This window comes from Streptomyces sp. NPDC050147 (assembly GCF_040660195.1).
Lineage (GTDB): Bacteria > Actinomycetota > Actinomycetes > Streptomycetales > Streptomycetaceae > Streptomyces.
In genome coordinates this window covers 1-56,372 of record NZ_JBFALJ010000040.1, presented here as the reverse complement: position 1 = coordinate 56,372, position 56,372 = coordinate 1, and the positions used below count along the sequence as shown (strand labels likewise).

General features: G+C 71.2%; 51 protein-coding genes and 1 pseudogene. 38 read left to right on the top strand and 14 right to left on the bottom strand.

Features of this window, described 5'->3' with window-relative positions; all coding sequences use genetic code 11:
* Window positions 1-117 precede the first annotated feature (117 nt).
* From AB0I94_RS39560 to AB0I94_RS39550, 3 genes are all read right to left on the bottom strand, one after another.
* Window positions 118-1,707: an MFS transporter gene (locus AB0I94_RS39560; protein WP_363314651.1), complete on the bottom strand. Its 1,590-nt coding sequence runs from the start codon at window positions 1,705-1,707 to the stop codon at window positions 118-120.
* 212 nt (window positions 1,708-1,919) lie between these two features.
* On the bottom strand, window positions 1,920-2,399 hold the full coding sequence (locus AB0I94_RS39555; RefSeq protein ID WP_363314650.1) for a MarR family transcriptional regulator: 480 nt from the start codon (window positions 2,397-2,399) through the stop codon (window positions 1,920-1,922).
* A 49-nt stretch (window positions 2,400-2,448) separates the two neighbouring features.
* Window positions 2,449-3,468: a YihY/virulence factor BrkB family protein gene (locus AB0I94_RS39550; protein ID WP_363314649.1), complete on the bottom strand. Its 1,020-nt coding sequence runs from the start codon at window positions 3,466-3,468 to the stop codon at window positions 2,449-2,451.
* 137 nt (window positions 3,469-3,605) lie between these two features.
* On the opposite strand from AB0I94_RS39550, the gene AB0I94_RS39545 reads away from it, so the two are divergent.
* The 12 genes from AB0I94_RS39545 to AB0I94_RS39490 all read left to right on the top strand — a co-directional run bounded on the left by AB0I94_RS39545 (window position 3,606) and on the right by AB0I94_RS39490 (window position 16,297).
* Window positions 3,606-3,962: a DUF6479 family protein gene (locus tag AB0I94_RS39545; RefSeq protein WP_363314648.1), complete on the top strand. Its 357-nt coding sequence runs from the start codon at window positions 3,606-3,608 to the stop codon at window positions 3,960-3,962.
* Between the two features lie 207 nt (window positions 3,963-4,169).
* Window positions 4,170-4,586, top strand: a complete 417-nt coding sequence (locus tag AB0I94_RS39540; RefSeq protein WP_363314647.1) for a CBS domain-containing protein — start codon at window positions 4,170-4,172, stop codon at window positions 4,584-4,586.
* Window positions 4,587-4,889: 303 nt separating this feature from the next.
* Window positions 4,890-5,852 carry an NAD-dependent epimerase/dehydratase family protein gene (locus AB0I94_RS39535; protein ID WP_363314646.1) on the top strand — a complete coding sequence of 321 codons (963 nt, stop codon included), beginning with the start codon at window positions 4,890-4,892 and terminating at the stop codon, window positions 5,850-5,852.
* Between the two features lie 152 nt (window positions 5,853-6,004).
* Window positions 6,005-7,666 (top strand): carbamoyltransferase C-terminal domain-containing protein, encoded by a 1,662-nt coding sequence (locus tag AB0I94_RS39530; RefSeq protein ID WP_363314645.1) that lies wholly within the window; start codon window positions 6,005-6,007, stop codon window positions 7,664-7,666.
* Window positions 7,666-8,772 (top strand): glycosyltransferase, encoded by a 1,107-nt coding sequence (locus AB0I94_RS39525; protein WP_363314644.1) that lies wholly within the window; start codon window positions 7,666-7,668, stop codon window positions 8,770-8,772. Before AB0I94_RS39530 ends, AB0I94_RS39525 begins: the two co-directional genes overlap by 1 nt.
* Before the next feature lie 53 nt (window positions 8,773-8,825).
* On the top strand, window positions 8,826-9,461 hold the full coding sequence (locus tag AB0I94_RS39520; RefSeq protein WP_363314643.1) for an HAD family hydrolase: 636 nt from the start codon (window positions 8,826-8,828) through the stop codon (window positions 9,459-9,461).
* Window positions 9,458-10,579, top strand: a complete 1,122-nt coding sequence (locus AB0I94_RS39515; protein WP_363314642.1) for a glycosyltransferase family 9 protein — start codon at window positions 9,458-9,460, stop codon at window positions 10,577-10,579. Before AB0I94_RS39520 ends, AB0I94_RS39515 begins: the two co-directional genes overlap by 4 nt.
* Window positions 10,576-11,541, top strand: coding sequence for a glycosyltransferase (locus AB0I94_RS39510; protein ID WP_363314641.1), 966 nt, complete (start codon window positions 10,576-10,578; stop codon window positions 11,539-11,541). The genes AB0I94_RS39515 and AB0I94_RS39510 overlap by 4 nt, the downstream gene beginning before the upstream one ends.
* Window positions 11,538-12,830, top strand: coding sequence for a glycosyltransferase (locus tag AB0I94_RS39505; protein ID WP_363314640.1), 1,293 nt, complete (start codon window positions 11,538-11,540; stop codon window positions 12,828-12,830). The genes AB0I94_RS39510 and AB0I94_RS39505 overlap by 4 nt, the downstream gene beginning before the upstream one ends.
* A gap of 159 nt (window positions 12,831-12,989) precedes the next feature.
* Complete coding sequence (locus AB0I94_RS39500) at window positions 12,990-13,640, top strand: SIS domain-containing protein (protein WP_363314639.1); 651 nt, start codon at window positions 12,990-12,992, stop codon at window positions 13,638-13,640.
* On the top strand, window positions 13,637-15,031 hold the full coding sequence (gene rfaE2 / locus AB0I94_RS39495) for a D-glycero-beta-D-manno-heptose 1-phosphate adenylyltransferase (protein WP_363314638.1): 1,395 nt from the start codon (window positions 13,637-13,639) through the stop codon (window positions 15,029-15,031). The genes AB0I94_RS39500 and rfaE2 overlap by 4 nt, the downstream gene beginning before the upstream one ends.
* A gap of 246 nt (window positions 15,032-15,277) precedes the next feature.
* A complete protein-coding gene (locus AB0I94_RS39490) occupies window positions 15,278-16,297 on the top strand; it encodes a glycosyltransferase family 9 protein (protein WP_363314656.1) in 1,020 nt (339 codons plus the stop codon).
* A gap of 117 nt (window positions 16,298-16,414) precedes the next feature.
* Here the strand turns inward: AB0I94_RS39490 and AB0I94_RS39485 are convergent, their stop codons facing one another.
* Window positions 16,415-17,797 carry an MFS transporter gene (locus tag AB0I94_RS39485; RefSeq protein ID WP_363314637.1) on the bottom strand — a complete coding sequence of 461 codons (1,383 nt, stop codon included), beginning with the start codon at window positions 17,795-17,797 and terminating at the stop codon, window positions 16,415-16,417.
* A gap of 571 nt (window positions 17,798-18,368) precedes the next feature.
* Here AB0I94_RS39485 and AB0I94_RS39480 point away from each other — a divergent pair.
* The 5 genes from AB0I94_RS39480 to AB0I94_RS39460 all read left to right on the top strand — a co-directional run bounded on the left by AB0I94_RS39480 (window position 18,369) and on the right by AB0I94_RS39460 (window position 23,345).
* Window positions 18,369-19,115, top strand: a complete 747-nt coding sequence (locus AB0I94_RS39480) for an SDR family oxidoreductase (protein WP_363314636.1) — start codon at window positions 18,369-18,371, stop codon at window positions 19,113-19,115.
* A gap of 280 nt (window positions 19,116-19,395) precedes the next feature.
* Complete coding sequence (locus AB0I94_RS39475) at window positions 19,396-20,388, top strand: NAD-dependent epimerase/dehydratase family protein (RefSeq protein ID WP_363314635.1); 993 nt, start codon at window positions 19,396-19,398, stop codon at window positions 20,386-20,388.
* A gap of 40 nt (window positions 20,389-20,428) precedes the next feature.
* Complete coding sequence (locus tag AB0I94_RS39470) at window positions 20,429-21,415, top strand: glycosyltransferase family 9 protein (protein ID WP_363314655.1); 987 nt, start codon at window positions 20,429-20,431, stop codon at window positions 21,413-21,415.
* Entirely contained in the window at window positions 21,412-22,287 is an 876-nt protein-coding gene (locus AB0I94_RS39465; RefSeq protein WP_363314634.1) for a glycosyltransferase, read from the top strand. Before AB0I94_RS39470 ends, AB0I94_RS39465 begins: the two co-directional genes overlap by 4 nt.
* 125 nt (window positions 22,288-22,412) lie before the next feature.
* On the top strand, window positions 22,413-23,345 hold the full coding sequence (locus tag AB0I94_RS39460; RefSeq protein ID WP_363314654.1) for a glycosyltransferase: 933 nt from the start codon (window positions 22,413-22,415) through the stop codon (window positions 23,343-23,345).
* 122 nt (window positions 23,346-23,467) lie between these two features.
* Here the strand turns inward: AB0I94_RS39460 and AB0I94_RS39455 are convergent, their stop codons facing one another.
* The gene (locus AB0I94_RS39455; protein WP_363314633.1) at window positions 23,468-23,665 is read right to left on the bottom strand and encodes a hypothetical protein; all 198 of its coding nucleotides are present in this window, start codon (window positions 23,663-23,665) and stop codon (window positions 23,468-23,470) included.
* Between the two features lie 528 nt (window positions 23,666-24,193).
* Here AB0I94_RS39455 and AB0I94_RS39450 point away from each other — a divergent pair.
* The 9 genes from AB0I94_RS39450 (at window position 24,194) to AB0I94_RS39410 (ending at window position 30,197) form a co-directional block, all read left to right on the top strand.
* Window positions 24,194-24,646 (top strand): hypothetical protein, encoded by a 453-nt coding sequence (locus AB0I94_RS39450; protein ID WP_363314632.1) that lies wholly within the window; start codon window positions 24,194-24,196, stop codon window positions 24,644-24,646.
* Between the two features lie 703 nt (window positions 24,647-25,349).
* A complete protein-coding gene (locus AB0I94_RS39445) occupies window positions 25,350-26,105 on the top strand; it encodes an ABC transporter substrate-binding protein (RefSeq protein ID WP_363314653.1) in 756 nt (251 codons plus the stop codon).
* Between the two features lie 41 nt (window positions 26,106-26,146).
* Window positions 26,147-26,932, top strand: a complete 786-nt coding sequence (locus AB0I94_RS39440) for an amino acid ABC transporter permease (RefSeq protein WP_363314631.1) — start codon at window positions 26,147-26,149, stop codon at window positions 26,930-26,932.
* Window positions 26,933-26,937: 5 nt separating this feature from the next.
* Window positions 26,938-27,771, top strand: a complete 834-nt coding sequence (locus AB0I94_RS39435; RefSeq protein WP_363314630.1) for an amino acid ABC transporter ATP-binding protein — start codon at window positions 26,938-26,940, stop codon at window positions 27,769-27,771.
* Window positions 27,772-27,926: 155 nt separating this feature from the next.
* Entirely contained in the window at window positions 27,927-28,394 is a 468-nt protein-coding gene (gene panD, locus AB0I94_RS39430) for an aspartate 1-decarboxylase (RefSeq protein WP_363314629.1), read from the top strand.
* Window positions 28,391-28,741 carry a GNAT family N-acetyltransferase gene (locus tag AB0I94_RS39425; protein WP_363314628.1) on the top strand — a complete coding sequence of 117 codons (351 nt, stop codon included), beginning with the start codon at window positions 28,391-28,393 and terminating at the stop codon, window positions 28,739-28,741. Before panD ends, AB0I94_RS39425 begins: the two co-directional genes overlap by 4 nt.
* A complete protein-coding gene (locus tag AB0I94_RS39420) occupies window positions 28,735-29,394 on the top strand; it encodes an aspartate/glutamate racemase family protein (protein WP_363314627.1) in 660 nt (219 codons plus the stop codon). The genes AB0I94_RS39425 and AB0I94_RS39420 overlap by 7 nt, the downstream gene beginning before the upstream one ends.
* A 65-nt stretch (window positions 29,395-29,459) precedes the next feature.
* Complete coding sequence (locus tag AB0I94_RS39415) at window positions 29,460-29,906, top strand: nitroreductase family deazaflavin-dependent oxidoreductase (RefSeq protein WP_363314626.1); 447 nt, start codon at window positions 29,460-29,462, stop codon at window positions 29,904-29,906.
* Window positions 29,907-30,002: 96 nt separating this feature from the next.
* Window positions 30,003-30,197, top strand: coding sequence for a hypothetical protein (locus AB0I94_RS39410; protein ID WP_363314625.1), 195 nt, complete (start codon window positions 30,003-30,005; stop codon window positions 30,195-30,197).
* A gap of 61 nt (window positions 30,198-30,258) precedes the next feature.
* Here the strand turns inward: AB0I94_RS39410 and gndA are convergent, their stop codons facing one another.
* Window positions 30,259-31,701 (bottom strand): NADP-dependent phosphogluconate dehydrogenase, encoded by a 1,443-nt coding sequence (gene gndA, locus AB0I94_RS39405; RefSeq protein WP_363314624.1) that lies wholly within the window; start codon window positions 31,699-31,701, stop codon window positions 30,259-30,261.
* A 98-nt stretch (window positions 31,702-31,799) separates the two neighbouring features.
* On the opposite strand from gndA, the gene AB0I94_RS39400 reads away from it, so the two are divergent.
* Together AB0I94_RS39400 and AB0I94_RS39395 are read left to right on the top strand one after the other, a co-directional pair.
* A complete protein-coding gene (locus AB0I94_RS39400; protein WP_363314623.1) occupies window positions 31,800-32,771 on the top strand; it encodes an acetylxylan esterase in 972 nt (323 codons plus the stop codon).
* A gap of 115 nt (window positions 32,772-32,886) precedes the next feature.
* Entirely contained in the window at window positions 32,887-34,098 is a 1,212-nt protein-coding gene (locus AB0I94_RS39395) for a transglycosylase family protein (protein WP_363314622.1), read from the top strand.
* Between the two features lie 108 nt (window positions 34,099-34,206).
* On the opposite strand, the gene AB0I94_RS39390 is transcribed toward AB0I94_RS39395, so the two are convergent.
* Entirely contained in the window at window positions 34,207-35,223 is a 1,017-nt protein-coding gene (locus tag AB0I94_RS39390) for a DMT family transporter (RefSeq protein WP_363314621.1), read from the bottom strand.
* A gap of 424 nt (window positions 35,224-35,647) precedes the next feature.
* Between AB0I94_RS39390 and AB0I94_RS39385 the strand changes: the two genes are divergently transcribed.
* From AB0I94_RS39385 to glgC, 4 genes are read left to right on the top strand one after another with little or no spacing between them, the layout of a single operon-like run.
* Window positions 35,648-36,394 carry a class I SAM-dependent methyltransferase gene (locus tag AB0I94_RS39385; RefSeq protein WP_363314620.1) on the top strand — a complete coding sequence of 249 codons (747 nt, stop codon included), beginning with the start codon at window positions 35,648-35,650 and terminating at the stop codon, window positions 36,392-36,394.
* 32 nt (window positions 36,395-36,426) lie between these two features.
* Window positions 36,427-37,167 (top strand): (2Fe-2S)-binding protein, encoded by a 741-nt coding sequence (locus AB0I94_RS39380; protein ID WP_363314619.1) that lies wholly within the window; start codon window positions 36,427-36,429, stop codon window positions 37,165-37,167.
* 52 nt (window positions 37,168-37,219) lie between these two features.
* Window positions 37,220-38,386, top strand: coding sequence for a glycogen synthase (gene glgA / locus AB0I94_RS39375; protein ID WP_363314618.1), 1,167 nt, complete (start codon window positions 37,220-37,222; stop codon window positions 38,384-38,386).
* Between the two features lie 22 nt (window positions 38,387-38,408).
* On the top strand, window positions 38,409-39,629 hold the full coding sequence (glgC, locus tag AB0I94_RS39370) for a glucose-1-phosphate adenylyltransferase (protein ID WP_363314617.1): 1,221 nt from the start codon (window positions 38,409-38,411) through the stop codon (window positions 39,627-39,629).
* A 70-nt stretch (window positions 39,630-39,699) separates the two neighbouring features.
* Here glgC and AB0I94_RS39365 read toward each other — a convergent pair whose 3' ends face one another.
* The 5 genes from AB0I94_RS39365 to AB0I94_RS39345 all read right to left on the bottom strand — a co-directional run bounded on the left by AB0I94_RS39365 (window position 39,700) and on the right by AB0I94_RS39345 (window position 45,649).
* Window positions 39,700-40,689 (bottom strand): ABC transporter permease, encoded by a 990-nt coding sequence (locus AB0I94_RS39365; protein WP_363314652.1) that lies wholly within the window; start codon window positions 40,687-40,689, stop codon window positions 39,700-39,702.
* Between the two features lie 29 nt (window positions 40,690-40,718).
* A complete protein-coding gene (locus AB0I94_RS39360; RefSeq protein ID WP_363314616.1) occupies window positions 40,719-41,681 on the bottom strand; it encodes an ABC transporter permease in 963 nt (320 codons plus the stop codon).
* Between the two features lie 179 nt (window positions 41,682-41,860).
* Window positions 41,861-43,381 (bottom strand): sugar ABC transporter ATP-binding protein, encoded by a 1,521-nt coding sequence (locus tag AB0I94_RS39355; protein WP_363314615.1) that lies wholly within the window; start codon window positions 43,379-43,381, stop codon window positions 41,861-41,863.
* A gap of 1 nt (window position 43,382) precedes the next feature.
* Window positions 43,383-44,480 (bottom strand): ABC transporter substrate-binding protein, encoded by a 1,098-nt coding sequence (locus AB0I94_RS39350; RefSeq protein ID WP_363314614.1) that lies wholly within the window; start codon window positions 44,478-44,480, stop codon window positions 43,383-43,385.
* A gap of 155 nt (window positions 44,481-44,635) precedes the next feature.
* Window positions 44,636-45,649, bottom strand: coding sequence for a LacI family DNA-binding transcriptional regulator (locus AB0I94_RS39345; RefSeq protein ID WP_363314613.1), 1,014 nt, complete (start codon window positions 45,647-45,649; stop codon window positions 44,636-44,638).
* Window positions 45,650-45,866: 217 nt separating this feature from the next.
* Here AB0I94_RS39345 and AB0I94_RS39340 point away from each other — a divergent pair, with 217 nt between their 5' ends.
* The 5 genes from AB0I94_RS39340 (at window position 45,867) to AB0I94_RS39320 (ending at window position 54,917) form a co-directional block, all read left to right on the top strand.
* Window positions 45,867-48,485, top strand: coding sequence for a PA14 domain-containing protein (locus AB0I94_RS39340; protein WP_363314612.1), 2,619 nt, complete (start codon window positions 45,867-45,869; stop codon window positions 48,483-48,485).
* A 53-nt stretch (window positions 48,486-48,538) separates the two neighbouring features.
* Window positions 48,539-49,276 carry a hypothetical protein gene (locus AB0I94_RS39335; protein WP_363314611.1) on the top strand — a complete coding sequence of 246 codons (738 nt, stop codon included), beginning with the start codon at window positions 48,539-48,541 and terminating at the stop codon, window positions 49,274-49,276.
* Between the two features lie 121 nt (window positions 49,277-49,397).
* Window positions 49,398-51,740, top strand: coding sequence for a GH92 family glycosyl hydrolase (locus tag AB0I94_RS39330; protein WP_363314609.1), 2,343 nt, complete (start codon window positions 49,398-49,400; stop codon window positions 51,738-51,740).
* Between the two features lie 224 nt (window positions 51,741-51,964).
* Window positions 51,965-53,329, top strand: a complete 1,365-nt coding sequence (locus AB0I94_RS39325) for a wax ester/triacylglycerol synthase family O-acyltransferase (RefSeq protein ID WP_363314608.1) — start codon at window positions 51,965-51,967, stop codon at window positions 53,327-53,329.
* Window positions 53,330-53,399: 70 nt separating this feature from the next.
* The gene (locus AB0I94_RS39320) at window positions 53,400-54,917 is read left to right on the top strand and encodes an SDR family NAD(P)-dependent oxidoreductase (RefSeq protein WP_363314607.1); all 1,518 of its coding nucleotides are present in this window, start codon (window positions 53,400-53,402) and stop codon (window positions 54,915-54,917) included.
* A gap of 36 nt (window positions 54,918-54,953) precedes the next feature.
* Here AB0I94_RS39320 and AB0I94_RS39315 read toward each other — a convergent pair whose 3' ends face one another.
* Window positions 54,954-55,772, bottom strand: coding sequence for an SDR family oxidoreductase (locus AB0I94_RS39315; protein WP_363314606.1), 819 nt, complete (start codon window positions 55,770-55,772; stop codon window positions 54,954-54,956).
* 306 nt (window positions 55,773-56,078) lie between these two features.
* Between AB0I94_RS39315 and AB0I94_RS39310 the strand changes: the two genes are divergently transcribed.
* Entirely contained in the window at window positions 56,079-56,252 is a 174-nt protein-coding gene (locus tag AB0I94_RS39310) for a hypothetical protein (RefSeq protein WP_363314605.1), read from the top strand.
* 25 nt (window positions 56,253-56,277) lie between these two features.
* On the opposite strand, the pseudogene AB0I94_RS39305 reads toward AB0I94_RS39310, so the two are convergent.
* A pseudogene (locus tag AB0I94_RS39305) lies at window positions 56,278-56,372 on the bottom strand (LLM class flavin-dependent oxidoreductase); the annotation flags it as partial.

Sequence of the window (56,372 nt, the reverse complement as noted above, 5' to 3'; positions counted from 1 at the left end):
GACCGCGACGACGACGGGCCTGCGCATCACCAGCTGCGCGATCCGCCGCCAGCGCCTGACGGCAGGGTCGCCCTGGCCCTCGGTGCCTTCGCCCTTCTCGCGAACCCGCGCCCGCCCCTAGTGCCGCGAGGCAGTGGTGCGCCGCAGTCCCGCCGCCGCACCGAGGGCGCCCAGCAGACAGAGCACTCCGGTCACGGTCACGGCCGTGTGCACACCGTTCATGAACGCCTGACTGCTGCCCTCCACGACCGCCGACCTCAACTGCGCGGGCATGTCGGGCGAGACCGGGGCCGCGCCCATCGACACCGCGTCCTGAGCCTTGTGGAGCCCGGTCGCCACGGGCTCCGGGACGCCCGCGCCGGTCAGTTCGCCGGTCAGCGTCGAGCCGACCCGGCTGCTGATGAGCGAGATGAGGACAGAGGTGCCGAGCGCGCCGCCGATCTGCAGGGCGGTGGCCTGCAAGCCACCGGCCACGCCCGCGTCCTGGACGGGGGCCTGACCGACGATGGCGTCGGACGAGGCGGAGAGGACCATGCCGACGCCCAGGCCGAGCGCGACGAACGGCGGCCACATGGTGGCGTACGACGAGCCGGTGTCCCAGGTGAGCATGGAGAAGGCGGCGGCGGCCTGGAACAGCATGCCGAGCGGCATCGTCAGGCGCGGCCCGAAGCGGGCGGTGAGCGCCGCGCCCAGCGGGGAGGCCACCAGAGAGGCGAGGCTGAGCGGCAGGGTGCGCACACCGGCCTCGACCGGCGAGAAGCCGCGCACGTTCTGCAGGTACAGCATCACGAAGAAGATCACGCCGAGCATGACGAAGAAGTTCAGGGCGGTGATGACCGTGCCGGTGGTCAGCGCCCGGCTGCGGAAGAGCCGCATCGGCAGCAGCGGATGCGCCACGCGGGTCTCGTACCAGCCGAAGACGCCGAGGAGCAGCACACCCGCACCGGCGCACCCGAGCGTGCCGGCGGAGGCCCAGCCCCAGGTCTCTCCCTTGACGACGCCGAAGACCACGCACAGCAGTGCGACGGCCAGCAGGACGACCCCGAGGACGTCGAAGCGCTGGGAGCCCGTGGAGTTCTTGCTCTGCGGCAGTACGGCGGCGCTGACCAGCAGGGCGATCACGCCTATGGGGGCGTTGATGTAGAAGACGGACTCCCAGGAGACGTTCTCCAGGAGGAGTCCGCCGACGATCGGTCCCAGCGCGGTCGACACCGCGGAGACCATGGCCCAGATGCCCACGGCCATGCCGAACTTCCGCGGCGGGAAGGCGGTGCGCAACAGGCCAAGGGTGTTGGGCATCAGCAGGCCGCCGAAGAATCCCTGCACGGCCCGGAAGGCGATGACGCCCTCGACCGAGCCCGAGAGGCCGATGGCGACCGAGGCGAGCGTGAACCCGATGACGCCGACGATGTAGAACGTGCGGCGCCCGAAGCGGTCACCGAGCTTGCCGCCCAGGATGAGCGAGGCGGCCAGGGCGAGCAGATAGGCGTTGGTGACCCACTGGAGGTCCGCGGTGGACGCCCGCAGGGCACGGCCGATCTCGGGGTTGGCGATGGCGACGACGGAGGCGTCGAGCTGGACCATGAAGAGCCCGAAGGCCACGGCGATGAGCGTCAGCCAGGGGTTGGCGCGCCTGCCCTTGGGGGTCCCCGCTTCCGGCGGGGAGTGAGCGGGCAGGGGAGAGTGATCCACGGTGGTGGACGGCATGAACGTGCCTTGTCTGTGGTGAGAGTTACGAGGGGAAGAGACGAGGGGGAGCGCCCGGGCAGCGCCGTCGGGCCGGCTCCAGGGCGACGTCGAGCACGGCCGGGCGCGCGGAGAGTCGTGCGCGGGTCGGTGAAGGACCGTGCGTGGGTCGGGTGAAGGGCCTTGCGCGGGTCGGTCGAAAACCAAGAACGCCCCGTGTCGGGGGTGTGGGTCTACTCCGCCGGAGGCGCGACGTGCAGCTGCCGCGTCAGCGAGGCGAGCGCGCCGACGGCCGAGCCCAGGGCGTCGCGCTCGCCCTGGGTGAGGAACTGCAGGGCGCGGGAGAGATGTTCACCCTCCAGGCGCCGGACCTCGGCCAGCTCGCGCTGGGCGCGGGAGGTCAGATGCAGATGCGCGATCCGCTTGTCGTCCGCGTCCTGCCGCCGTTCCAGCAGGCCGAGCTCGGTGAGCTGGGAAACCAGGGCGCTGACGTTGTTCGGCCGCATCAGCAGCGCTTCGGCGGCCTCGCGGACGGTGGTGCCTTCTTCCTGGGCCACCAGACGCAGCAGCGCCAGCTGTGCCTCCGAGGGCTTGGGCTGCGCGAAGTCGCGGCCCACGTGCCGGTCGAGGGCTCGGTTCAGCGCGGGCAGGCTCGCCGCGAGCGCTGAGGCCACACGGTCGAGGTCCTGGGCGGACGCGCTGGAATCGGGCATGACGCCGAGGGTACCTCTTGACGCATAGGTATGTCCAAAGACCTTACTGTCACTCCTGGTCCTCCAGGCGTCGCTTGTCCTGCTCGTCCCACTTGCGCGTGTCACGCGGCTCGACGTACGGCTCCTCCTGCTCGGGGTGGCCACCGGTGATGGCCCGCTGGCGGGAGGTCTCGGCGTCGAGTTCCAGGCCGAGGAGGATCGCCAGATTCGTGATCCACAGCCACACGAGGAAGACGATGACGCCGGCGAACGTTCCGTAGGTCTTGTTGTACGAGGCGAAGTTCGCCACGTAGAGCGCGAATCCGGCGGACGCGATCATCCAGATCAGCAGCGCGAGGAAGCTGCCCGGCGTGACCCAGCGAAAGCCCTTCACCCGCGCGTTCGGCGTCGCCCAGTAGAGGATCGAGATCATGATCGTGACCAGGACCACAAGGACCGGCCACTTGGCGATGGACCACACGGTCAGGGCGGTGTCCCCGATGCCCAGCGCCGTGCCGGCCTGACGGGCCAGCGGTCCGCTGAAGACCACGATGAGCGCGCTGACCACCGCCAGGATCATCAGCACCACCGTGACACCCAGGCGGACCGGCAACACCTTCCACACCGGCCGGCCCTCGGGGACGTCGTAGACGGCGTTGGCGGTACGGATGAACGCCGCGACGTAGCCGGAGGCGGACCAGACCGCGAGGACCAGACCGACGATCGCCATCACCGAGCCGATCCCGGCGTTCCCCTGCAGCTGCTGCACCGCGTTCGTGATCACATCACGGGCGGAACCGGGCGTGAACTTGGTGATGTTGTCCAGCAGCTTGTCCGTGGCCGACTTGTCGACGATCCCCAGCAGCGAGACCAGTACCAGCAGAGCAGGGAAGAGCGCCAGGATTCCGTAGTAGGTCAGCGCCGCTGCGCGGTCGGTGAGCTCGTCCTTCTTGAACTCCCGCATTGTCCGGCGCAGCACCGCCCACCACGACTTCTTTCCGAGTTTCGTCGGAGCGTCCGGGGACCTGCGCTCCACCTCTGGATCGGGGCCGTACCCCGTATCCGACTCCCTGCTCTCACGACGTGCCATGTATTCACCTGTACCGTCGGCCGGCGTTTCTCACAAGCGGACCAGGCACGTTCCCCAAGTGCGGGAACCGGCTGTCCGTTCGTACGTAATAAGTGCCGAGCAAGGTATTTTCCGCGCAGGGCGGGAACAGTCGTTATATGGAAACTATGGAGCTTGCTGCCTCATCCACCGCCCACCTGTTGATGTGGCTCGCCGGTCTCGTCGTGGTGGGCGTGCTGCTCGCCGCCTTCTACTGGGGGCGACGCGTTCAAGCACGCGAGACGCGGAAGCCGCGCCCCGAGGAACAGCCGAAACGGCCGTACGACGGCCCGGTCCGGGAGGAGCGTGAGTACCGCGAGCCGGACGAGATGCCGCACGACGGGCGTCGGCTCACCCCGCACGAGCTCAAGGAGGGATATGGCACCTCCAGCACCCACCGCAGCCCTTCGCAGGACCCGGCCGACCACAGGAAAGGCGACGGCGGCAGCTTCGGCAGCGGCGGCCTCGGAAGCTGATTCCTGTATTCACGCGGTTATTCCGACCGTCCGTATTCAGCGGTACGCAGGTGGCCTCTCTGCGGGAATGCGCCGCCCCGAGCGCCGGAAGACGTAGACGAAGACGAAGACGAAGAAGACCCGTACGGCGGCGGTAGACCACCCACCACTCCCGGGAACGCATAGGGCTGCACCCAGCACCCCTCAGCGAACCGACTATGGAGTGACATGACCACGGCCAGAGAGATCATGACCGGCGGCGCGGAATGCATCGGCGCCGAAGAAAGCGTCCTGCTCGCCGCCCAGAAGATGACCGAACTCGGCGTCGGCGCACTGCCGATCTGCGGCACCGACAACCGCCTCAAGGGCATGCTCACCGACCGCGACATCGTCGTGAAGGTCCTCGGCCAGGGCAAGGACCCGGCCGACACCAACGCCGGTGAGCTGGCACAGGGCGAGGCCGTCACCATCGGGGCGGACGACGACGCCGACGAGATCATGCGCACCATGACGTCCCACAAGGTCCGCAGGCTGCCGGTGATCGACGGCCACGATCTCGTCGGCGTCGTCGCCCAGGCCGATGTGGCCCGCAGCCTTCCCGACCCGCAGGTGGGGGACCTCCTGGCGGCCCTCTCCTCCGACTGACCACCGGCCCTCCCTCAGGGCTGACCACCGGACCGTCCGCGTCCCCCCCCGATGCCCGCTGTGACCCGCCCTCGGCGCGGTCCGGCGGGCATCGCGCGTGAAGGACTCATGGTGCTGAGGTGACGAGGACGGCTCGTCACGGCGCGTCCGGGCGATTCACCCGTATGCCCTACACCACCGGGCCGTCCGCCTTCAGGTGGCAGAGGCTGATCGAGAACACGACGGCGGCCCTTGGGCGCCACCGGCGACCGGCGGTCCTCACCGCGCACCCGCTACGCCGCCCCGCGTACGGAGGAGATTTGGATGACCACAGCTCTGTCGAAAAGCTGGGAGCACGCCGTCGTGACCGGCGGCGGTGGCTTCGTCGGCTCGCATCTGTGCACCGCGCTGCTGGCCACGGGCGCAGCCGTGACCTGTGTGGACGACTTCAGCACAGGGCGGCCGGAGAACCTGACGCCGCTCCTGGACCGCCCCGGCTTCCGGCTGATACAGGCGAACGTGGCCGAAGGGCTCACCGTCGAGCGCCCGCCCGATCTCGTCCTCCACTTCGCCTCCCCGGCGTCGCCGGCCGACTACCTGCGACTGCCCCTGCACACGCTGGACACCGGCAGCCTCGGCACCCGCAACGCCCTGGAGTTGGCGCACCGGTCCGACGCCCGCTTCGTACTCGCCTCGACGTCGGAGGTCTACGGAGACCCGCAGCAGAACCCCCAGGAAGAGCGGTACTGGGGCCACGTCAACCCCGTCGGACCGCGCAGCGTGTACGACGAGGCGAAGCGCTTCGGTGAGGCGCTGACCACCGCCCACGCCGACGCCGAGGGCACCGACACCGGCATCGTGCGGCTGTTCAACACCTACGGCCCCCGGATGCGCGGCCACGACGGACGGGCGGTGCCGACCTTCGTCCGGCAGGCGCTCGACGGAGAGCCGCTGACCGTCACCGGTGACGGGAACCAGACCCGCTCGCTGTGCTACGTGGACGACACCGTGCGCGGCATCCTCGCGGCAGCGGCCGACGGAATGCGCGGCCCGGTCAACATCGGCAACCCCACCGAGATCACCATGCTCGAACTGGCGCGGCTCATCATCGAGCTCACCGGCTCCCGCTCGGAGGTCCGCTTCATCGACCGGCCGACGGACGACCCGGCCGTCCGCTGCCCGGACATCACGCTGGCCCGCGACAAGCTCGGATGGGAACCAGAAGTCTCCGCCGAGGAAGGCCTGCGGCGCACCATCGACTGGTTCCGGGCCAGAGCGGACGGCTGATCGGTGGCGGCGCTTCCACGGCGCCGCCCGCCACGGGAAGCCTGCCGGCCCAGACCCCGCTTGGACACGTTCCCCCGTATCGCGGTCACGCCCATGCCCAGGACCGACCGTCCGGACATGTGCGAAGGACCGCGGAAGGAATCTCCGATCCCATGCGCATCCTCGGAATCAACGCCCTCTTCCACGACCCCGCCGCCGCCCTGGTGGTCGACGGCCGGACAGTCGCCGCCGCCGAGGAGGAGCGATTCTCCCGGCGCAAACACGGGAAACGCCCCCTGCCGTTCTCGGCCTGGGAACTGCCCGAGCAGGCCGCCGCCTGGTGTCTGCGCAGAGCCGGACTCCGGCCCGAGGACCTCGACGCGGTCGCCTACTCCTACGACCCCGAACTCGCCAGGCCCGCCGAGTCCATGGGGCTCGACGACCCCTGGGACCACCTGCGGCAGACGTACGCCCGCGAGGCCCCGAACTTCCTCAAAGCCGCGCTGCCGGGCCTCGATCCCGGCATCGTCCGCTTCGTACCGCACCACATGGCCCACGCCGCCTCCAGCGCCTTCGCCGCGCCGGACGCGGAGGACTCCTCGGTCCTGGTCCTCGACGGCCGCGGCGAGCGCGCCTCGCACCTCGCCGCGCGAAGGGTCCGCGACAAGCTCGAACCGCTGTACGCCCAGGACCTGCCGCACTCACTCGGCCTCGTCTACGAGGAACTCACGGAACACCTCGGATTCCTGCGCTCCTCCGACGAGTTCAAGGTGATGGCCCTCGCCTCCCACGGCACCCCGCGCATGCTCCCCGAGCTGCGTCGGCACGTGTATCCGACCGGCGACGGAGGCTTCCGTGCCTCCGCCGTGCCGTGGCACGAGCTGTGTCCGCCGCGCGGAGCGGACGAGCCCTGGACGCAGGCACACGCGGACGTGGCCGCCAGCGCGCAGGCCGTCCTGGAGGAGACCCTGCTCGACCTGGCGCGCTGGCTGCACGGCAAGACGCACCACAGCGTGCTCACGCTCGCCGGTGGCGTCGCCCTGAACTGCGTCGCCAACTCCCGGATCGCCCGCGAAGGCCCCTTCTCCCAGGTGTGGGTGCAGCCCGCGGCCGGTGACGCGGGCACCGCCCTCGGCGGAGCGCTGCTGCTCACCGCGGGCGAGGGCGTCAAGACCGAGCCCATGACCGGCGCCGACCTGGGCCGCGACTGGTCGGACGCCGAACTCGGCGCCTGGCTGAAGACGGCCGCCGTGACCTTCGAGCGGCCCGCGGACATCGCGGCCACGGTCGCGCAGGCGCTGGCGGAGAACCGGATCGTCGCCTGGTTCCAGGGCCGGTCCGAGTACGGCCCCCGGGCCCTCGGCCACCGCTCGCTCATGGCCCACCCCGGCCACGCGGGCAACCTGGAACGGCTCAACGACGTCAAGGGCCGCGAACAGTTCCGGCCGGTCGCGCCCATGGTGCTCGCCGACCGTGCCCCGGAGATCTTCGACGGGCCGATGCCCAGCCCGTACATGCTCTTCGTGCACGACGTGGCGGAGCCCTGGCGGGACCGGATCCCGGCGGTCGTCCACGTCGACGGCACGGCCCGCATCCAGACCGTGGACCGGGAACGCGAACCCCTGGTCGCCCGCATGCTCGGCGAGTTCGAGAGGCTCACAGGGCTGCCGGTCGTCGTCAACACCAGCCTCAACACGGCGGGCCGCCCCATGGTGGACGACCCGCGCGACGCCCTGGAGTGCTTCGGCTCCTCGCCCGTCGACCTGCTGGCCATCGGCCCGTACGTGATCCGCCGCCAGGACCTCTTCCGGGCGGCTGAAGGCGGTGACGCCTGATGGCCCCGCACCGCAAGCAGCAGCGCAACGGTGACCCGGCAGCCGCCGAAGGCACGTACGCCGTGGTGATCCCCACCCTGGGACGCCCCAGCCTGACCGTGACCCTGCGCGCGCTCGCCGAGGCCGCCGGACCGAAACCGGACCGCCTGATCCTCGTCGACGACCGTCCGGGAACGGACGGCACGACGGAGCTGCCCGTCGAGATACCGGCCTCCCTGCGCACCGTCACCACCGTGGTGAGCGGCCGGGCCCGCGGACCGGCCGCCGCACGCAACACCGGGTGGCGAGCGGCCGGAGACGTGCCGTGGATCGTCTTCCTCGACGACGACGTCGTCCCCGGCCCCACCTGGCGAGACGATCTCGCGCTCGACCTCGCCGCGGCGGCCCCGGGCGACGCGGCGGTCACCGCCCGCATCAACGTGCCGCTCCCCACCGACCGCAGGCCCACGGACTGGGAACGCAACACCGCCGGGCTCGCCACGGCGCGGTGGATCACCGCCGACATGGCGTACCGCCGCGAAGCCCTGGAGGCCGTCGGAGGCTTCGACGAGCGGTTCCGGCGGGCCTTCAGGGAGGACGCCGACCTCGCGCTGCGGGTGCTCGCCGCCGGCTGGACGGTGGCCGGGGGCTCACGTTCCACGGCCCACCCGGTACGCCCGGCAGGACCCTGGATCTCGGTCCGCCTCCAGGCAGGCAACGCGGACGACGTGCTCATGACGCGGCTGCACGGACCCGACTGGTGGAGCCGCGCCGCCGCACCGCGCGGGCGGCTGCCCCGCCACCTCGCGGTGACGGGCGCGGGCGTCGCGACCCTGGCCTGCGCCGCACTGCGCAGACCCGGAGCCGCCACCGCCTGCGCCGCCCTCTGGCTGGCCGGCACCGCCGAGTTCGCCCTCGCCCGGATCCTCCCCGGGCCGCGGCACCGGGACGAAGTGACCGCCATGGCGCTGACCAGCGTGCTCATCCCGCCCGCCGCGGTCTGGCACTGGCTGCGGGGCCAGGCCGTGCACCGGGAGGCCGGGCCACTCGACCCGCGCCACGCGGCGCCCGGCCGCGCCCCGGGCCCGCCGCTCCGGCCGACCCGCGAGGAACGGGTGCGCCGATGAACCACCCCCCGGCACAAGCCCCGCCCCCCGCTACCGGCCGCGAAGGGCCCTGGTTGACCGAGAGTTCCCACGCGACGCCGTCGACCCCGCACGACGACGACCCCGACCTCCCGGCAGCGGTCCTCTTCGACCGCGACGGCACCCTCGTCGAGGACGTGCCCTACAACGGCGACCCCGCCCTGGTGCGGCTCATGCCGACCGCCCGCGACGCCGTCGAGGCCGTCCGGGCGGCGGGCATCCCCGTCGGCGTCGTGAGCAACCAGTCCGGTGTCGCCCGAGGTCTGCTGACCCGAGCCCAGGTCGACGCGGTGCGGCAGCGCGTGGAGGAACTCCTCGGACCGTTCTCCGTCTGGGCCGTCTGCCCGCACGGCCCCGGCGACGGCTGCGGCTGCCGCAAACCGGCACCCGGCCTGGTGCGCGCCGCGTGCGAACAGCTCGGCGTCCCGGCCGGACGCACCGCCGTCATCGGCGACATCGGGGCCGACATGGGCGCCGCCCGCGCCGCCGGAGCCCACGGCGTACTGGTCCCCACGCCGGTCACCCGCGCCGAGGAGATCGCGTCCGCCGGCGCCGTGGCCCCCGATCTGCTCACCGCGGTCGGTCTTCTCCTCGGCCCGCCAAAAGCAGCGCGCCGGGCGGCGGTCGCCGGCGCCCCCGGGGCCCGGCCCGGGGAGGGGGAGCGGCGATGACCGGCACCCGAGACCTTCCGCGCACCCTCGTCGTACGTCTCGACAGTGCGGGCGACGTGCTGCTCGCCGGGCCCGCCGTGCGCGCCGTCGCGGCCGGCTCCTCGCACACCGCCCTGCTGTGCGGACCGCAGGGCGTCCACGCGGGCAGGCTCCTGCCCGGCGTGGACGACGTACTGGTGTACGACGCGCCGTGGGTGGGCCTGGAGGCCGCGCAGGTGTCCCGCGAGGCGACGCGGCACGTGCTCGACGCGGTCGCGGCGGGCGGCTTCGACCGGGCCCTGATCCTCGTCTCCTACCACCAGAGCCCTCTGCCCGTCGCGCTGCTCCTGAAGCTCGCCGGGATCGGCTGGACGGCCGCCGACAGCGAGGACTACCCGGGAGCCCTCCTCGACCTGCGTCACCACCGGCTGCCCCACCGCCACGAGGCCCTGGCCGCCCTGGACCTCGCCGAAGCCGGTGGCTTCGCGCTGCCGCCCGGCGACGACGGGGCGCTGCGGGTGACGACGCCGCCCGACACCACCCTCCTCACCGGCAGCGAGCCCTACGTGGTGCTGCACCCCGGCGCCGCCGTGCCCGCGCGCGCCTGGAGCCCCGAGCGGGCCCGGCGCGCGGCGGTGGCCCTCGCCTCCGACGGGCACCGCGTCGTGGTCACCGGAGGGCCCGACGAGCGGGAACTGACCGCGCTGGTCGCCGGGCGGCACGCCCTCGACCTCGGCGGCGCCACCGATCTGCGGCACCTGGCGGGCGTGCTCGCGGGCGCACGGGTGGCGGTCGTCGGCAACACCGGGCCCGGACACCTCGCCGCCGCCGTGGGAACCCCCGTGGCCAGCCTGTTCGCGCCGGTGGTGCCGGCCGAGCGCTGGGGCCCGTACGGCGTACGGCATGTGCTGCTCGGCGACCAGCGCGCGCGGTGCGCGGACAGCCGGGCGCGCACCTGCCCGCTGCCGGGCCACCCCTGCCTCGACGGCGTCGGCGACGCCGAGGTGCTCGCCGCCGTGGCCCTGCTCGCCGACGACACAGCCACCCTCCGGACGTGCCCGCGACCGGCGACGTCCCTGTCCCACCCGCCGACCGGAACGGGCCGTACGCCCGGTACGGAACGAGGAGCGACCGTATGAACATCCTGCTGTGGCACGTGCATGGTTCCTGGACGACCTCGTTCGTGCAGGGACCCCACACCTACCTCGTTCCCGTGACACCGGACCGCGGCCCCGACGGCCTCGGCCGGGCCCGGACGTTCTCCTGGCCCGACTCGGTGCGCGAGGTCACGCCCGACGAACTGCGCGACGCCGAGGTGGACCTGATCGTCTTCCAGCGACCGCACGAACCGGATCTTGCCGAACGCTGGCTCGGCGGCCGGCGCCCCGGACGTGACGTGCCCGCCGTGTACCTGGAGCACAACGCACCGGACGGCGACGTTCCCAGCACCCGGCACCCGTGCGCCGACCGCGACGACCTGACGCTCGTCCACGTCACGCACTTCAACCGGCTGTTCTGGGACAACGGCACCACCCGCACCGAGGTGATCGAGCACGGCATCGTCGACCCGGGCCACCAGTACATCGGCCACCTCCCCCGGGCCGCCGTCGTCGTCAACGAACCGGTGCGCCGCGGCCGTTACACCGGCACAGACCTCCTGGCCGACCTGAGCCGGGCGGCCCCCCTCGACGTCTTCGGCATGCGGACCGAAGGCCTCGCCGCGCATCTGGGCGTCCCCGAGGAGCGCTGCCGCACCGCCGACCTGCCGCAGAGCGAACTGCACGTGGCGCTCGCGGAGCGTCGTCTGTATCTGCACCCGGTGCGCTGGACGTCCCTCGGCCTCTCCCTCCTGGAGGCCATGCACCTGGGCATGCCGGTCGTGGCGCTCGCCACCACGGAGGCGGTCGAGGCCATTCCGCGCGGCGCCGGCACGCTCTCCACCCGCCCCGAGGTCCTGGCGCGGGCCGCCCGGCGCTACCTGGAAGAACCGGAGGCAGCGGCCGAGGACGGCGCACGCGCCCGACAGGCCGCTCTCGAAAGGTACGGACTCAAGCGCTTCCTCGACGACTGGGAGCGCGTGATGACGGAGGCGATCTCATGACCTCGTTCCTGAACCCCTTCGACTCCGGTGCCCTCGGTGCGGGGCCCGTGGGTCCCGCGGGTCCCGGGGCTCTTTCGATCGCACTCGTCTCGGAACACGCGAGTCCGCTCGCCGCCCTGGGCGGCGTGGACGCGGGCGGCCAGAACGTCCACGTCGCCTGCCTCGCCGGCGCGCTCGCCGACCGCGGCCACCGGGTGACCGTCTACACCCGCCGTGACGCGACCGACCTGCCCGAACGCGTGGCGCTGCGCGCCGGCGTGGAGGTGCACCATGTGCCCGCGGGACCACCCGAGCAGATACCCAAGGACGAACTCCTGCCCCACATGGGGGAGTTCGGCCGCTACCTGGCGCGCGTCTGGCGCAGCCGGCCGCCCGACCTGGTGCACTCGCACTTCTGGATGTCCGGTCTCGCCGCGCTGCGGGCCACGCGTGAACTGGGCCTGCCCCTGCTGCACACGTACCACGCCCTCGGCACGGTGAAGCGACGCCACCAGCAGTTCGCCGACACCAGCCCACCCAAGCGGATCTCCCTGGAGACGGAGGTGGGCCTCGGCTGCGACCGGGTCATCGCCACCTGCCGGGACGAGGTCGCCGAACTGGGCAGGATGGGAGTCCCCGCCGCCAAGGTGGGCATCGTGCCGTGCGGCGTCGACACCGACCTTTTCACCCCGCGGGGGCCGGTGGCCGAGCGCGGCGCCCAACGGCACCAGGTGCTCCAACTGGGCCGGCTCGTCCCGCGCAAGGGCGCGGCGGTCTCCGTCGCCGCGCTGGCCGAGCTGCCCGAGACCGAACTCGTCGTGGTCGGCGGCCCGCCCGCCGAGCGCCTTGACCAGGACCCCGAGATCCGCCGGCTGCGCACGCTGGCCCGCGAGGCGGGTGTCGCCGACCGGGTCCGCTTCACCGGCGGCGTACCGACCACCGACGTACCGGCGTTGCTGCGCGCGGCCGACGTCGTGCTGTGCCCCGCGGACTACGAACCGTTCGGCATCGTGCCGCTGGAGGCGATGGCGTGCGGCAGGCCGGTCGTCGCCAGCGCCGTCGGCGGGCAGCTGGACACGGTCGCCGACCCGGCCACGGGCCGCCTCGTGCCGCCGCGCGATCCGGAGGCACTGGCCCGCGCCGTCGCCGAACTCCTCGGCGACCCCGTGCTCCGCGAGGCGAGCGGTGAGGCGGGCCGCCGTCGCGTTCTGCGCCGGTACGACTGGGGTCAGGTCGCGGCGGCCACCGAGGCGGCGTACTGCGAGGTCCTGGACGCCAAGCCCGTCGTGACGAGGGCCGGGGCCGTGTGAGGACCGCACCGGACAGCCGGCCCGGCGGCAGGGGCGCGGCCTCTGCCGCCGGGGGCGCTCCCCGGCCGACGGCGGCCTCGCCGAACGATCGTGAAGCACCGACACCCGAAGGAGGTGCGGGCTCCCGACGTCCTCAGTGACGCGGTACGCCCGATCAACATGAGCGAATCCCCTGCACTCGACGCCGCTCAGCTGCACTGCCGGTCACTGGAGCAGGCGCTCGGCCGACTGCGCCGGGACAGCCTCGGCCGGATCGCGGACTGGGGTGGCCGGCTGGCCGCCGCACTGCCCGCCGGCAGCCGTCTCCTCGCCGCGGGCAACGGCGGCAGCGCCGCCCAGGCCCAGCACCTGACCGCCGAACTGGTGGGCCGCTACCGGCAGGAGCGGCCCGCGTACTCGGCCATCTCCCTGCACGCGGAGACCTCCAGCATGACCGCCATCGGCAACGACTACGGCTTCGACCACGTGTTCGCCCGCCAGGTCTCCGCACACGGCAGGCCCGGCGACATCCTCATCCTGCTGTCCACGTCCGGCCGCAGCGCCAATCTGATCACGGCGGCGATGGCCGGCCGGGCCGCCGGGCTGCGCGTCTGGGCGCTCACCGGCCCCGGCCCGAACCCGCTGGGCGAAGCCGCCGACGACGTGCTGTACATCGACGGCGAGACCACGGCGACCGTGCAGGAAGCCCACCTCGTCGCCGTCCACCTGCTGTGCGAGGCCTTCGACGCGGCACTCTCCGAGCCCGTCGTGGCCACCGCGGGCCGCATCGCGCCCCGCGACGTGGTCCACGTCAACGGGAGCGTCTCGTGACGGGGCCGAAGCCGCTCGTGGTCGTCGGGGACGTACTCCTCGACGAGGACATCGAAGGCACCGCCAGCCGGCTCTCCCCGGACGCCCCCGCTCCCGTCGTCGACGTCGCCGTCGACCGGCGCCATCCCGGCGGGGCGGGCCTCGCCGCCGCGCTCGCGGCACGAGGCGGCCGTGAGGTGACCCTGGTGACCGCGCTCGGCGACGACCCCGCGAGCGAGGCCGTCCGGCGCGAACTCCGCGGGCGGGTACGGCTCGTGGAGCTGCCGCTGAACGGCACCCTGCCGGTGAAGACACGCGTCCTGGCGTCCGGCCGCCCCCTGGTACGCATCGACAGGGGCGGCGGCACACCGGGCGAGCCGGACGCGGCGGTGCGCGACGCGCTGGCCGGGGCCCACGCCGTCCTCGTCGCGGACTACGGACGGAACACCGCGAGCGCCGTACGGGAGCACCTGGCGGCCGTCACCCCCCGCACCCCGCTGGTGTGGGACCCCCACCCCAAGGGCGACGTCCCCGTACCGGGCGCGCGGCTCGTCACCCCCAACGCGGCGGAGACCCGTGCGCTGTGCCCGGGCGACGACGAGACGCTGCGCGCGTACGCCCGGCGGGGCGCGGAGCTGGCGGACCGCTGGCAGGCCGCCGGAGTGGCCGTGACCCTGGGTGAGCGCGGGGTGCTCCTGACCCGCCCGGACTCCGGTACGCCGATGCTCGTGCCGTCGCCCTACCGCGCGACCGGCGACCCGTGCGGCGCCGGTGACTGCTTCGCCGCCGTCACGGCCGCGGCGCTCGCCGACGGGGCGCTGCCGGAGGAGGCCCTCCAGCGGGCCGTGGCCGAGGCCGCCGCCTTCGTCTCGGCGGGTGGAGCCACGAACCCGGCGCTGTGGCGGACGACGCCCGCGCACCGTGCCGCGTCCGGACGCGGCACCGACGCCTTCGCCCTCGCCGAACAGGTGCGGGCACGAGGTGGCACGGTGGTGGCGACCGGCGGCTGCTTCGATCTCCTGCACGCCGGGCACGTCGGTCTGCTGGAGAGCGCCCGGCGCATCGGCGACTGCCTGATCGTCTGCCTCAACTCCGACGAGTCGCTCACCCGCCGCAAAGGCCCCGGACGCCCGCTGAACAAGGAGGCGGACCGGGTCCGCGTCCTCGAGGCGCTCGGCAGCGTCGACGCCGTGGCCGTCTTCGAGGAGGACACCCCGCAGGTTCTGCTCGGCAAGCTGCGGCCGGACGTGTGGGTCAAGGGCGGCGACTACTCCGTCCAGGACCTCCCCGAGGCCGAGACCCTGCGCGCGTGGGGCGGCCAGGCCGTCGTCCTGCCGTACCTCGACGGCCGCTCCACCACTCTGCTGGCCAGCCGCGCCGCGGCAGCGGCGGCACGGCCGTCCGCCCCCTGAGCGGCACGGTCGTCCGCCCCCTGAGCGGCACGGTCGTCCGCACCCTGAGCCGAGAGGCCCTCCGACGTGAGCGAAGAAACCACGCGTCCACCGCGCCCAGAGGCGTCTGTGCCCGGCTTGTCTGCGCCGGGTCCGTCAGCGCCTGGCCTGTCTGCGCCCGACGCGTCTGCGCCCGACGCGTCCGTGCCGGACCCGCCCGCGCCCGACCCCTCCGTGCCCGACCCGCCCCCGCCCTGCGCCTCAGCGGTGGAGCGCCCCCGAGTGCTGGTGTTGCGGGCCCTGGGGCTGGGGGATCTGCTGACCGTGGTGCCGGCGCTGCGGGCCCTGCGGCGGCGGCTGCCCGCGCACGAGATCGTGCTGGCCGCGCCCGAGCGGCTCACCGCGCCCGCCGTCGCGACCGGCCTGGTGGACCGGCTGCTGCCCGCGTCGGCCGCCGACCGGGCGGTACCCGCCGACCTGGCCTGGACGGGTCCGGCCCCCGATGTCGCCGTGGACCTGCACGGCAACGGCCCGCCCAGCCATCTGCTGCTCCAGCGGCTGCGTCCCGGGCGGCTCCTCGCCTACGCGCATCCGGACACGCCCGGCATCGAGGGACCCGTGTGGCGGGACGACGAGCACGAGCGGGACCGGTGGTGCCGACTGCTGTCCTGGTACGGCATCGAGGCGGACCCCACGGACGTGGGCATTTCGCAGCCCCCGACGCCCTCCCCGGCGCCCGGCGCGGTGGTGGTCCACCCGGGGGCCGACGCGGGCGCCCGGCGCTGGCCGCCGCAGCGGTTCGCCGCCGTGGCCAAGGAGTTGCACGCCCGCGGGCACCGCGTCGTGGTGACCGCCGGGGCGGGGGAGGCGGCGACCGCGCTGCGCGTGGCAAAGGAGGCGGGACTGCCGACGAACGCCGTGCTCGGCGGTGCCGAGGACGTGCCGTTCGAGCAACTGACGGCGCTCGTGGCGCATGCCCGCTGCGTCATCGTCGGAGACACCGGCCTCGCCCACCTGGCGACGGCGCTCGGTACGCCCTCGGTCGTCCTGTTCGGCCCGGTGGCGCCACGGTTGTGGGGCCCTCCGGCCGACGCACGCCACCGGGTGCTGTGGCACCCGGACGGCGACGACTCCGCGCGCCCCGGCGACGCCCACGGCAGCCGCCCGGACGAGCGGCTGCTGCGGATCACGCCCGCCGAGGTCCTGGCGGCGGTACGGGATCTACCACCGGAACCAGGCCCCCGATCGACCGCGGCAGCCGGGCGGATGCCGGTTTCCGGCGGGTGAGGGGGGCGAAACGGCCGCCGCCCGGGAGAGGGGTGCACGCCCCCCGGCACCGGCGTTCACCCGTGACGGCGTACGCGGACTCGGCGTCCCGGCAGGCGCTGCCAAGACAAGGCGCGGTCAGGCGGCCGTGCTCAGCGCCGGCTGTCCGGCGACGTCCCGCGCGTCCTCACGCACAAGCACCGGCGCCGCGTTCCCGCGCCTGCGGAGCAGGAAGCCCGCCCCGATCGAACCGGCGATGATCAGGCCGCCGGAGACGAGGGCGCCGCGGGCGCCGGCCAGCTCCATGAGGAGGCCGAGCGCGGGCGGTCCGCCCAGGCCCCAGGCGGTGCTGACGCTTCCCCAGACGCCGAGCACGCGACCGCGCAGATGCGCGGGCGGGTCGGTCTGCAGGACGGTCGTCCCCGCCGTGTCGGAGACCGACTCGACCACGGCCATCGGCAGGACGAGGACCAGCAGAATGGCGAACGAGGGCGAGAATCCCGCCACCACTTGGAGCAGCGCGCCGGCAGCGGCGAGCGTGCCCACGAGCCGCACGGACGGCTTGCGCAGCCGGGCCCCGAGCACCGCGCCGATGATGCCTCCGACGGCGAGGACGGTGGAGACCGTGCCGAACGATCCGGCGCCGCCGGCGAGCGGCCCGGTGACGAGCACGGCCAGGGTGAGGTTGTAGTTCCGCCCGAAGACCGCGCTGACGCCGGTGATGCCCGCGAGGGCCACGAGCCGGGGACGCCGCATGAAGTAGGCGAGGCCCTGCCGGACGGTCATGTTCTCGCCGACCGGCGCGGGGCCGCCGGGCGCGGGGCTCTTCGGTACCGGACTGTTCGGTACCGGACTGTTCGGTACCGGACTGTTCGGCACCGAAGCCACGGACCCGTCGCCCGCGGCCTGCCGCAGCGCCCCGTACGCCGGACGCAGGAAGGGGATGACCAAGGCGACGAAGAGGAACGACACCCCGTTGGCGGCATAGGCGGCGGCCGTGCCGAGGAACCCGACCGTGATGCCGCCGAGCGCGGCACCGGCGAGGCGGCCCGCGCTGTGGACCAGCGAGCCCACGCCGATGGCGGAGGGAACGTCCTCCGGCGGCACGAGGTCATTGCCCAGCAGGGCGCACGCGGGCCCGTCGACCGTGGCGATGACGCCGGTGACGGCGGCAAGACCCATGAGGACGGTCAGGTTGAGCCCGCCGGTCGCCACGAGGACAGCGGTGGTGAAGGCGATGGCGCCGAGCAGAGCCTGGCTCACCGAGGCGGTGAGCTTGCGGGGCCAGCGGTCGACGGCGGCGCCGCCCACCAGGCTCATCAGGAGCGCGGGCGCGGCCTGCACGGACATCGAGAGACCCGTGGCGGCGGCGGACCCGGTGATCTGCAGCACCAGCAGGTTCTGCACGGTGAGCTGCATCCACGTGCCGGCGTTCGACACGAAATTGGCGACGGACCACCAGCGCATGCTGCGGTACCGCAGGGACCGCCACGGCGACCGGGACCCGGCCGTGGGCGGCACGGGAGCGTCCTCGACGGCCGATGCATGCGTGGGGTCGGACGGGGCAGCAGAGGTGGAGGAGGAAGAAGGCGCGGGCGAGGCAGGAGAGGAAGACACAGAAGCACTCGAAGACTCGGGGACAAGTCCGTCAGGACTCAGGGGGCGGTCTCGGCGGGAGCTGTGGACACCGGCTGCACTGCGCGGTCACTCCACCGGATCAGTAAGGGACACCGCGCTGCGGGAGGGGTGTCGGCAGGACGCGCCAAGTGGCACGTGGACGCTCCGGAGTACGGCGATGACCATCGTGGCAGACGAGATCGCCGAGCCCTGAGACGGCTCTGCCGACCGCGCCGCCGAACGTTCCCAAGTGCCGTCCCCCGCAAGGGCTTTGGCGCTTCTGGTGTGCTTGCTCACACGGAACTTCCGCGAGGTCACGGACCGAAGGTCAAGCCCCGTCTGCGGTGACTGGGGCCACAGTCGCACCCTGTCTCCGGGCCGCCTCGAAGTGCCGGACGGCCCGCGGACCGTCACAGTGGGAAGCGGGGCGGTCGCGGAGCGCACCGCCGTAACCGGCACGAAGAAAGGCACAGCCATGGGCGGCGCAGCGCAGGTCGACCTCCGCGGCAAGCAGGCTCTGGTGACCGGCGCGGCCCGGGGCCTCGGCGCCTCGATCGCAAGGAAACTGGCGGCGGCCGGTGCGAGCGTCCTGGTCGCCGACGTCCGCAAGGATCTGGCCGTAGAGCTCTGTGACGAGCTCACCGGCGAGGGCCGCGACGCCCGGTTCGTGGAGATGGACGTACGGGACGCGGATGGCGTCGCGGAAGTCTTCCAGGAACTGGAAGACAGCGGCCGACCGGTCGACATCCTGGTCAACAACGCCGCCGTGGACGTCTCCAAGCCCATCGAGCACCTGACGGCCGACGAGGTGAGACGCGTCGTCGAGACCAATCTGCTCGGGCCGATGTACCTGTGCCTGGAGACCTACCGGCGCATGATCGCCCGCGGTGGCGGCCACATCGTGAACATCCTGTCCACCGCCGCGAACCGGACGTGGACCGAGGCGGGGCCGTACGCGGCGGGCAAGTCGGGTCTGCGCGCGTTCACCCACACGCTGTTCCAGGAAGCCCAGCGCGACTGCGTGGGGATCGGCGTCACCGGGATCATCGCGGGCGGCATGGAGACCCCGTTCATCCTGGAACGCTTCCCGGACGCCGACGTGACCATGCTGCAGAGCCCCGACATCGTGGCCGACACGGTCCTGTACGCGCTCTCGGTCCCGGCCGGCAGCGTGGTGGGCGAACTGGTCGTCGTCCCCCGCAGGGAGCCGTCCTGGCCGTGACGGGCCCGAGTGTGCGCGTAAGGCGCGGAGCGCCACAGCGGCGTACGCGCAGCCACGCATGTCATGCCCTACGCCCAGCGTCCCCCACGGCCCAGCCTCGCACGCCCCCTACGCCCGGACCCCGCGCGTCACGGCAACCGCACAGGTCACGGCAACCGCACACGTCCATGTCTGGAACGCGGACGGCGGGGCACCCGAGGCACTGCCGGCCGGGGAAGGCCCCGGTTGCCCGGCCCCTCCCGCAGGCAGTCATCCGTAACGCGGAAGGAAGGTCTCGCTCATGACGCCGACCATGTTCTCCATGACGCCGCAGCCACCTCCTCCGTGGCAGAAGGCGATGGTGACCGCGGGCGCCGGCTTTCTCGGTTCGCATCTGTGCGAACACCTGCTGGACGCCGGAGTGGCAGTCGACTGCGTGGACGACCCGTCCACGGGCCCCGCCCACCACGTCGGGCATCTGGCGGGCCGCCCCGGATTCCGCTTGCTGGAACTCGACCTCGCGCGGCCCGGCTGCCCCGACACCCTCGCCGGGCCCTACGACCTCGTGGTGCACTTCGCCTGCCCCGCCGTGGAGACTGTCGCGCGCCCGCTGGAGACACTCGACGCCGCGAGCCTCGGCACCCGCAACGCCCTGGCCGTCGCCGAGCGGGACGACGCGCGGTTCCTGCTCGCCTCCACCTGCCTCCTCCACGCGGACCCGGCCGGGGCGCACACCGCGTACGACGAGTCCCAGCGCTTCGCCGAGGCGCTGACCACCGCGTACGTGGGCGCCAAAGAGGCCGACGCGGGCATCGTGCGGGTCTTCCCCGCGTACGGACCGCGCATGGGCTCCGGCGACGGCGGGGTGATCCCCGGCCTCATCCGGCAGGCCCTGACCGGTGGGCCGGTGACCGTTCCTGGTGACGGCAGCGGTACGCCCTCGCTGTGCTACGTCGACGACACGGTCGAGGGCATGCTCCTGGTGGCCGCGAGCCGCTCGGTGCGGCCGGTCGACATCGGCGGCGATCACGGGCCGACCGTGAGGGAGATCGCCGGCCGGGTGCTCGACCTGACCGGCTCCGACGCCCGCCTGGAGTTCACCGGGGCACCCGCCGAAGCCCCCGAGCCGCCCGCCCCCGCGACGGGCTTCGCCCACGAGCTCTTCGGCTGGACGCCCAAGGTCCTGCTGGACGACGGACTCAAGCGCACCATCGCTCACTTCACCGAGCGCGCCGCGGCGGGCAGCGGGCCGCCGGGCGCCGAGGGAGGCGTACGCCATGCGTGTTCCTGGTGACGACGTGCGGGGCGGCCCCCTCACGGTGTCCGCGCAGGGTATGGGGAAGGCGCTCGTCGTCTGCCTGGACGGCATGAGCGGAGTCCTCCTGGCCGGACCCGCGGTCCGCGCGGTCGCGGCCGGGGCCGACCACGTGACGATGTTGTGCGGGCCGCGCGGCGCGTCCGCCGCCGCGCTGCTGCCCCACGTCGACGAGGTCCTCGTCTGGGAGGCCCCCTGGGAGGGAACCCGCCCGCCCACGGTGGACGAGGCGGACGTCGAAGGTCTGCTGCGGAGCTTGCGGGAGGCGGCGTACGACGTCGCCCTAGTCGTCACGTCCTTCGAGCAGAGCCCGTTGCCCATCGCGCTCCTGCTGCGGATGGCCCACGTCCCCCGTATCGGGGCCGAAAGCTCCGACCACATGGGCACCCTCATCGACGTGCGGCACCGCCGGTTGCCCGGTCGGCACGACGCCGAAGCGGCGCTCGACACGGCCGCGGCCCTCGGCTTCCTGCCCAGGGCCGGCGACGACGGCCGGCTCCGTGTGCTCCCGACCCCCGACACGACCGGCCTCACCGGCAACGGCCCGTACGTCGTGCTGCATCCGGGCACGTCGGCGCTGGACCGGGCCTGGGACGCCGGACGCGCGGCGGAGGCGGTCGCCCTGCTCGCCGACGCCGGCCACCGCGTCGTCGTCACCGGCGGGCCCCAGGAGAACGCCCTGACCCGGCGGGTCAGCGGCGACACGGCCGTCGACCTCGGCGGCCGCACCGACCTGCGGACCCTGGCGGGCGTACTGCGTACGGCCGATGTCGTCGTCGCGGGCGACACGGGACCCGCCCACCTGGCCGCCGCGACCGGTACCCCGGTCGTCTCCGTCGGCTCCCCGGCCGTGCCCGCGGAACGCCGGAGCCCCTACGGCGTGCCCGCGGTCCTCCTCGGGGACCAGCCCAACCCCGGCGCGGACACCGGCCGTCCCGGCCTCAACGAGGCACTGCCGGACGACGTGGTGCGTGCGGTGCAGAAACTTCTGAAGGAGTGCACGTGAGCGCAGCATCCCCGCGCACCACCGTCGCGGTGATCACGCGGAACCGCCGAGAGAGCGTGCTGCGCACCCTGGACCGGCTCGCCGCGCTGCCGGAGCGGCCGCCCGTCATCGTCGTGGACAACGGCTCCACCGATGCGACGGCCGAGGCGGTGCGTGCCCACGACATCGGCGCCCACGTCGTCGAGGCGGGACGCAACACCGGGGCCCTGGGCCGCAATCTCGCGGTGCGGCACGCCACCACGCCGTACGTGGCGTTCAGCGACGACGACTCCTGGTGGGGCCCGGGAGCTCTCGACACCGCCGCCGACCTTCTCGACGCGCACCCACGCCTGGGCCTCCTGGCCGCCCGCACCCTGGTCGGCCCCGAAGCACGCGAGGACCCGCTCAACCGCGTGCTCGCCGACTCACCGCTGCCGCCCGCCCACGACCTCCCCGGCCGCCCCGTCCTCGGCTTCCTCGCCTGCGCGGCGGTGGCCCGGCGCCAGGCCTTCCTGGAAGCGGGCGGCTACCACCGGGTGCTGTTCTTCGGCGGGGAGGAGACCCTGCTCGCCTACGACTTGGCGGCCCGCGGCTGGGGCGTGACCTACGAGCCCTCCGTGACGGCCCACCACCACCCCGATCCCCGCACGCGGCCCGGCCGCTCCGCGGTGCAACGGCGCAACGCCCTGCTCACCGCCTGGCTCCGGCGGCCCTTCACGGTGGCCCTGCGCGGCACCGCGCACCTCGCCGCGGCGGCCGCCCGCGGGGAAAGGGACGCGGCGACGGCCCTCAAAGGCGTACTCACCCGCCTCCCCGCCGCTCTCCACGCCCGGGAACCACTGCCCGCCCCGATCGAGAGCGCGGCCCGCCTACTGGACCGCGTCCCTTCATGACCACTCCGGAACCACAGAGCGGATGACCACCCCCGAACCACCAAACAGATGACCACCCCCGAACCACCGAGCAGATGACCACCCGACGCACAGGATCAGCGCAGATGACGCACGAGACCCCCCACATGCCCGCCTCCCTCGCGAACGGCGAGGGCGGCTCCGGGCCCGACCCCCGCACGACCGTCGTCGTGATCACCAAGGACCGCCGCACCGAACTGCTGCGCACTCTGCGCACGCTGCGAGAACTCCCCGAGCGGCCACCTGTGATCGTCACCGACAACGACTCGCGCGACGGCACGGCGGAGGCGGTCGCCCGGCAGTTCCCGGAGGTCGAACTGCTGCGGCCAGGACGCAACCTGGGGGCGGTGGGGCGCAACCTCGCAGTCCGCCACGCCCGGACGCCGTACGTGGCGTTCTGCGACGACGACACCTGGTGGGAGCCGGGTTCCCTGCGGCGGGCCGCGGACCTCCTCGACGCGCATCCGCCCCTCGCGGCCGTGACGGCCCGCATCGTGGTCGAGCCGTCCGGACAGGAGGACCCCGTCGTGGCGGAGTTGCGCGACTCCCCGCTCTCGGGCCCCGACTGGCTGCCCGGCCCCGCCCTGGGCTCGTTCCTGGCCGCCGCGACGGTCATCCGTGCCGACGCCTTCCGGGGCGTGGGCGGTTTCCATCCGGGGCTGTGGCTCGGCGGGGAGGAGGAGCTCCTCGCCACCGACCTGCTGACGCGAGGGCACTGGCTGAGCTATGTGCCGGAGCTGACCATCCACCACCACGCCTCGCAGGTCCGTGACAGCACCGACCGGCGCGTCCTCGGCCTGCGCAACACCCTGTGGTTCACGTGGCTGCGCCGCCCACTGCCCTCGGCTCTGCGCCGCACCGGCCATCTGCTGCGCACTGTGCCGAGGGACAAGCCGACCCTGCGTGCGCTCGCCCGGGCGGTGGCGGGGCTGCCCTGGGTCCTGAGAGAGCGGGCCCCCGTCCCCGCTTCGGTCGAGGCCCGCATAGTCGCTCTGGAGAAGGCACGCCGCCACTCCACGGCCCGCCGTTACGTCGGCTGAGAGCCGCTCAGGTCAGCAAAAATGGTCAGCATCGGGCGCTGAGGTGTCGCAGCATGCTCATTGATGTCGGCCCGGGTGATGCCCGATTGCCTCAGGCAGCAGCCAAGTTTCGCGGCTTTCTGTCAGTACCGAGGAATATCGGCATACAGAGATGGGTCGATGGTGAAGACGACTGCCGGCGCGATCAGCGCGACGAAGGCGACGAGGGCGTACGAGGGCCGGCAGACGTTGATCGCCTGAGTCACCAAGTAGTTGATGAAGCCGCACATCAGGAGGTACGGGGTGGTGAGGAGGGCCAGCGCCGCGATGATCGGCCCCATGCCGTTATCCGTGTCCGTCGGGGATGGCGCGGGTGCCCACCCATAACCGGGGAACACCCAGACTTCGAGCAAGCGCCAGGGCACATCCACGATGCTGTTGCCGATATAACCGAGGAGTAAGTTGGCGGCCGCAGGCAGCGTGATGGTGACTGCGACACGGGGCCACTTCGGAGGAGTCTGACCTGCCACTTGTCACGGCAGAGCCAAGATCCGGATCCGCGTACGCACCTACGAGCTCCCCCACCGCTACTCCTGACGCCCAGCACTGCCACTCGAACTTCGATGGCACAAACCTGAAGGGTGCTGCACAAGGCCGTGTTCGGGCAGCCGGGTGCTACCCGGCTCAGCGCGTCGCTGGCCGCTGACCGAAATCCGTCAGCCGCTGCAGAGCCTCGACCCGCCGACCGGGGAAACGACAACACCCCTGCGTCAGGAGCCCACGGGACCGCACCCCGGTTCGCACTCGCCCTGTTGGGCTGCACAGCCCGACTGCTCACGGGTTGCGCAGGCGATGGCGGGAGCCGGGACGTGACAGCCGGCGGTACGGGGGAGAGCCGTCCGGCCCCGCGTGATCGCGACGGTCGCAGCGGATCCGGCACGGGCGACTTCGACAAGGACGGCTACGACGACTTCGTCACCGTCGAAGCGAACCGCGCCTCCGGCGGGTCATGGGCCTGGCACGTAGTCGTCGTCCCGGGCTCCAAGAGCGGACTGGACGCGGCCCGCGCCACGCGTTATAGCGACGTCTACAGCGGCCCACTGCTCCGTGGCGACCTCGACGGCGACGGATTCACGGACCAGGTCGCCACCCGAGAACCCACCCGACCGGGCCGGAAGACCGAGCCGGGCGCCACCTACCAGGCGGTGGTCATGTTCGGCGGTGTGAACGGCCTCGGCAAACCGGTGACCGTGGCCGCCCAGCGCCAGTTCCTCGCGATGGCCGTGGCCGATGTCAACGGTGACGGGGTCCTCGATCACTGACTGTCTGCGCCCGGACCCTCGCCACCCACGGCGTCGCCCGGACGCTCGGAGCACTCCACCCCGACATGGCCTGGGATGGCGACCAGATCCCCCCGCCACGCCGTGGGATGCCGAAATCGATGTCGCCGCCCGGGACTGGTCCTCACCCCCAGCGTGCTCAGCCGGCCCGCCGTCATCATCCAGGTCGAATCCCCCGGGCAATTCGTCTTCTGCTACCCCGCCCAGCGGATCGGAGCCGACCGGGATCGCAGGTCCGGAAAGATCGCGCAAGTGGTTGGCAACGCCCGAGCGGACTTGCTCGCGGACCTCGAAACCGCAGAGACGGGCGCTACGTGTCGTACCAGCGGACCGCGCATGCGGCAGGACTCCTGGAAGGAGCCCATCGCAGTACTCGACGCTCCTCGCTCTGACGGTTACCCGCCCCTCGGCGGCGACTTGGGAGCTGACATAGAGCAAGTGACCGCTCACGCAGGGGATTTGATGCAGTGGAGATCGAGTGCGTTACCCATACGCAATCCCAAGGGCGGGACAAGAGCCCTGGTCGGTGGCAGGATGCACCGCAGCTTGCGCAGCACACAGCGCTGTTGATCTCGCTCGCGCCCTGGTTCGAGCCTGCCCTGGAGGTACTGTGCCCGCTCGTCCCCCGAAGTCCGTTCGTTCCCCGGTGGCTGCCATAGCCCTGACCGCAGTCGCCGGCCTGCTGATGACGGGCTGCACCAGCACCAAGTCCGACGGCGACGGCGACAAGGGCGCCTCGGGGATCAAGCTCGTCTCGTCCGGCAAGATCAAGACCTGCACGCATCTGCCCTATCCGCCGTTCCAGTCGAAGAAGGACGGCAAGATCGTCGGCTTCGACGTGGACCTGGTCGACCTGGTCGCCAAGGAACTGGGGGTCGAGCAGGAGATCGTCAACACACCCTTCGAGGGCATCGAAACCGGCCAGGACTTCAACATCCGCAAGTGCGACCTGGCCGCCGCAGGCATGACGATCACCGACGAGCGCGACAAGGTCATGGACTTCTCGGACCCCTACTTCAACGCCACCCAGGCGCTGATCACCAAGAAGGGGAAGCCCTACAAGACCTTCGAGGATCTCAAGGGGAAGAAGCTCGGCTACCAGAAGGCCACCACCGGCGGCATCTACGCCAAGAAGGAGAGCAAGGGCCTCGACATGGAGCTCGTGGAGTACGAGGACGTCGGCTTGCTGCTCACGGCGGTCAAGGCCGGCAAAGTCGACGCGGGCATCAACGACAACGGCGTGCTCTTCGAATACATCAAGGACAACCCGGACACCGAGGTGACCGCGGAGTTCGACACCGGTGAGAAGTACGGAATCGGCTTCCGCACGGGCAACGACTCACTGCGCACGAAGGTCAACAAGGTCCTCAAGAAGGCCCGGACCGACGGCAGTTACGACAAGATCTACAAGAAGTGGTTCGGCACCACTCCGCAGAGCTGACCTCGAGCATTCAAACGGCTGACCAGAGGAGTTCTGCACGTATGTCCATGTCCCGACGGCGGCGGGCACGACTGTTCCGCGGCGTCCAGTACGCCGTGCTGTTCATCGCCATAGCCGTGTTCGCGCTGGTGGCCGACTGGGGGACACTGCGCCAGGCGTTCTTCGACGTGGAGATCGCCAAGGCGCTGTTCCCCGAGGTGGTCACCACCGCGCTGGTCAACACCGCCTACTACACGCTGCTCGGCTTCGGTTTCGGCCTGGGGCTCGGCGTCGTGCTTGCGCTGATGCGGCTGTCCACGGTGCCTCCGTACCGCTGGATCGCGATCGCCTATATCGAGTTCTTCCGTGGCGTTCCGTCCCTCCTTGTGTTCATCGCGCTCGGCTTCGGTGTGCCGCTGGCCTTCGAGGTCGCGCTCGACATGGACATCACGGTGATGCTGTCTCTGGGCCTGGTGGGCGCCGCCTATATGGCCGAGACGATCCGGGCGGGCATTCTGGCGGTGCCCAAGGGGCAGACGGAGGCGGCCCGTTCACTGGGCATGTCGCAGGGGCGTGCGATGGTGTCGATCGTGATGCCGCAGGCGTTCCGGATCGTGCTGCCGCCGCTGACCAACGAGCTGATCCTGCTCACCAAGGACTCCTCACTGGTGTATCTGCTCGGCCTCTCGCTCGGCCAGTTCGAGCTGGCCAACTTCGGCCGGGACGCGCTGAACGAGCACAAGAGCCTGACCCCGATCCTGATCGCCGGACTGCTGTATCTCGTCATCACCCTCCCGCTCGGCCATCTGGTGCGGCGGCTCGAGGCCCGTACGGCGAAAGCCAGGTGAGCACCATGAAGTTGGACAAGGCACCCGACGCGCCCGCACCTTCGGGTCAGGCGATCGAGGTGCGCGAGCTGCGCAAGTCGTTCGGCGATCTGGAGGTGCTCAAGGGCATCGACCTCACGGTCGGGCGCGGTGACGTGGTCTGCGTCATCGGCCCTTCGGGCTCCGGCAAGTCGACCCTGCTGCGCTGCGTCAATCTCTTGGAAGAGCCCACGTCGGGCACGGTGACGGTGGCCGGTACGGAGGTCACCGACCCCGATGTGGACATCGATCGCGTACGCCGTCGGATCGGCATGGTCTTCCAGTCCTTCAACCTCTTCCCGCACCTCATGGTGCTGGAGAACCTGACCATCGCGCAGCGCCGTGTGCTGCGGCGCGGCAAGGAGGAGGCGGAGCGCATCGCGCGGGCCAACCTCGCGCGGGTGGGCCTCGTCGACAAGGAGCAGTCCTATCCGGCGCAGCTCTCCGGCGGCCAGCAGCAGCGGGTCGCGATCGCTCGGGCGCTGTCCATGGACCCCGAGTTGATGCTCTTCGACGAGCCGACGTCCGCGCTCGACCCCGAACTGGTCGGGGACGTACTCGCGGTGATGCGCTCGCTCGCCCAGGAGGGGATGACGATGCTGGTCGTCACCCATGAGATGAGCTTCGCGCGCGAGGTCGCCGACCGGGTGATCTTCATGGACGACGGAATGATCGTCGAGGAGGGCACGCCCGAACGTGTGGTGGGCGACCCGCAGCACGAGCGGACCCGGACGTTCCTGGCGCGCGTACTCGATCCTGCGGCGGCGGAGGTGGGCGAGGTCCCGGACACCGGACCGCACGAGAAGCGCGTGGACCGCTGAGCGCGCCTCGGGGCGCCCACGGGCAGGTGGGGAGCCTGCCCGCCGGGGCACACGATGTCGGAGAGAGCCTTCGAGTCGAAGGCGTGCCGATGTACAGTGAGGGACGCCCTTGACCTGCACAAAGCAGGCAGGGAGCCGTCTTCCGGGAGTGCCTCATGCTGCGCACCATGTTCAAGTCCAAGATCCACCGTGCCACGGTGACCCAGGCGAACCTGCACTACGTGGGTTCCGTCACCATCGACGCCGATCTCCTCGACGCCGCCGACCTGCTGCCCGGCGAGCTCGTGCACATCGTCGACATCACCAACGGCGCCCGTCTGGAGACCTACACCATCGAGGGCGAACGCGGCAGCGGCGTCATCGGCATCAACGGAGCCGCCGCGCACCTCGTGCACCCCGGCGACAGGGTGATCATCATCAGCTACGCCCAGGTCGACGACGTCGAAGCACGCGCCCTGAAGCCCAAGATCGTGCACGTCGACGGCGAGGACAACCGCATCGTGGCCCTCGGTGACGACGCGGCCGAGCCGGTGCCCGGCGCCGACGACATGGCGCGCAGCCCGCAGGCGGTACGAGCCCAGCGCGGCCCGCAGGCGGTGCAAGACCTTCAGGAGAGCCGATGAGCAGCGGTGAAACCGAGATCCGCGACGACCGGGCGCGCGGCGTCATCGAGGCGCGCGCGGGCGGGGAAGTCGTGGGCCGGATCGTCTACTTCACGCTCGACGCGCCCGAGTCCGCCCTGGTGCCGGTGCACACCGAAGTCGTGCCCGCCCATGAAGGCGAGGGCATCGCGGGATCGCTGACCAGGGAGCTGTACGCGATGGCGGCGCGGGAAGGCGTCGCCGTCGCGCCCCTGTGCCCGTACGTCGTGAAGTGGGCCGAGCGGCACCCCGAGGAGGCGCCCGTCCCCTCCGGAGAGCTGGTCGCCGCCGCCCTGGACAAGGTGAAGTCGGACCCGGCCGCATGGTGACCGCCACGCTCGCCCTGCTGCACACCTCGCCCGTGCACGTCCCCGTCTTCGAGGCGCTGCGGGACCAGGACCACCCGGGATTCGCCCTGCGGCACCTCGTCCACGAGGACCTGCTCGCGCGAGCCCGGGCCGAGGGGCCCGACGCGGTGGCCGACGACATCCAGGAGCTGCTTGCGCGGGCCGTCGCCGAAGGGGCGGAAGCGGTGCTCTGCACCTGCTCGACGATCGGCGCCGTCACCGAGGCCCGCGCCGCGGCCGTCGGCGTACCCCTCGTGCGGGTCGACCGGCCCATGGCGGCCGCCGCCGTCGCGGCGGGGCGGTCCGTGGCTGTTGTCGCCACCCTGGCGAGCACCCTGGGCCCGACCCGCGCCCTCGTCGAGGAGGAAGCCGCCCGCGCCGGGCGGCCTGTCGACGTCACGACCGTCCTGGTGGAGGGCGCCTGGGAGCGGTTCGAGGCCGGGGACCGGGAAGGCCACGTACGTCTGATCGTGAAAGCCGTCGACGCCCTGGACGGCGTCGACTCCGTCGTCCTCGCCCAGGCGTCCATGGCGGACGCGGCGGACCGCGCCACCCTCCCCGTACCGGTCATCTCCAGTCCGCGTCCCGGCCTGCGCGCGGCCGTTCTCCGGTGTGGTGTCGGCGCCAAGTCGTAGGCTGACAGCGGGGGTTGGGCGACCGCTCGGCTCCCGCACATCCCGTCGACTTCGCAGGAGCGGACATGGCGCAGCAGGACGAAGAGGCCGTGATCAGTCCTACCGGCTGGGTGGCCGAGCAGGCCCGCCTGTACGAGGGGTCGGGCGGCACGAAGGGCGCCGGGGTCCAGGGCGTGCCCTGCCTGCTGCTCGACTACCGCGGACGGCGGACGGGACAGCTGCGCCGCACCGTGCTGATCTACGGCCGCGACGGCGACGACTACCTCATCGTGGCCTCCAACGGCGGCGCCGACGAGCACCCCCTGTGGTATCGCAACCTCGTCGCGCAGCCCGACGTACGGCTTCGCGTGGGCACCGAGGAGCGGTTCGCCGCCCGCGCCGAGACCCTGTCGCCCGAGGAGAAGGCGAGGGTCTGGCCGGGTCTGGTCGAGCTGTTCCCCCTCTATGCGGAGTATCAGACCAAGACGGATCGCGACATCCCCGTCGTGCGGCTCAGCCGCACCCGGGACTGAGGTCGGACGGACCGGGGACGCGTGGACTCGGCAGGCGTGGGCACGCGAGGCGGGAGAGAGTGGACACGACCGATCTCCGACCCCGATGGAGGAGACATGACCGTCCCGTATCCCGACCCCGTGCCGCCGAGCCCGATCCCCGACCCGGGCGGGCCGAGTCCGGTGCCGGACCCCGAGCGTCCCACACCGGGCCCCGGCCCCGGCCCCGTGCCGCGCCCCACGCCGGATCCGCCGCCGACCCCGCTCCCGCCGCCGGGACCGGAGCCCGAGACGGAGCCGAAGCCGGTCTGACGGCGGAGCAGGCCGACAGGCCGTTGCCCTGTCCGGTTCCTGTCTCCGCGGACCTGGGGCCCTAGGCCCGCACCTCCGAGCGGTCACCGCCCCACAGGGTGTGGAACGAACCCTCGCGGTCCGTACGCCGATAGGTGTGCGCCCCGAAGAAGTCCCGCTGCCCCTGTGTGAGCGCGGCCGGCAGACGGTCCGCGCGCAGCGCGTCGTAGTACGCGAGGGCCGCTGAGAAACCCGGCGTGGGGACACCCTGCCGGGTGGCCGCGACCAGAACCGCGCGCCAGTCGTCCTGGGCCGCACCGATCTCCTGCGCGAACGTCTTGTCCGACAGCAGGCTCGGCAGATCCGCGCGCGCGTCGTACGCGGCGCGGATGCGGTCCAGGAAGGCGGCGCGGATGATGCAGCCGCCGCGCCAGATGGCGGCGACCGCGCCCAGGTCGATGTCCCAGCCGTACTCCTCGCTGCCCGCGGCCACCTCGTGGAAGCCCTGCGTGTACGACACGATCTTCGAGGCGTACAGCGCCTGCTCGACCTGGTCGGCGAACGCCCCTGCCTCGGCCTCGTCCAGCGGGCGAGCCGTCGGGCCCGCCAAGCCCTTTGACGCCGCCCGCAGTCCGGAGTGGCCGGAAAGGGACCGGGCGAACACCGCCTCCGCGATGCCCGACACCGGAACGCCCAGGTCGAGGGCGATCTGCACGGTCCAGCGGCCGGTGCCCTTCTGCTCGGCCTGATCCTGGACCACGTCCACGAACGGCTCGCCCGTCGCGGCGTCCACGTGCTGCAGGACCTCCGCCGTGATCTCGATCAGGTAGGAGTCGAGGCGGCCGGTGTTCCAGGTACGGAAGATGTCCGCGATCCGCGCGGGGGAGTAGCCCGCCACCTCGCGCAAGAGCTGATACGCCTCCGCGATCAGCTGCATGTCCGCGTACTCGATGCCGTTGTGCACCATCTTCACGAAGTGCCCCGCGCCGTCCGGGCCGACATGGGTGACACACGGGGAGCCGTCCTCGGCCTTCGCCGAGATCTTCTCCAGCATCGGGCCGAGCGAGGCGTACGACTCCTCGGAGCCGCCCGGCATGATGCTCGGGCCGAGCAGCGCGCCCTCCTCGCCGCCGGAGACGCCCGTACCGACGAAGTGGATGTCCCGCTCGCGCAGTTCACGCTCGCGGCGCCGAGTGTCGGCGAAGTGCGCGTTGCCACCGTCGACGATCATGTCACCCGGCTCCAGGAGCGGGGCGAACTCCTGGATGACGGCGTCCGTGGGCTCGCCCGCCTTCACCATGATGACGAGGCGGCGCGGGCGTTCGAGCGCCGCGACGAACTCCTTGGCGGTCTCGGTGGCGATGAACTCGCCCTCGTGGCCGAACTCCTCGACCAGTGCGTGGGTCTTGGCCGCCGTGCGGTTGTGCAGGGCGACGGCGTAGCCGTTGCGTGCGAAGTTGCGGGCCAGATTGCGCCCCATGACCGCGAGGCCGGTGACACCGATCTGGGCTGACGTGCTGCTCATGCCGTGGCTCCTGGAGGTGGAAGTGCCGGTGGTGTTCGCCAGTATCGCCCGCGGCGTAGCGTGACGTTCCGACACCGCGTCCGACGAAGGAGCCGCCCGTGCCCCATTTCGACATGCCGCTCGACGAACTGCGCAGCTACCGCGCCGATGTGCCGGAGCCGGAGGATTTTGACGCGTTCTGGGAGAAGACTCTTTCGGCCGCACGCGAGCACGACCTCGACGCCCGCTTCCTTCCCGTCGACGCGCACCTGAGCACGGTCGACGTCTTCGACGTGACGTTCGCGGGGTTCGGTGGTCACCCGGTCAAGGGCTGGCTGATACTGCCCGCCGGGACGACCGAGCCGCTGCCCGCCGTCGTCGAGTACATCGGATACGGCGGCGGACGCGGCCTCCCGCACGAGCGTCTGCTGTGGTCGGCGGCGGGCTTCGCGCACTTCGTGATGGACACCCGGGGGCAGGGCAGCGGCGGTTCGGCGGGCGACACCCCCGACCCGGTCGGCAGCGGGCCCGCCTATCCCGGGTATATGACGCGTGGCATCGAGGACCCTCACGAGTACTACTACCGGCGCGTCTTCACCGACGGCGTACGGGCGGTCGAGGCGGCCCGCGCGCATCCGCTGGTGGACTCCTCGCGGGTCGCGGCGGTCGGCGGCAGCCAGGGCGGCGGCATCACCCTCGCCGTCGGCGGGCTCGTCCCGGACCTGGCGGCGATCGCGGCCGACGTGCCGTTCCTGTGCGACTTCCCGCGCGCCACGACGCTCACCGACCGGCCGCCGTACCGGGAGATCGCGCTCTACATGAAGGCGAAGCGCGGCGTCGAGGAAGGCGTCTTCCGTACACTCTCCTACTTCGACGGCGTGCACTTCGCGGCGCGCGGCACGGCGCCCGCGCTCTTCTCCGCGGCCCTCGAGGACATGACGTGCCCGCCGTCCACCGTCTTCGCCGCCCACAACGCCTACGCGGGTGCGGAACGTTCGATGGAGGTGTACTCCTTCAACGATCACGAGGGTGGCGGCCCCTACCAGCAGGATGTCCAACTCCAGTGGCTCCCTGAGCACTTGAAGGGCTGACCGGTGGCGCGCTCCCTCGGTCGCGCACCCTTGTCACGGCTCGGTCGGACCGGCTAACTTGCCGCCTTGTCGTGTGTCCGACGTGACTGTGATGTGTGTGACTGAGGGAGCTCTCATGGCCGTACGCGGTCGGCACCGCCGGTACCAGCCGAACCGGATCAACCGAGCTTCGCTGACCGTCACGGCGGGTGGCGCCGGGATGGCGCTGCCGCTGATCGGCACGGGCACGGCGGAGGCGGCCTCCGTCGACACCTGGAACAAGGTCGCGGCCTGCGAATCCACCAGCAACTGGAGCATCAACACCGGCAACGGCTACTACGGCGGCCTCCAGTTCAAGCAGTCCACCTGGGAGGCGTACGGCGGCACGGCCTATGCCCCGCGCGCCGACCGCGCCACCAAGCACCAGCAGATAGCCGTCGCCGAGAAGGTCCTCAAGGCGCAGGGACCGCAGGCCTGGCCGGTCTGTTCGGAGCGGGCCGGCCTGACGCGGGGCGGTGACGCGCCCGACATCACGCCGATGAGCGCGCCCAAGAAGGCGGCGCCGAAGGCCCCCCAGCGCGACGTCAAGGACGTCAAGCCGGAAGTGACCCCGCAGTCCGCCGCGGGGCGCGGCCAGATGTACACGGTCGTGCGCGGCGACACGCTCTCCCAGATCGCCGACGAGCGCCGGGTGAGCGGCGGCTGGCGGCAGCTGTACGAGGCCAACCGCACGACGATCGGCGCGGACCCCGACCTGATCACGCCGGGCCAGCGGCTGGCGCTGGAGGCCGCGCGGAAGAGGGCCGGGAATCCGGAGGCCGCGCAGAAGCCGCGCACGGATCAGAAGCCGCGCACCGAGCAGAAGCAGCGGGCCCAGCCGAAGCCCAAGGCCGAGCCGAAGCCCAAGGCCGAGCCGAACAAGGCGAAGCCCGCGCAGGCCGGGCAGCGCCTCTCCGCACCCGTGGCAGCCTCACCCAGCACCCCCTACCGTGCCGCGGGCGGCTCCTGGTCGAAGGGCTACCACACGGGTGTCGACTTCCCCGTGGCCACCGGCACTTCCGTGAAGGCCGTCGCCGCGGGCACGGTCGTATCGTCCGGCTGGGGCGGCTCGTACGGCTACGAAGTGGTGATCCGGCACGCCGACGGCAAGTACTCCCAGTACGGGCATCTCTCGGCGCTCACCGTCAAGGCGGGGCAGAAGGTGGGCGCGGGGCAGCGCATCGCCCGCTCGGGGTCCACGGGCAACAGCACGGGCCCGCATCTGCACTTCGAGATCCGGACGGGTCCCGGCTTCGGCTCCGACATCGATCCACTGACGTACCTGCGGGCCGGCGGCGTCCGGATCTGACACAGCCGCTCTGCGTGTTCGACCGAAGCCTTGACGACCGAAGCCCCTGACGACCGAAGCCCCCGGAGAATCCCGGGGGCTTCAAGACATGCGGAAGGCGGGCGGGCCTCAGAAGCCGATGCGTTCGCGCCCGTGGCCATGGCGGAACAGCACCCGCCGGTGCGGGTGCGGCACGGGCGCGGGCTGGGACGGCACCGCGGGCAGCTCGTGCACCCGCTCGTCGGGAGTGACAGTGTCCGCCGCCACAGGGCCGCCCTTGGCCACCTGCACCGTCGACGCCGCGGCGCCCTGCGCCGCGCCCATCCGCTCCGTGGTCAGCAGGATCAGACCGCCCGCCGCGACGACCCCGAAGCCCAGGGCGACGGCTGTGCCCGCCGAGCCGTAGCGGAACGATTCGCCGAAGAGCGTGAGGCCCACCGCGGCCGCCACGACCGGGTTCACGACCGTCACGGTCGACAGCGGGGCCGCAAGGCCCGCGCCCCGGTAGGAGGCCTGCGAGATCAAGACACCGGCACCGGCCAGCACGGCGATCACCGCGAGGCTCGGTACCTGCTGCGCAAGCGAGACGCCCGCGTCCAGGTCCACGGCCACCGTCTTGGTGAACACCGAGGCGATACCGAAGGCGACGCCCGCCGCGCTGGCGAGCAGCACGCTGCGCACCACCGGGTGCCGGTGCACCGCGTGCGCCACGACCATGAGCGTCACCACGGCGCCCGCGGTCATGAGCGCCACCATGACCCGCTCGGCGTCGTCCAGGGACTGCGCGTCCGCCGACTGCGTCAGCGAGAGCAGCCCGGCGAGACCCACGGTCGCCATGACCGCGCCACGCCAAGCGGTGGCACCTGCCTTGCGGCGCACGAAGAGGGCGGCCATCGGCAGGGCGAAGACGATGGTCAGGGCGCCAAGAGGCTGCACCAGGCTCAGCGGCCCGTACGCGAGCGCCACCACGTGCAGCAGCGCACCCAGGCCGTTCAGCGCGATGGCGATCCACCAGACGCCGCGGCGCAGCGGGGCGTACCGTCGCTCCGGCGTGCTCACGGCGACGCGTTCCTGCAAAATGGCCCCGCCCGCATACGCCACGGCGGAGACGAGGGACAGCAGCACGGCGAGCGTGAGGGCACTCATGAGGTGCTCCACGGCTTGCGTGGCGCCCCTTGGCGGGCCCGGGGCGCCCGGCGCGGCGAACGGTCGGCTTCCATACCCACCACGATCTCGCGAATTTCGCTCCACGTCGTCGTACCTCAGCAGGCATTGGGTCCTACTGCCGATGGAGTACTGACCGAGAGATGTCCTCCCCCGGGTGGGTTACGCAAGAGTTCGGCCGATCATCCAGATTCTCGAAAATTCTTCCGTGGGGGACCCTCACAACGCCCCCGTGCGGGCCCCTGGGCGCGTCGTGGGCACGTCGGCGTGCCGTTTCCGGGGCGCTGTCCCCCCGCGCCGCTCCCACGCCCTCCGACGGCTGCTCACTCCCCTCCGGGGCAACCCTCTTGACCTGGGCCTATGTGGCGCGCAGTCATATTCTTGACCTCCGTGGAAAGGGGTCCGGATGCACCGGAACATACGCAGCGTCGATGACGTCCTGAGGCTCATGGACAGCCTGTTCGCGCCGGAAGCCGACCGCTGGACCGCCGACGCGGCGAGCTGGTGGGACGGCTTCTACACCGACCGCTCACGGCCGGTGCCGTTCTTCGTGGCGAAACCGGACGAGAACCTTGCGTCGTACATCGACCGGGGCCTGCTCACGGCGGGCCGTGCCCTCGATCTGGGCTGCGGTCCCGGCCGCAACTCCCTGTATCTGGCCTCCCTGGGGTTCCAGGTGGACGCCGTCGACCTCTCACCGGCTGCCGTCGCCTGGGCCGGGGAGCGGGCCCGCGAGGCCGGGGCGGACATCCGCTTCCGCTGCGCCGACGCCTTCGCGCTCACGGAGGCCGAACTGGACGAGATGGGCGGTCCCTACGACCTGATCCACGACTCCGGCTGCTTCCACCACCTGCCTCCCCACCGCCGCGTCAGCTACCTCTCCCTGCTCGACCGCGCTCTCGCCCCCGGCGGCCACCTCGCCCTCACCGCCTTCGCCGCCGGAGACGCGGGGTCCGGCTCCGAGCTGCCCGACGCGGAGTTCTACCGCGCTTCGGGACTCCAGGGCGGCCTCGCCTACACCCCGGAGTCCCTGCGCTGGATCTTCTCCGACCTCACCGAGGTCGAACTGCGCCGCATGCGCGACGAACCCGCCGACTCCACGTACTTCGGCGAGCCGTTCCTGTGGACGGCCCTGTTCCGGCGGGACGCCTGAGCCCCCCGCCGGGAGGCCTAGGCTCAGCTCTCGTGAAAAACCTTCTCGACCTGACCGAAGTCGGCTCCGTCGGCGGTTTCTTCGCCCTGCGCACGGGGGCGCCGCCCGCCGGCCCCCACGTGACGCCCCTGGCGCGCCTGTACGCGGGGGACGACGGGCCCCTCGCGTTCCGCGTCGACAAGGTCGGCGCCCGGCTGGGGGCGCCCGACGCGCGCGTCGCGGTGTCCGTGGCGCAGCTGGGGCTCGCGGCGCGGCTGTGGTCCGTGGCGCTCGGCTCGGCCGCGCTCCACGGCGAGCTGCCGGACCTCCACCCGGGGCTGCTGCACTGGGACGCGGACGGCAGCTCGCCCGACGACCTGTGGCTGACGGACGTGCGGACGCGGCCCGGCGACGCCGCGAACATCCGGGACGTGGTGCAGCACGCGCATCTGGTGCCCCTGGCCGACGCCCTGCGCGCGCGGTACCGGATCTCCGCGCCCCTGCTGTGGGGCAACGCGGGCTCCGCGCTGGCCGGAGCCGCCCGCGAACTCGACACCTGGGCGCGCCGCACGGGCCGTACCGACGCGGGGGAGCGCGCACGGGCGCTGGCCACCGAACTCTTCGACCATCCCGACCTGCGCGGTACCGGAACGCTGCGCGGCACCGCGTTCCGCCGCCGCAGCTGCTGCCTCTACTACCGCTGCCCGGGGGGCGGCCTGTGCGGGGACTGTTGCTTCGACCGGCCGCCCCAGAGGTCGGTGCGGGCCTCTTCCCCGCCGGGCGCTTCTGGGTGACCATGAGGGGGCGGGCGACCGACGGCTGGGGTGGACGGACGGGAGGTTCTGCGTGCGAGTAGGACTGCTCACCCGGGAATACCCTCCGGATGTCTACGGCGGAGCAGGCGTCCATGTCGAGTTCCTCGCGCGCGAGTTAGACGCCCTCGTCGACGTCGACGTGCACTGCTGGGGCAACGGCGGGCCCGCCGGAGGACCCGTACGCCACCAGGCCTGGGAGTTACTGGACGGCGCCAACGACGCCCTGCGTACCTTCTCCGTGGACCTCTCCATGGCGGCCGCGCTCACGGGCTGCGACGTCGTCCATTCCCACACCTGGTACGCCAACCTCGCCGGCCACCTCGGAAAGCTCCTGCACGGCATCCCGCACGTCATGACCTCGCACTCCCTGGAGCCACTGCGCCCCTGGAAGGCCGAGCAACTGGGCGGCGGGTACGCCCTGTCCGGCTGGGCCGAGCGCACCGCCGTCGAGGCCGCGGACGCCGTGATCGCCGTCTCGCGCGGCATGCGGGCCGACATCCTCGGCTGCTATCCCGCCATAGACCCGGCGAAGGTGCACGTCGTGCACAACGGCATCGACACGGCCCTGTACCGCCCCGTCCCCGGCACGGACGTCCTCGAAAGACTGGGAATCGACCCCGAGCGGCCGTACGTCCTGTTCGTCGGACGCATCACCCGCCAGAAGGGCGTGCCCCACCTGCTGCGCGCCGCAAAGGAGTTGGACCCCGCGGTACAGCTCGTGCTCTGCGCCGGAGCGCCCGACACCCCGCAGATCGAAGCCGAGTTCCGCAGCCTCTTCGAGGAGCTCAGCCGCGCCCGCGGGGGAGTCCACTGGGTCCCCGAGATGCTGCCGCGGCAGCAGATCATCCAACTCCTCACTCGCGCGCGGGTGTTCGTCTGCCCATCGGTGTACGAGCCGCTCGGCATCGTGAACCTGGAGGCGATGGCCTGCGGCACCCCTGTCGTGGCATCCGATGTCGGCGGCATCCCCGAGGTCGTCGCCGACGGAAGTACGGGGCTCCTCGTCCCGTACGAGGAGAAGGAGCCGGCGGCCTTCGAAGCTCGACTGGCACAGGCACTGAACGAACTGGTCACCGATCCGCGCACCGCGGCCCGCATGGGCGCGGCCGGACGCGACCGGGCCGTCAAGGAGTTCGGCTGGGACGCGGTCGCGCGACGCACGGCCCGCGTGTATGAGGAGTTACTCGAGTCCAAGTGATCCCAGTTAAGGGGGCGGCGCGATGCGCGGAGGACCTTCGGTGCTCGGAATCGTCCTGGCGGGCGGTGAGGGAAAGCGCCTGCAGCCCCTCACGGCCGACCGGGCCAAACCAGCGGTCACGTTCGGCGGCACGTATCGCCTCGTGGACTTCGTGCTCTCCAATCTCGTCAACGGTGACATCCTGCGGATCTGCGTGCTGACCCAGTACAAGTCGCACTCCCTGGACCGGCACGTCACCACCACCTGGCGGATGTCCAGCCTCCTCGGGAACTACGTCACCCCGGTCCCGGCGCAACAACGCCTCGGCCCGCGCTGGTACTTGGGTAGCGCCGACGCGATCCTGCAGTCCCTCAACCTCGTGCACGACGAACAGCCCGACTACATCGCGGTGTTCGGCGCCGACCACGTCTACCGCATGGACCCGCGCCAGATGCTCAACCAGCACTTCGAGAGCGGCGCCGGAGTGACGGTCGCCGGGATCAGAGTGCCGCGCTCGGAGGCGTCGTCCTTCGGCATCATCACGCCCGCGCGGGACGGCACACGCGTCGACCGCTTCCTGGAGAAGCCCACCGACCCGCCGGGCCTGCCCGGTTCGCCGCACGAGGTGTACGCCTCCATGGGCAACTACGTCTTCACCACGAAGACCCTCGTCGACGCGATCCAGCAGGACGCCGAGGACGACAACTCCAAGCACGACATGGGGGGTTCTATCCTGCCCATGCTCACCGAGCGCGGCCTTGCCCAGGTGTACGACTTCGACGACAACCACGTGCCGGGGGAGACCCCGCGCGACCACGGCTACTGGCGTGACGTCGGCACGCTCGACGCGTACTACGAAGCGCACATGGACCTGATCTCCGACCAGCCGGTCTTCAACCTGGACAACCGTCGCTGGCCCATCTACACGCACCCCGGCGGCCTGCCGCCCGCCAAGTTCTGTGCGGCCGGTATCGCCAGCGAGTCCATCGTCAGCCCCGGCTGCGTCATCCGGGGCCAGGTCACACGCTCCGTGCTCTCACCCGGCGTGACGATCGAGGACGGGGCGGTCGTACAGGGTTCGGTACTGCACGACAACGTCCGCGTGGGCAGGGGCGCGGTGGTGCGGGGAGCCGTCCTCGACAAGAACGTGGACGTCCCGCCCGGGGCGACGATCGGGGTCAACCCCGAGCGGGACGAAGAGCTCTACACGGTGTCCAGGGGCGGTGTGATCGCGCTGGGGAAGGGGCAGGTCGTACCCATGTAGGCCGAGCCCACCCAAGTACTCCGAGCTCACCCATGCAGTCCACCCACCTGTCTGGTGGCAGGCGTGACCTCTACAGCACCCGGCGCCTGCGCCCCAGCCACGTCTGCGCTATCACCACGAGTGCCAGGAAAGCGCCGCTGACCACCTGTTGGTAGGCGGAGTCGAGCGAGCCGATCTGGTTGATGACGTTCTGGATGACCTTCAGGAGCAGCACGCCGACGAGTGATCCGCTGATGAAGCCGAAACCGCCGGTCAGCAGCGTGCCGCCGATGACGACCGCGGAGATCGCCTCCAGTTCCATGCCCGAGCCGAGGATGGTGACGCCCGAGACCAGCCAGGCCGCGTTGAGGGCGCCCGCGAGGCCCGCGCAGAGTCCGGAGAGGGTGTAGACGGTGACCTTGGTGCGGGCCACCGGGGCGCCCATGAGGGCCGCCGCGTCCTCGTTGCCGCCGACCGCGTACACGTACTGGCCGAATCGGCTGCGGCGCAGGACGACGGCGCCGGCGACGAAGAGGGCGAGGGTGATCCAGACCGGGGCCCCGACGCCGAGGACCTTGCCCTGGCCGAGTGTCGCGAAGAACGAGTCCTTGTCGACCAGGTAGGTCTGGGAGCCCTCGTCGGTGATGGAGAGCAGGATGCCGCGCGCGCCCAGCATCGCGGCCAGCGTCACGATGAAGGGAGCCAGGCGTGAGCGGGCGATGAGGAGGCCGTTGACCAGGCCGATCAGTCCGCAGACGGCCAGCGGGAGCAGGAGCGCCACTGCCGTGCCGTACTGCGAGCCCCAGGCGGCGAGTACTCCGCCGAGTGCGAACAGGGACCCGACCGAGAGGTCTATGCCGCCTGTGATGATCACGAACGTCATGCCCAGCGCGACGACCGCGAGGAACGCGGAGGAGACCGCCATGTTCTCCAGGTTGTCGCCGGTCAGGAAGGTGTCGAAGCTGAGCGACGCGACTACGACGGCCACGAGCAACGTGACCAGGGCGCCGTGTTGTTGGGCCAGCGCGCTGATCCGTTCGGAGCGGCTCGCTCCTGGCTGCTCGTCCTCCCTCTTCTTCATGGGCTTCGCCTCGGATATCACCGTGCCGGTCACCGCTTGCCCCTCTCCCGTGCCGCGTAGACGGCGAGAATGATCACTACGGCCTGGGCGATCTGCGTCCAGGAAGGCGGCAGATCGTGCTTGATGAGCGTGGCGGTGAGCAGCTGGATCAGTACGGCGCCGGCGACTGTGCCGCCGATGCGTACGCGTCCGCCGCTGAGCGGTGTCCCGCCGACCACGACCGCGGTGATCGCGGACAGTTCCATCAGGTTGCCGAGCGAGGTCGGGTCGCTGGCGGTGAGGCGGGCCGTCGCCAGGACGCCCGCGATGGCGGCCAGGGCGCCGGAGCAGACGTACACGAGGATCAGGACGCGGCGTACGGGGAGCCCCGCGAGGCGGGCTGCCGGGCGGCTGTCACCGATGGCCAGGAGCTGGCGGCCGAAGGTGGTGCGTCTGACGACGAAGGCTACGAGGAGTGCGAGGGCCGCGGCGATCAGGACGAGGTAGGGGATGCCCAGGACCGCGCCGGAGCCGAGACTTGCCATGGTCGGGTCGCGTACGTCCTTGAGCTGGGGGAGCAGCACGAGGGCGAGGCCGCGACCGGCGACCATCAACGCCAGGGTGGCGACGATGGGTTGGACGCCGATGAACGCGATGAGGGAGCCGTTCGCGATGCCGATGACCGCGCCGCCGATGATCGCGACGATGAGCGCGATCCAGGTTCCGTAGCCGAGGTAGAGGGAGAGGAGGGACGTGGAGAGCGCCATGACCGAGCCGACGGAGAGGTCCACGCCCTCGCTGCCGATGGCCAGCGCCATGCCGAGCGCGACGATGAGGACGGGGGCTACCTGGACCGCCTGGGTGCGGAAGTTCTCGGCGGAGAGGAAGTGGGGGGTGAGGGCGATGTTCAGGATCAGGAGTACGGCTACGCCCAGGTAGACGCCGTAGTTCTGGAGGTAGCGGAGGACGCGCTCGCGGTCCGCGGCTCTGCCTCCTAGGGCCAGGTCAGTCATGGGTACTCCGGGTGCGCCTTGGCTTGTCGGTGAGGCGGGGCCGCGCCGGTATGTCCGTCCTCGCTACCGTCCGGTGGCCGCCTGGGTACTTCGGCTGGGGAGTGCCGCGAGCCGTCCTCCGGGCAGACATACCGGCACGTCCCCTCCGGTCGGCTTGGCGGCTGCGGGCGGCTTGGGGGTTACTCACCGGGGCTCCCGGTTGTCGCTATCGCTCGCATGAGGGCGTCCTCTGTGACCCTGGCGCCCGTTAGTTCCTCGATCATCTTGCCGTCCTTGAGGACCATGACTCTGTCCGAGCCCTCTATCAGTTCCTCCATGTCGGAGGAGATGAGGAGTACGGCCAGGCCGTCGTTGGCCAGCTCGTCGATGAGCTTTTGGACTTCGGCCTTTGCTCCGATGTCTATGCCTCGGGTCGGCTCGTCCAGGAGGAGGACCTTCGGGTTCATTGCCAGCCAGCGGGCCAGGAGGACTTTTTGCTGGTTGCCGCCCGACAGTTCGCCCACTTTCTGGTGCGGGCCCGACGCCTTGATCTGTAGGCGTTTCATGAACGTGTCGACGATGGCGTCGATCGCCGCATCGTCCACCAGGCCGAAGCGCGAGAGGCGGGGGAGTGCGGCCAGTGCGATGTTCTCGCGGACCGAGAGGCCGGGGACTATGCCCTCCGCCTTGCGGTCCTCGGGGAGGAGACTGATGCCGGCCCGGATCGCGGCGGCGGGTGAGCCGGTGCGGACCGCATCGCCTGCTATCACCACACGTCCGGAATCCGGCGGCAGTGCTCCCGCTATCGCCTTCGCCGTCTCGCTGCGGCCCGAGCCGAGCAGGCCGCCCAGGCCCACCACCTCGCCTGGGCGGATTTCGACGGACACGCCGTGCAGGTGGTGGCGCATCGTCAAGTCGTGGGCGAGGAGGATGGGTTGCGTTTCGGGGGCGTGTTCTCCTGAAAACTTGGTGACGCCCTCTTCGCGGACCTCACCGACCTCGCGGCCCAGCATGAGGGAGACGAGGCGGAGTCGGTCGAGCTCTGATATCGGGCCCGTGTGCACCAGCTTGCCGTCGCGCAGCACCGTGACCGTGTCGCACACCTCGTAGAGCTCGTCGAGGCGGTGGCTGACGTAGATCACCGCGATGCCGCGGTCCCGCAGCATGCGGATGACGCCGAAGAGAGTCTGGACCTCGCGGGGTTCGAGGGAGGACGTCGGTTCGTCCATGATGACGACCTGGGCGTCGACCGAGACCGCTCGGGCCAGCGCCACCATCTGTTGTGCTCCTATGCCGAGTTCGCGCAGGGGACGGCGTACGTCGACCCGTACGCCGAGCCGCTGGAGCGCCTCGTCCGCCTCGCGGTGCATGCGGCGGAAGTCGATCAGGCCCAGGCGGCCACGCGGTTCGCGGCCCAGGAAGAGATTGCGGGCCACGCTCATCAGGGGGACGAGGTTGACCTCCTGGTAGATGGTGGAGATGCCCGCGTGTTGGGCCTCAAGCGGCGTTGCGAAGCTGACCTGTTGGCCGTTGTGGGTCAGCTGGCCCGTGTCCGGTGCGTATACGCCCGTCAGCACTTTGATCAGGGTCGACTTGCCCGCGCCGTTCTCGCCGATCAGGGCATGCACCTCGCCGGCGCGTGCGGTGAAGTCCACGCCGTCCAGGGCCCGTACGCCCGGGAACGTCTTGCTGAGGCGGGTGACCGTAAGGACGTCGGACATCTCAGTACGCCTTGCCGAGGTCCGCCTTGGCGTTGTCCTTCGTGTACGCGCTGTCCTTGATGACGATGTCCTGCGAGACCTTCGTGCCCTTGGTGAAGGTGTCCAGGGTCTGGAAGGCCAACGGGCCGAAGCGCGGGTTCGACTCGATGACACCGTCGATCCAGCCGTCGACTATGCCCTGCACGGCGTTGCGCGTGCCGTCGACCGTCACGATCTTCACGTCGCCGGCCTTCTTGCCCGCGCCCTTGAGGGCGTTGACCGCGCCGAGGCCCATTTCGTCGTTCTCGGCGTAGATCCCAGTGATGTCCGGCTTGGACTGGATGAGCTGCTCGGTGACCTGCTGGCCCTTCTCACGGGCGAACTCGCCCGTCTGCTTGAACACGACCTTCAGGTCGGGGGCCTTCTCCTTGATCCGGTCCTCGAAGCCCTTGGTGCGCTCCGTGGTGACGTTGTTGCCCGCGGCGCCGAGCAGGATTGCGACCTTGCCCTTGCCGCCCGTCGACTTGATCATCTGGTCGGCCGCGCGCTTGCCCTGCTCGACGAAGTCGGAGCCGATGAAACTGACGTAGTCCTTGCAGGGCTTGGCGTTGATCTTGCGGTCGATGGTGATGATCGGGATGTGCTTGGCGGCGGCCGAGCGCAGCACAGGCTCCCAGCCGTCGGAGTTCAGCGGTGCGATGACCAGGAGGTCGGCGCCCTTGGCGATGAGGTCCTGGACGTCGCTGATCTGCTTGGAGAACTGCGACTGGGCGTTCGCGGTGAGGAGTCTGACGCCGCGCTTCTTCGCCTCTGCCTTGATGGACGCCGTCTCCGCGATGCGGAAGGGGTTGGCCTCCTTCTCGGACTGGGAGAAGCCGACCGTGGCGCTCTTAAGGTCGAGCTTCTTGCCGCCGTAGGCGTCTATCGCGCAGGTCGGGCCGCTGCCCTCACTCGGCTCCGAAACGACCTGTCCCGAGTCGCCCTGGTCCTGTGACGCGGAGCTCTTGTCGCCGTCGTCCTCCGACTTCGCGCAACCGGTGGCGAGAGCGAGGCTCGCGGCGAGACCGGCGGCGAGGAGGGTCCTGGCTGAGGTGCGGCTAAGGCGTGTGGTCGGCTTCATGGAGTCCCCAAAATGGCACGGCCCCGGCGCTGAGAGCGCTCACGGGAGGATCGGCTCTTACGGTCAACTCGGCGCTACGGGGAGCTTTTTACATCGTTGAAAGGGGGCTGTAAACCCTCCGCGCACAGGGAGGGCTGAGCTGACGGCTCGGCAGTTCAGCGTCGCCCCAGCGTGCTTTCCCGCTCCACCAGGCGGAATTCGGCGGTGAGTTCACGCCCCTCGGGCTCTCCCGAGCCTTCCAGGCTGCGCAGCAGCGAGGCCACCGCGAGCCGGGCGATGGCCTGCTTGTCGGGCGAGACCGTGGTCAGCGTGACCGCCCCGAACTGCCCCTCGGCGATGTCGTCGAAGCCGACCACCGCCACGTCCCACGGCACGCGCAGACCGCGTTCGTGCAGCACCCGCATGGCGCCGATCGCCACCAGGTCGTTGTACGCGAACACGGCGTCGGGCCGCACCCCCGCGTCCAGCATCCGCGCCATCGCCTTCGCCCCGTCCCAGCGGTTCCAGCCGCCGACCGGGCCCACCAGGCTGTCCGGTACGGCGATCCCCGCCTGCGTCAACTCCTCGCGCCAGCCCTGGAGTCGGAGGTTCGCCGGGCGGTTCGCGGAGTCCGTGCGGGCGCCGAGATACGCGATGCGGGTGCGGCCACGGCCGATGAGGTGGCGTACCGCCGTGCGGGCCGCGGCGACGTTGTCGATGGCGATGTGGTCGTAGGGCAGGTCGTACTGGCGCTCGCCGAGCAGCACCAGCGGTACGTCGTCCTCGCGACCGAGCAGGTCGGCCGACTCCAGCTCCAGTGGGCTCATGATCAGGCCGTCGATCACCCGGGCCCGGAAGCCCTGGCTGACCAGGACCTCCTGCTCGCGATCGCCACGGGTGTGGTCGAGCAGGACGGTGAAGTCGTGCTCGGCCGCCGCGTCGATGACCGCGCCCGCCAGTTCGGCGAAGTAGGGGTTGCCCAGCTCGGGGACGGCGAGCGCGATGATGCCCGTACGCCCTTTGCGCAGGTGACGTGCCGTCAAGTTCGGGCGGTAGCCCAGCTCGTCGATCGCCTCCTGCACGCGCGCCCGCATCGCCGGGGTGACGTGCTGATACTTGTTCACCACGTTCGAGACGGTCTTGATGGAGACGCCCGCGCGCTCCGCGACGTCCTTGAGGCTTACCCGCACGTACAGCTCCCTGCGTCTAGGTGCACCCCTGTCCTGGGGTGTTTGTCATGACCCTGGACAGCGCGCCGGAGAGCGTGCTGTCATGCCAACTGCCGTTCCTTCCAACGTTGTACAGATTCGTTGTACAGACTGCGGCGGTCAGCCGCCACCCCCTTCCCTCAGCCTTCGCCACCCCCTTCCTCAGCCTTCAAGCACCGCTTCGAGCTACGGAGGATCTGTGCGCCCCACCCGACCCGGAAGAGTCAGGCAGCGACTGATATTGCTGCTCACCCTCGCCCTCGCCCTCGCCGGACTCACCGCGGTTCCGGCCGCGACAGCCGCCGACGAACCCCCTGAAATCCACGGCCTGAAGGGCGAGTACTACACCCAGTCCGCCCCCGGAGCCTTCGACTTCCACGAGCTCAAGGCCACCGGCTTCGACCAGAAGATCGACTTCGACAATCTCGACCCGCGCCTGGCCTTCGCCACCGGCAAGGCCGACGACGCCACCGTCCGCTGGACCGGCAAGGTCGTCCCCGAGAAGACCGGCCCCCACACCTTCTCCATGATCGGCGACAACGGCTTCCGTCTCTGGGTCGACGGCAAGCTCGCCATCGACCACTGGGTCGACGACTGGGACAAGGAACAGACCGCGCAGCCGGTCGAGTTGACCGCAGGCAAGGCCTACGACATCAAGGTCGAGTACTTCGAGCACTACGGCGGCTCCAACCTCCACCTGCGCTGGACCGAGCCCGGCGGCAGCAAGGAAGCCGTCCCGCAGTCGGCCTTCCGCCTCCCCGACGGCTTCGCGTACGACGGAGCCACCTCCGCCACGGTCCTCAAGGACGGCCGCACCCTCAAGCTGGACTTCGCCCAGAAGCTCGGCGCGGTCCCGAACGGCCTCGCGGACCACATCGAGGCGGTCATCGGCGGCGCCAAGTGGCCCATCGGCGCCATCAAGGCCGACCCCGAGGACGCTCGCGCACTCCTCGTGGGCCTCAAGGAGCCCGTCGTCGGCAACAAGACGGGCACGGCCAAGGGCAGCGCCGACATCCGCTACGACGGCAAGGGCGGCCTGGCGGGCGACGACGGCAAGGAGGTCGCCGCCTTCTGGAGCAGCGGGCCCAACCACTCCGAGCACCAGCTGCGCACCAAGTTCGCCGATGACGTGAACCCGGGCAACGCGCACCCCGAGTACCCGCGCCCCCAGCTGACCCGTGACGCGTGGCGCAACCTCAACGGGACCTGGCAGTTCGCCTCGGCCAAGGCCGGCGAGAAGCCCCCGTTCGGCAAGCAGCTCGGCGAGAAGATCCTCGTCCCCTACCCCGTGGAATCCCAGCTCTCCGGCCTCGAACGGCACGAGGACCGCATGTGGTACCGCAGGACCTTCACCGTCCCGCAAGGCTGGAAGGTCGGCGACGGCAAGCGCCTCAAGCTCAACTTCGGCGCGGTCGACTGGCAGTCCGAGGTCTTCGTGAACGGCAAGAAGGTCGCCGAACACAAGGGCGGCTACGACAAGTTCAGCGCCGACATCACGGACGCCCTGAAGCCGGGCAGGACCCAGGAGCTGATCGTCGGCGTCTATGACCCGACCGACTCCAAGGACGGCGAGAACCCGCCCGTCGGCAAGCAGCGACTGGACCCCAGCGGCATCTGGTACACCCCGTCGTCCGGCATCTGGCAGACGGTGTGGATGGAGCCGGTGGCGGCCGACCATGCAGACTCGCTCAAGATCACGCCTGACGTGGCCACCAAGCAGGTCTCCGTCGAGCCCAAGGGCGTACGCGACGGAGTGCCGGTCAAGGCGGTCGCGTACGAGGGGAAGAAGAAGGTCGCGGAGGCGAGCGGACGCACGGGCACCCCGCTCAAGCTGAAGATCGCCGAGCCGCGTCTCTGGTCGCCGGACACCCCCTTCCTCTACGACCTGAAGGTGACCGTCGGCCGCGACAGCGTCAAGAGCTACTTCGGTATGCGCACGATTGCCGTGGAGAAGGTGAACGGCACTCCGCGCACGATGCTCAACGGCAAGCCCGCCTTCCTGATGGCCACGCTCGACCAGGGCTTCTGGCCCGACGGCCTGCACACGGCGCCGACCGACGAGGCGCTCGCGTACGACCTGAAGATGCACAAGGAGATGGGCTTCAACTCGGTCCGCAAGCACATCAAGGTGGAGCCGGACCGCTGGTTCTACTGGGCGGACAAGCTGGGCCTGATGGTCTGGCAGGACATGCCGTCGATGCGGTCCGACCGCAACCCGAGCACGGCGGCCCGCGCGCAGTACGAGCACGAGATGAAGCAGATGATCGACGAGCACGCGAACCACCCGTCGATCGTCATGTGGGTCACCTTCAACGAGGGATGGGGCCAGTACGACCAGGGCCGCATCGCCACTCAGGCCAAGTCCTGGGATCCGACCCGCCTGGTCAACGGGATGTCGGGGCTCAACCTCGGGGCCGACGGCGGAACCGGCGACATCATGGACGAGCACGGCTATCCGAGCCCGGCACTCCCGCCCAAGCCCGACGGTGAACGGGCGCTGATCAACGGCGAGTACGGCGGTCTCGGACTCGCGGTGCCGGGGCACGCGTGGTCCGTCCAGCAGAGTTACGTCGACGTGGACCCGGCGACGTACACGGACGACTACCTCACCAAGCTCGACGAGGTGCGCGCGCTCGCCTGCAAGGGCGGCAACGGCGCCGTCTACACCCAGATCTCGGATGTGGAGGGCGAGTTGAACGGTCTGCTCACGTACGACCGCAGGGTCGTCAAGCCCGACGTGAAGCGGCTCAAGGCAGCACATGAGGCCTTGATCGGCGACGCGTCACGGCCGGACCCGGCGGGGTGCCCGGGCTCCTGACCGGGAGCGCTTGATCAGTGGACGCGGCCCCTCCCGCTTGGCACCATCAGCTCGTGATCACCGAGAACGAGTGGGCAGGGAACGAGTGGGCAGGGGCCGCGGCCCGCAACAACGCCGAGTGGTGCGACGCGCTCTGCCGTGCGCACGGACTGGCGGGCGAGTTCGGAGCCGGGGCGTGGAGCAGCGCGCGGCGGACGCCGCCGCTGTATCCGGATGCCGTCTCGCTCGCCCCCGGCATCTCGCCGGGCGACCTGGTGGCCCGGATCGACACGGCGTCACCGGGCTGCTCCGTCAAGGACAGCTTCGCCTGCCTGGACCTGGAGCCACTGGGTTTCGAGGTGCTGTTCGAAGCCCAGTGGATCCACCGGCCGGCGGGTGAGGCTCCCGCGGACCCGTCCGCGGCCATCCGCTGGGAGCCGCTCAGGTCCGCCGATTCTCTGCCCGAGTGGGAGACCGCGTGGAACGACGGCGAGCAGGGCACCGGCTTGTTCCGGCCAGAGTTGCTTGCCCGGGACGCCACGTTCCTCAGCGGCACTGGCGCCGACGGGAAGATCGTCGCGGGAGCCGTCGCGAGCCCGGGTGAGTCCGTGGTCGGCATCTCGAATCTCTTCGCGGCGGGTGACGCGCCGGGCGGGGAGGAGTCCGCCTGGGCCGGCTGTCTGACGCAGGTCGCCCGGCTCTGGCCCGGTCTGCCCGTCGTCGGATACGAGAGCGGCGAGAGCCTGGACACGGCCGTCCGCCAGGGCTTCACCCCTGTCGGGCCCTTGCGGGTGTGGCTGCGTACTGCCTGAGCGCCGCCTGAGAACCGGTGCCGCCTCACCCGCTCCCACCCCTTGACGCACACGAGGCGACCCCCGAAGAATGATCGCGTTCCGTGCTTTGACAACGTTGTCCAAGGAGGCGTTCCCACCCATGAGATGGACTCGACGGCTACGCGGTACGGGGGTGGCGGTGGCCGCGGCCACGCTCCTCGGGGGGGCCCTCGCCATACCGGCGGCGCAGGCCGCCCCGGCATCGGACGGCCGACTGACCGACCTGGTCAACCCGTTCATCGGCACCGAGAACGAAGGCAACACCTACCCCGGCGCGGCCGTGCCCTTCGGCATGGTCCAGTTCTCACCCGACACCGGGCACAACACCGGCTACGACCACTCCGACACGCACATCCGCGGCTTCTCGACCGTTCACCTCTCGGGCGTCGGCTGCGGGTTGGGCGGCGATCTGCCGGTGCTCCCCACCACGGGCGACGTCAAGGAGACGGACTACGCCAAGTACGCGGCGGAGTTCAGCCACGACGACGAGAAGGCGAGCCCCGGCTCGTACCAGGTCGGCCTCGAGTCCGGGATCGACGCCGAGCTGACGGCCACCAAGCGCACCGGCGTGCAGCGCTACACCTTCCCCGCCACCGACAAGGCCAACGTCCTGCTCAACGCGGGGCAGTCGCTGCACAAGACGGGCAGCACCAAGGTCGAGATCCTCGACAACCGTACGGTCCGCACGGCGATCACCGGCAGCGGCTTCTGCCAGGACACCAAGCCGTACACGGTCTACACGATCACGCGCTTCGATCGGCCCTTCACCACGTCGGGCACCTGGAAGGGCGACACCGTCACCGCGGGGTCCAAGTCGTCGTCGGCGGGCGATGAGCGCAACGGCGCGTATGTCCGCTTCGACACCTCGAAGGACCGCACCGTAGAGGCGACCACCGCTCTCTCGTACGTCGATGCCAAGGGTGCCGCGCTCAACCTCCGCGCGGAGGGCGGGCGTTCGTACGACCGTGTCGCGAAGGCCGCGCGGGCCGCGTGGGAGGACAGGCTCGACGACGTGCGGGCGCAGGGCGGCAGCGAGACCGTGCGCCGCACCTTCTACTCGTCCCTCTACCGTTCGTTCCTCGCGCCGAACATCGGCAGCGACGTCGACGGCCGGTACACGGGCTGGGACCAGAAGATCCACCGCGCCAAGAACTTCACGTACTACCAGAACTGGTCCCTGTGGGACACCTACCGCACCCAGGCGCAGCTCCTCTCCCTGCTCGCGCCGCACGAGTCGCGTGACATGGCGCTCTCCGTCCTGAAGATCGACGAGGAGAGCGGCTGGCTGCCCAAGTGGGGCTACGGCACGGTCGAGACGAACATCATGACCGGCGACCCCGTCACCCCCTTCCTCACCAACGCCTACCAGCAGGGTCTGCTGAAGGGCCATGAGGAGGAGGCGTACCGCGCGCTGAAGAAGAACGCGGACGGTGTGCCGCCCGCCGATTCGGCGCCCGTGGGCCGTGAGGCCAACAAGGAGTACCTGAGCGAGGGCTTCGCGCCGTACATCAAGGGCCGTCCGCACGCGAAGCCCGGCGACTCGGACTACGATCACGGCGCTTCGGCGACGCTGGAGTACGCCCTCTCGGACGCGATGCTCGGCCAGATGGCAGGCGACCTGGGGCACAAGGCCGATGCCGAGCGGTACGCGGACCGTGCGCAGAACTACCGGAAGATCTTCGACAGCTCGACCGGGTTCTTCCGTGCGCGGGACGCCGCGGGCGCCTTCACCGGACCTGCCGACCCGGCCAAGAGTGAGGGCTTCCACGAGGGCACGTCCTGGCAGTACCAGTGGCTGGTCCCGCAGGACCTGCCCGGCATGATCGGCCTCATCGGCGGCAAGCAGGCCACGAACGACCGCCTCGACTCCTTCTTCGCCTACGAGCAACTCCTGAAGGACCCGGCGAAGACCGCGCGCGAGGTGTGGGTCAACGGCCCCTACGACTACTACAACGCGGACAAGTACAACCCGCAGAACGAGCCCGACCTCATCGCCCCGTACACCTACTTGTCGACGGGGCAGCCGTGGAAGTCGACGGACGTGGTGCACGCCGCGCTCACCCTCTTCACGGACACCCCGACCGGCATGACCGGGAACGACGACCTCGGCACCATGTCCGCCTGGAACGTGCTGTCCTCGATCGGTGTCTTCCCGGTACAGCCCGGCACGGACACCTGGGGGCTCTCGACGCCCGTCTTCGAGCGCGTCGACCTCACGCTCGACCGCCGCTACTACCCGAAGGGCCGTCTCACGGTGAAGGCGCCGGGCACCTCGGCCACCGACCGGTACATCCAGTCGGCGCGCACGGACGGCGCCGACCACGGCAAGACGTACCTGACGACCGACGACATCCGCGACACCCGCGAACTCTCCTTCACGGTGGGCGACAAGCCCTCGGAGTGGGGCACGTCACAGGAGGCGGCGCCGCCCGCGCTGAAGTGACGCGGCAGCCCGCGTCGAAGTGACACAGCGCCCCGAGCCGAAGTGACGTAACCGACACGACACTTGTGCACCACCAGGCCCGCCTCTCCCAGAGGGGCGGGCCTTAATCTGTTGTTAACTGTGCGTAGCTTGATCGTACTTGACTGTAGTCGCGCAACGGGGATTGACTGCACACTCATGCCATCCCCCGCATCGTCCTCGACGAGAGCAGCCTGTTGAAAACGTTGACCGCTGACTCCTCCGACCTGCTCGCACCTCTCGACCTCGCCTTCTGGAACATCGAGTCCGCCGAACACCCCATGCACCTGGGAGCACTCGGCGTCTTCGAGGCCGACTCGCCGGCCGCGGCCGAGCGCGCCGCCCGCCTCCTCGCCGAACGTGCGGCCACCGTGCCCGGACTGCGGCTGCGGATCCGCCCGGTCTGGCTGCCGGTCGGCGGGGCAGTCCGCGCCACCGCGCCCGCCTTCGACCCGCTGGACCACGTCCGCCTCGCCGAGCCCGCCGATGACTTCCACGCCGCGGCGGGTGCACTCATGCAGCGTCCCCTGGAGCGCGGCAGGCCGCCGTGGGAGGCGCACGTGCTGCCGACGCGGGACGGCGCGTCCTCCGCCGTGCTGTTCAAGTTCCACCACGCCCTCGCCGACGGGCTGCGCGCCCTGATGCTCGCCGCGGCGGTCATGGACCCCACCGATCTGCCCACCGCGCGTCCGGCGCCCGCCGGGCCCGAGGACTCCCGGCGGTCCTGGCTGCCCGACCCGCGCAAGCTTCCGGGTCTGCTGCGCGACACCGTCAGCGACGTGGGGCAGGCCCTGGACATCGGGTCGTCCGTCGCTCGCGCGACCTTGGGCGCACGGTCATCGGCCGCCCTCACGTCACGGGCCACCGGCACGCGGCGCACCGCGGGGGTCCTGCTCGACCTGGACGACGTGCACCGCGTGCGCAAGACGGTGGGCGGCACCGTCAACGACGTACTGATCGCCGTGGTCGCGGGCGCGCTGCGCCGCTGGCTCGACGCGCGGGGCGACGGCAGCGAGGGAGTGGAGCCGCGCGCCCTCGTCCCCGTCTCCCGGCGCAGGCCGCGCTCCGCGCAGCCGCCGGGCAACCGGCTCTCCGGGTACCTGGTCCGGCTCCCGGTCGGTGAACCGGACCCGGTCGGGCGGCTGCGGGCGGTGCGGGCCGCCATGGACCGCAACAAGGAGGCGGGGCCCGGCCGCGGCGCGGGCGCGGTCGCCCTGCTCGCCGAACACGTGCCGCCGCTGGGGCACCGCATCGGTGGTCCTGTGGTCGCGCAAGCCGCCCGGCTGCTCTTCGACATCCTGGTGACCAGCGTCCCGCTGCCCAGCCTCGGCCTGAGACTGGGCGGCTGCCCGCTCACCGCCGTGTACCCGTTCGCGCCGCTCGCCCAGGGGCAGGCACTGGCCGTCGCGGTGTCGACGTACCGGGGCCGGGTGCACTTCGGTCTGGTCGCGGACGCCGCCGCCGTACCCGACCTGGATGTTCTCGCCCGGAGTGTGCGGGAGGAGCTCGCGGGGCTCGTCGAAGCGTGCGTAAACCGTCCGCGTTTGGTAGTGGGGCCCGTCGCTACGTAAAGTTCTCTTCTTTGGAGCTTCCGCGGTCACCCAGACGAGCCGCGGCATGAGTGACGCGAGGACAGCGGCGATGACGGTGACAGAGGACAGCCTGGGGGCTGCCGGTTCGGCCGAGCCCCAGGAGGCCGGTTCGGTCTCCTATGGCCCCGGCATCGACCCCGACCGCCTCGCCGTCTGTCTCGGCGTGCTCGACGAGCTCGACAAGCTGGATGTCGACCACCCCGACGCGATCGCGGTGCGCCGGGCCACGGCCGGGATCTACCGGACGGTGAAGCAGCGCCGCCGTCAGGAGCGCCGGGCCGCCAAGACCGCGCACGACAAGGCTGTCACCGAGGCCACCGCCACCGGCTCGGCCGAGCGCATCGACGACGAGACCGAGGGTCTGCTGCCCTCCTCGCAGACTGAGGAGGGCCGGATCGCGGGGATACTTCAGCGCCCCCGCTCCTGCTACACCTGCAAGACCCGGTACGTGGAAGTCGACTACTTCTACCACCAGCTGTGTCCGGACTGCGCCCGCCTCAACCGGTCCAAGCGCGATGCCCGCACCGACCTCACCGGCAAGCGCGCGCTGCTCACCGGCGGCCGGGCCAAGATCGGCATGTACATCGCGCTGCGTCTGCTTCGCGACGGCGCCCACACCACCATCACGACGCGGTTCCCCAAGGACGCCATCCGCCGCTTCAAGGCGATGGACGACTCGGCCGACTGGCTGCACCGCCTGGAGGTCGTCGGCATCGACCTGCGCGACCCGGCCCAGTCCGTCGCGCTCGCCGAGCGGCTCGCCGCGGCGGGACCCCTCGACATCCTGATCAACAACGCGACGCAGACCGTGCGCCGCCTGCCCTCCGCGTACGCCGCCCTGGTCGAGGGCGAGGGCGCGCCGCTGCCCGCCGGTGAGCTGCCGGCCCACTCCGTCATCGGCGCCTTCAACTCCGGCGCGGTGGACGGCCTGGCCGCTCTGCCCGTCGGCACCAGCGGTCTGGACGCGCAGCAGGTCGCCGACCTCGCCCTCGTCGCGGGCAACGCCAGCGTCGCCCGGCACCTCGACGGCACCGCCATCGACGCGGGCGGCCTGGTCCCGGACGTCGTCGACAGCAACACGTGGGTGCAGACCATCGAGCAGATCTCCCCGGTGGAGCTCCTCGAGACCCAGCTGTGCAACTACACCTCGCCGTTCATCCTGATCAGCGCGCTGCGTCCGGCGATGGCCGATGCCGCGAAGAAGGCATCGAGCGGCCGTTCCTACGTCGTCAACGTCTCCGCGATGGAGGGCGTCTTCGGCCGCGGATACAAGGGCGCGGGCCACCCGAACACGAACGCGGCGAAGGCCGCGATGAACATGGTGACGCGGACCAGCGCCCAGGAGATGTTCGAGACCGACGGCATCCTCATGACCTCGATCGACACCGGCTGGATCACCGACGAGCGCCCGCACTACGACAAGCTGCGCCTGGCCGACGAGGGCTTCCACGCCCCGCTCGACCTGGTCGACGGCGCGGCTCGGGTCTACGACCCGGTCGTGCGGGGCGAGGCGGGCGAGGACCTGTACGGCATCTTCCTGAAGGACTACGCGCCCGGTAAGTGGTAGGAGGCGGCGGCCCGTTCCGCCCCCTGGCCCGGCGCCTCACTCCCCACCCGTCGCCCGCAGCCGTTCATGCACCGCGTACGGGGAGGTCGTACCGGCGGCGGCCCGCACCCGCGTGCCGCCGTCGACGAGCAGATCCGCGCCCGTCACCCAGGCGGCCGCGTCCGAGATGAGCCATGCCACGGCCCGCGCCACGTCCTCCGGTTCGCCGATGCGGCCGAGCGGCAGGCTCGCGGCGAGCTGCTCCTCGGCGCCGTCCCACACGAAGCGGGCCATCTCGGTGCGGACGAGGCCGGGGGAGACGGAGTTGACCCGCACCAAGGGCGCGAGTTCGCCCGCCAACTGGGCGGTCAGGTGCAGGAGCGCCGCCTTGCTGGTGCCGTACGCGCCCACGTTCGGGCCCACGTGGGAAGCGCCCTCGGTGCAGATGTTCACCACCGCGCCGCCGTGCTCGCCCATCCAGGCACGCCAGGCGAGCTGTGTCAGGCGCAGCGCGGCCTCGACGTTCACGGTGAAGGCGGCGCGCCACCGGGTGAGGTCGACGTCCATCAGTGGGCCGTAAGGGGCGTTCGTCGCGGCGTTGTTCACCAGTACGTCGAGTCTCCCGAACTCCTGGATTGCGAGAGCCACGCAAGCCTTCGCCCGACCGGAATCAGCCACGCCGCCCGCGCACCCCACGGCCTGTGCGCCGTCCGCGCGGAGACCGGCCACGGCCGCCTCAAGGGCATCGGGTTCGCGGCCGGTCAGGACGAGGCGATGCCCTGATTCCGCGAGGGACCGCGCCACGGCGAGCCCGATTCCTCGCGAGGCCCCGGTCACCAGAGCCACCGCGCCGTCCCGTGCCTGGGCGGAAATCATCCCCGTACGGTCCCATGGAGGCCCGGAAAGGCCCATGGCCGTGACCCGTCGGAAAGTTCTTGGCTCGTGGGCCACCCCCACACCGGGATCAACTGTCCGAAATACACTCCTTCGGCGGACCCCATAGAGCGCGGGCGCGCTCATTTGGTTAATGTGAGGCGAACGGACGGTCTCCAGGGGATCACAAGCCCCCCTCGGCCGCCCCGGGACAGGCTCGCCACCGTGGCCGCGATCCCGCCAAAACAACGGCGCCACCGCGACCGAACAGCCCTTGTCCTTCCGTTACGCGACACAAAGGAGTGCGCGGTGACACCAGATCTGACGAAGCAGGAAAAGCGACCGGCGGAACGCGGCAGTGAGCGGGTCGGCAGACCACGCAAGCTGAGCAACCTGGATTCGTGGGCGAAAGCGGCCCCGATCCGCCTTGCCGGCTACGAGGACGACCTCGCCGAGCCGCACATCCTCCCTGGTATCGACTGAACCCTCCGCTTTCGCCGCGCGCCCCCGCCGCGAGCTTCAGGCCGCGCGGCCCGGTGGCGGCGACCGCGAACGGAAGCCGGGGGCGCTGCACACAGCCTGGGATGTTCCGTACCTCTGACG

Excerpts from the sequence above, each read along its gene's own strand:
- AB0I94_RS39550 (WP_363314649.1), bottom strand. The coding sequence starts at position 3,468 with ATGGCACGTCGTGAGAGCAGGGAGTCGGATACGGGGTACGGCCCCGAT.
- AB0I94_RS39545 (WP_363314648.1), top strand. The coding sequence starts at position 3,606 with ATGGAAACTATGGAGCTTGCTGCCTCATCCACCGCCCACCTGTTGATG.
- AB0I94_RS39555 (WP_363314650.1), bottom strand. The coding sequence starts at position 2,399 with ATGCCCGATTCCAGCGCGTCCGCCCAGGACCTCGACCGTGTGGCCTCA.
- AB0I94_RS39410 (WP_363314625.1), top strand. The coding sequence starts at position 30,003 with ATGACCGTCCCGTATCCCGACCCCGTGCCGCCGAGCCCGATCCCCGAC.
- AB0I94_RS39420 (WP_363314627.1), top strand. The coding sequence starts at position 28,735 with ATGGTGACCGCCACGCTCGCCCTGCTGCACACCTCGCCCGTGCACGTC.
- AB0I94_RS39355 (WP_363314615.1), bottom strand. The coding sequence starts at position 43,381 with ATGTCCGACGTCCTTACGGTCACCCGCCTCAGCAAGACGTTCCCGGGC.
- AB0I94_RS39425 (WP_363314628.1), top strand. The coding sequence starts at position 28,391 with ATGAGCAGCGGTGAAACCGAGATCCGCGACGACCGGGCGCGCGGCGTC.
- AB0I94_RS39350 (WP_363314614.1), bottom strand. The coding sequence starts at position 44,480 with ATGAAGCCGACCACACGCCTTAGCCGCACCTCAGCCAGGACCCTCCTC.
- panD (WP_363314629.1), top strand. The coding sequence starts at position 27,927 with ATGCTGCGCACCATGTTCAAGTCCAAGATCCACCGTGCCACGGTGACC.
- AB0I94_RS39320 (WP_363314607.1), top strand. The coding sequence starts at position 53,400 with ATGACGGTGACAGAGGACAGCCTGGGGGCTGCCGGTTCGGCCGAGCCC.
- AB0I94_RS39435 (WP_363314630.1), top strand. The coding sequence starts at position 26,938 with ATGAAGTTGGACAAGGCACCCGACGCGCCCGCACCTTCGGGTCAGGCG.
- gndA (WP_363314624.1), bottom strand. The coding sequence starts at position 31,701 with ATGAGCAGCACGTCAGCCCAGATCGGTGTCACCGGCCTCGCGGTCATG.
- AB0I94_RS39390 (WP_363314621.1), bottom strand. The coding sequence starts at position 35,223 with ATGAGTGCCCTCACGCTCGCCGTGCTGCTGTCCCTCGTCTCCGCCGTG.
- AB0I94_RS39395 (WP_363314622.1), top strand. The coding sequence starts at position 32,887 with ATGGCCGTACGCGGTCGGCACCGCCGGTACCAGCCGAACCGGATCAAC.
- AB0I94_RS39455 (WP_363314633.1), bottom strand. The coding sequence starts at position 23,665 with ATGGGGCCGATCATCGCGGCGCTGGCCCTCCTCACCACCCCGTACCTC.
- AB0I94_RS39315 (WP_363314606.1), bottom strand. The coding sequence starts at position 55,772 with ATGATTTCCGCCCAGGCACGGGACGGCGCGGTGGCTCTGGTGACCGGG.
- AB0I94_RS39505 (WP_363314640.1), top strand. The coding sequence starts at position 11,538 with ATGACCTCGTTCCTGAACCCCTTCGACTCCGGTGCCCTCGGTGCGGGG.
- AB0I94_RS39385 (WP_363314620.1), top strand. The coding sequence starts at position 35,648 with ATGCACCGGAACATACGCAGCGTCGATGACGTCCTGAGGCTCATGGAC.
- AB0I94_RS39515 (WP_363314642.1), top strand. The coding sequence starts at position 9,458 with ATGACCGGCACCCGAGACCTTCCGCGCACCCTCGTCGTACGTCTCGAC.
- AB0I94_RS39330 (WP_363314609.1), top strand. The coding sequence starts at position 49,398 with ATGAGATGGACTCGACGGCTACGCGGTACGGGGGTGGCGGTGGCCGCG.
- AB0I94_RS39560 (WP_363314651.1), bottom strand. The coding sequence starts at position 1,707 with ATGCCGTCCACCACCGTGGATCACTCTCCCCTGCCCGCTCACTCCCCG.
- AB0I94_RS39540 (WP_363314647.1), top strand. The coding sequence starts at position 4,170 with ATGACCACGGCCAGAGAGATCATGACCGGCGGCGCGGAATGCATCGGC.
- AB0I94_RS39360 (WP_363314616.1), bottom strand. The coding sequence starts at position 41,681 with ATGACTGACCTGGCCCTAGGAGGCAGAGCCGCGGACCGCGAGCGCGTC.
- AB0I94_RS39445 (WP_363314653.1), top strand. The coding sequence starts at position 25,350 with ATGACGGGCTGCACCAGCACCAAGTCCGACGGCGACGGCGACAAGGGC.
- AB0I94_RS39460 (WP_363314654.1), top strand. The coding sequence starts at position 22,413 with ATGCCCGCCTCCCTCGCGAACGGCGAGGGCGGCTCCGGGCCCGACCCC.
- AB0I94_RS39470 (WP_363314655.1), top strand. The coding sequence starts at position 20,429 with ATGGGGAAGGCGCTCGTCGTCTGCCTGGACGGCATGAGCGGAGTCCTC.
- AB0I94_RS39530 (WP_363314645.1), top strand. The coding sequence starts at position 6,005 with ATGCGCATCCTCGGAATCAACGCCCTCTTCCACGACCCCGCCGCCGCC.
- AB0I94_RS39500 (WP_363314639.1), top strand. The coding sequence starts at position 12,990 with ATGAGCGAATCCCCTGCACTCGACGCCGCTCAGCTGCACTGCCGGTCA.
- AB0I94_RS39510 (WP_363314641.1), top strand. The coding sequence starts at position 10,576 with ATGAACATCCTGCTGTGGCACGTGCATGGTTCCTGGACGACCTCGTTC.
- AB0I94_RS39535 (WP_363314646.1), top strand. The coding sequence starts at position 4,890 with ATGACCACAGCTCTGTCGAAAAGCTGGGAGCACGCCGTCGTGACCGGC.
- AB0I94_RS39475 (WP_363314635.1), top strand. The coding sequence starts at position 19,396 with ATGACGCCGACCATGTTCTCCATGACGCCGCAGCCACCTCCTCCGTGG.
- AB0I94_RS39415 (WP_363314626.1), top strand. The coding sequence starts at position 29,460 with ATGGCGCAGCAGGACGAAGAGGCCGTGATCAGTCCTACCGGCTGGGTG.
- AB0I94_RS39525 (WP_363314644.1), top strand. The coding sequence starts at position 7,666 with ATGGCCCCGCACCGCAAGCAGCAGCGCAACGGTGACCCGGCAGCCGCC.
- glgC (WP_363314617.1), top strand. The coding sequence starts at position 38,409 with ATGCGCGGAGGACCTTCGGTGCTCGGAATCGTCCTGGCGGGCGGTGAG.
- AB0I94_RS39440 (WP_363314631.1), top strand. The coding sequence starts at position 26,147 with ATGTCCATGTCCCGACGGCGGCGGGCACGACTGTTCCGCGGCGTCCAG.
- AB0I94_RS39365 (WP_363314652.1), bottom strand. The coding sequence starts at position 40,689 with ATGAAGAAGAGGGAGGACGAGCAGCCAGGAGCGAGCCGCTCCGAACGG.
- AB0I94_RS39480 (WP_363314636.1), top strand. The coding sequence starts at position 18,369 with ATGGGCGGCGCAGCGCAGGTCGACCTCCGCGGCAAGCAGGCTCTGGTG.